The following is a 57671-nucleotide window of genomic DNA, read 5'->3' on the forward strand; positions in this document are numbered from 1 at the left end:
GGCATCAAGGTCGCGCAGGTCCAGCTTACCGCCTATCTAATTTCGGGGCTGCTCGCGGGAATTGCCGGTGTACTGTTCGTCGCGCAATACCGGCAGGGCAAGCCCGATGCCGGCGCCGGCCTCGAACTCGATGCGATCGCCGCCGTGGTGATCGGCGGCACCAGCCTGATGGGCGGTCGCGGCGGCCTCGCCGGCACCTTCGTTGGCGTTCTGATTTTCGGCCTGCTGTCGGATATCCTTCAGCTCCAAAACATCGACTCTAATGTGCAACTTCTGATGAAGGGGTTGATCATCGTCTGTACCGTGCTGGTGCAGGAGCAGAATCTCGGCCAGCTCATGGCCCGATGGCGGTTCAGCCGATCGGGCAAACTGCGCGCCGACCCGAAAACAGCCGAATCCTATCGGCTGCCAGGCGCTGCCAAGGCGCAATTTGCGAGGGAGGATCTGGATGAAGCGTCGTGAATTCTTGAAACTGTCGGCTACTGTGGCCGGCGCAACAATGACGTTCTACATGCCCACCGGATGGCGTCCTGCCAAGGCCGCCACCAAGTGGAAGGTTGGCTTCAGCCAGTGCACCACGCTGGAGCCGTGGCGCGTGCAATTCAACAAGGACATCCAGGCTGAGGCGAAGAACCATCCGGATGTCGACCTCATCATTACCGATGGTCAAGACAAGACCGAGAAACAGGTTGCCGATTGCGAAAACCTGATCGTGCAACAGGTCAACGTCCTCTTGATTTCGCCGAAGGAGTCGGCGGGACTGACCGGCGTTGTCGAGAAGGCGATCGACGCCAAGATCCCGGTCATTGTGCTCGATCGCAACGTCGAGACCAAGCGGATCGCCCAATTTATCGGCGGTGACAACGTCGCGATCGGCAAGGCAGCCGGCGAACATGCGGTGAAGCTCCTCGGCGGACCAGGCAAGGCGGCCGGCAATGTCGTCGAGATCTGGGGCGGCATGGGCACCCAACCCGCGCATGATCGCCACGACGGCTTCCATGCCTTCACCGACAAGGAGCCGGGCATCAAGTACCTGCTGAACAACCAGTCGGGGGACTGGAAGCAGGACAAGGCCTACAACATCATGACCACCGCGCTGCGCAATAACGAGAAGATCGATCTGGTCTATGGTCATAACGATCCGATGGCCTACGGTGCCTATCTCGCCGCCAAGGACGCGGGGCGAGACAAGGACATCAAGTTCATCATCGGCATCGATGGGCTGCCGGATGAAGGCGTCACCTGGGTCTCGAAGGGACAGCTTTCGGCGACATTCCTCTACGCAACGCCGGGCGCGGAAGGCCTGCGCCAGGCGGTCAAGCTCCTGAAGGGCGAGAAGCTGGAACCGGTGATCACCCTGCCCACGATGCTGATCACGAAGGAAAATGCGCCTGATATCCTGAAGAAGAACGGACTGCTCTGATCTGGCAGCTTACAGACGCGACTTAGCCGCCCAAGGAATCTGGTTCAATCTCGGTTGAACCAGACTCCAGCATTTGCACGCCGATATGGACACCGGCGCCCCCGACGTCGGATAGTCGTCAATCCAAAGAGCTGATCAAAAGGAGGCGCTGCATGCTGAAGTCGATCGACCCCATCCTGAATGCCGATATCCTTTATGCACTGCGGTCGATGGGGCATGGCGACGATCTCGTGCTCTGCGACACCAATTTTCCCGCCGACTCGGTCGCCCGCCAAACCGTGCTAGGGCGGCTGCTACGCATCGACAACGTCACCGCAGCTCGCGCCGCGCGCGCGATCCTGTCGGTACTGCCCCTCGATTCCTTCGTCGATAGACCCGCCTTGCGTATGGAAATCGTCGGCCATCCCGACGAAGTTCCGCCTGTGCAGGCGGAGGTGCAAAAGGAGATCAACGCCGCCGAAGCCCGCCCTCTCCCCTTGGGTTCGATCGAGCGCTTCGCCTTCTATGACCTCGCCAAGAAATCCTATTGCGTCATCCAGACCGGCGAGCGGCGCTTCTATGGCTGCTTCATCTTCAAGAAAGGCGTCATCCCACCTGACGCAGACTAGCTGATGCAGCCCTGCCGAGCTTCTGCTCGTGCGTGGATTCGTTGACATTGATTTGCGTCGTTGCATACTCGACGCGGCCTCCGTCAGCACCTTGACGACAAGAGATCTGCGAGCGTCATGTCCTCAGACCATGCTGTTCAGGCGGCCCAATAACCCAATAACTTGACACGATAACGTCAACGAAGGGAGGTTACGCAATGAAACAGCAAGAGCATGATCAGCATCCCGCACTCCGGCCGAACCGGCGCACGGTGCTGAAAGGCGCGGCCAGCGCCGCCGCGTTGGGCACGACGGGCGCGCTCGGCACGTTCTCCGAGCTTGCCTTGGCGCAAGCCAATCTGCGCGCCCAGATCACGCAAATTCCCGGTGTCGGCAAAGGTGCGCCAACCGACGCCGACTGGCAGAAAGTCGGCGAGCTCTGCCTCGGCCCGACCAAGGCGAGCATCAAGGAAGGCGAATTCAAGGGCGTCGAGCTCTCCTTCATGGGGCTGAACAATCAAAACCTCCACAATCTCCTGTTTCGCGGCTTCCTGAAGCCATGGGAAGCGTATACCGGTGCGAAAATTTCCTGGATCGATCTCGCCCAGGCCGACTACAATCCGCGCTTACAGCAAGCGATCGCGACCGGCACGGTCGACTTCGACATCCTCGAGATGGGCGCGCCGTTCGAGGGCGACGTCTGCGGCAAAGGGCTGGCGTCGGAGATGCCGGACTGGGTCAAGAAGCAGATCGATATCGACGATTATGTCGACTACCTGAAGCCGCCCGTCGGCACCTGGAACGGCAAGACCTATCGCGTCACCATCGACGGCGACTGCCACAACTTCAACTACCGCACTGACGTCTTCTCCGACCCAACCCTCGCCAAGGCGTGGAAAGACGCGGGCAATTCGAGCGAATGGGGCGTGCCGAAAACCTGGCAGCAGGTACAGGCGGTGACAAAATTCCTCAAGGGCAAGAAGATCAAGAACCAGAATGCGTTCGGCTACCTCGATGCGCCAAAGCCCTGGGGCGGGTTCGGCTTCTATTTCCTGGCCAGTCGTGCCTCGGCCTATGCCAAGCACCCCGACGACAAGGCCTGGCTGTTCGACATCGACACGATGAAGCCGCGCATCAACAATCCCGCCTGGGTGCGCGCCATCCAGGACGTGATCGACGCGCTGCCATTCGAACCCGCCGATCAGCTCAATGCCGATCCGAACACCACCGGCTTCCAGCAATTCCTGGCCGGCATCGGCTCAATGATTCCCTGGTGGGGCGACATCGGCCAGGTGGCGAAGGCGAGCGACACCTCCGTGATCGGCGACGTCGTCGGCTTCGACATCCTGCCGGGCTCGGACGATGTCTATAACGCCAAGACCGGAAAATGGGACAAGCTCGCAAGCGGCCCGAATCATGCACCGAATTGCGCCTATCTCGGCTGGGGCGTTTACGTCATGGCACGGGTCAACGGTGACGAGAAGAAGCACAAGGCTGCCTGGAGCGCGGCCGCGCATCTCGGCGGCAAGGACCTGTCGCTCTGGATGGTGATGTATCCGTCGGGCTTCCAGGCCCACCGCACCAGCCACTTCCAATTCGACGAGTGGGTCGCCGCGGGCTACGACCGCAAATACATCACGTCCTATCTGAACTCGCAGCTCGGCTCCTATAATCATCCCAACCGCGCAGTGGAGCCGCGCATCCCCGGCATCTTCCAGTATTACAGCATCGCCGAAGATGAGCTGACGAAGATTTTCGCCGGCAAGGTCGATGCCCAGACCGGCGCGAACAACATCGCCGCCGCCTGGGAGAAGCTGACCGACCAGATCGGCCGCGAGCGACAGATCGGGCTCTACAAGGCCTCGCTCGGCGCGTAGCTTCTTCGACTGCGAGAACCATCCAGACCCGGCTGGCGCCGCTTCAGACGCCAGCCGCACTTTAGCAAGAATCGGCAGAGTCGGATTGCGATGCAGAGTTCGGTCGATTTGGGCAATGAGCGCCTCGCGCCCGCCCCCCGGCGCGCGAGCGTCAGCCGGAAGAACGCTGGCCGGGCGCTGGTCGCGCTCGCTTCGCTCGGCCTCCTGCTCGTGATCCTCCTTCAGGGGCTGCACGCAACCGGTACAATCGCGACCGGATTCTCGGATTGGCGCCCGATCATGATCGCCTATGTGCTGTGGGCTATCGCGTTTGGAATCGGGCAAATCATCATCCGCGGCGAACGTGGTCAGCGCGCGCTGTTTCTGCTGCCGGCCGTGTTCTTCACGGTTGCAGTCGTGATATTTCCCACGATTTTCGGGATCTACATCGCGTCACTGGACTGGAATCTCTCATCGATCGACGGACCGCGCTTCAGCGGCTTCGACAATCTTAGAGGAATGCTGAGCGACACCTACTACTGGAACGCGCTCGGCAACATGGTCTTCTACACGGTTGCGGTGCTCGGCGAGTACGCGATCGCATTCGGGCTGGCGCTGCTGCTCAGCGCCGATATCCGGGCGCGAAAATTCTTTCGTGTGGTCTTCCTTCTGCCGATGATGCTTAGCCCGGTCGCAGTGAGCTGGATGGTCGGCAAATCCCTCCTGGAATATCGATTTGGCCCTGCAGCGACGCTTGCGCGCTATCTCGGATGGGATAATCCGGCCTTCTTTGCATCGCCCTGGATGGCGCGCTTGAGTATCCAGGCGATGGACGCCTGGGTGTCGATCCCGTTCATCATGATCATTCTGCTCGCAGGCCTGCAAGCGATGCCAAAGGAGGTGCAGGAAGCGGCCAAGGTCGATGGCGCGAATGGCTGGCAATCATTCTGGCACGTCACGTTCCCGATCATGCTGCCAGTCAGCATCACCGTCCTGATCATCCGCATCATCTTCAAGCTGAAGCTCGCCGACATCGTGATCAACGTCACCGCCGGAGGTCCGGGCGGCGCCACCGACACTGTGTCGAGCTTCATCTATCGCGTCTACCGCGACCGCTCGAATGTCGGATACGGCACGGCGCTCGCCATGGTCTATCTGCTGTTGATCATCGTGCTGCTCACCGTGATGTTACGACTGTCGAAGCGCTGGACACAGAAGGTTATCTAGGACCCAACCAAGGGAGTTTGAGCGATTGGCTATGTCGAGTGTGGCATCAAACCCGGTCCGAAAGCATTCCGCAGCGCCGCGCGCCAAGCGGATGCTTGGCCGCTTGCTGATCTACGCTGCACTCCTGTTCTGGACGCTTATCTGTCTGTTCCCAATCTACTGGACCGTCACCACCTCGTTCAAATCGGCGGTCGACGTGACGCAAGCCCACCTGATTCCCTGGGTCGATTTTCAGCCGGACTGGAAAGGATGGCGCTCGCTTGGCCTGTCACCAGATACACTGTTCGGCACCTCGACTGCCCGCTCCGAATTCGTGAACCGCTTCGTCAACAGCGTCATCACGTCGGTCGGCGCATCCTTGCTAGCGCTGATCTTAGGATCGCTGGCAGCCTATGGCCTGAGCCGCTTCCGCTACAAATTCGCCTGGATGCGCAACGACGATATCCTGTTCTTCTTCATGTCCCAATTGATCCTGCCGCCGGTCGTGCTCGCGCTGCCGTTCCTCGTCCTCTACAAGGCATTGGCCCTGCTCGACACGCGCTTCGGTCTTGTCCTGCTCTACACCCTAACGGTGCTGCCGATCGTCATCTGGATCATGCGCGATCAGTTCAACGCGATTCCGATCGAGCTCGACGAAGCCGCCTTCGTCGACGGCCTGTCGACCTGGGGCGCCTTCCTGCGCATCATTCTGCCGCTCGCCGTTCCAGGAATGGTGGCCGCATTCATCCTCTCGCTGGTGCTGTGCTGGAACGAATACTTCTTCGCGGCGCTGTTGACGAGCACGGACGCGAAGACACTCCCCGTGATGGTGGCCAGCCAGACTGGCTCGCAGGGCATCAATTGGTGGTCGATGGCGGCGCTGTCGACGGCGGCGATCGCGCCGCTCGTCCTGGTCGGCATTTTCCTCGAGCGCTATATTGTCAGCGGCCTGACCACGGGAGCAGGAAAGTAACTCGCAAGGCTCACCCGGAGGCGCTGACACAAGCTTCGAGCGCGAGCGCTAGTTCGAAGGGACGAGGCGTCGCGCGTGCAACGTGCCGGCCTTCCGCGGTTACGCTTTCGTCCGCTGCGCCGACAGCGCGATCATTCGTCCAGGACATCGAAGAGGTTTTCGACTTTTCCGAGCGGCCCATCAGCTCCGTTGCTGGCATAGACGACCCGATCGCCGTCACGCTGCAGCGATCGCGCCTTGGACTTTCGCAATCGTCCCGGAAGGAATGTCGCGGCGACCGCTTCTGCTCCGACATCCAGCCTTATGATCCCTCTTCGCCTGCAATCGATCCTAAGCCTTGCTGCAGCGAAGAATTCGAGCGCCGCTGGCGGCAACTTTCCAAAACGACGGAGAGTCTCCTCTTCGAGGTCGTCCAGCTCATCCTCGCTTCGGCACCGAGAGGCGCGGGCGTAGATTTCGAGCCGAACGGCTTCCGATTGCACATAGTCTGCCGGCAACATGTCGGCGATCGGAAGATTCAGGTCGGGCACCCACAGGTCGGCCGTTCTGTCGTCGACCTTCTCCGAGGCCAGCTTCAAGAGATGGCTGTAGAGCACGGGCCCGAACACCTGAACGTGGCCGGACTGCCGCTCCGAGAGCAGATCTCCCGCTCCTCTGAGGTCCAGGTCCCGCGCACTGATTGCAAAACCGGCACCAGGCCTGCTGAACTCCTCCATAACCGCAAGCCGCTTCTCGGATCGCGCCGCATCCGACTCGGTCAACAGATACGCAAACGCGCGTATGCCGCCGCGCCCCACCCTGCCCCTGAGCTGATGGAGCTGAGCGAGACCGAACCTTTCGGGCCAGCAGACCACGATCGTATTTGCGCGCGGGATATCCAGGCCGCTCTCCACGATGTTGGTCGCGAGCAGAACATCCGCCTCGCCTTCGACGAAGGTCATCATCCGGTCGTCCATTTCGTCTGCGCTTAACCTGCCATGGAGACAGACAATGCGCAGATCCGGGGCCAGCGTTTGCACGCGCACCAGCATCGGATCGAGATCCTGAATACGCGGGCAGATCAGGAAGCTTTGCCCGTGGCGCCTCTGTTCGCGCAACAACGCCGCGGCAATGGCAGCATCGGAAAGCGGCGCAATTCTCGTGGCGACCGGAAGCCGGTGAGCGGGTGGAGAGGCAATGACGCTGAGATCCCTGAAGCCCGCGAGGCCTGCCGCGAGGGTCCGCGGTATCGGCGTAGCGCTCATCCAGAGGGCATGAACACCCTTGGCGAGCCCTGATAGCTTTGCCTTTTCGGCCGCGCCAAAATGCTGCTCCTCGTCGATAATGACCAAGCCGAGATCGCGGAACTTCACGTCCTTCGAGACAAGAGCGTGAGTTCCAACTACGACCTTCAATCTTCCGCTCTTCAGCCCCTCCTTCGTCTCCCTCAGCTCCGAGGTCGATGTGGCGCGCGACAAGCTTCCCACTTCGATATCGAAGGCAGCAAATCGCTTGCGGAACGTCGCGACATGCTGCCTCGCTAGGACGGTCGTCGGCACCGCGATCGCCACCTGCCGTCCTGACAGCACGACGGCTGCCGCCGCCCGCAAAGCCACCTCAGTCTTTCCGAACCCGACATCGCCGCAAATCACCCGATCCATGGGATGACCGGCCGCAAGATCATCCAGGACGTCGCGAATGGCCTTCGCCTGATCGACTGTCGTGAAGAACGGAAAGCGTGCGACAAACCTCTCATAGAGGGGCCCCGGAGGGACGAGTTTCGAAGCCCGCCGACGGCGACGCTGGCTGATATGTTTGGCGAGTTGCCTGCCCGCAATCTGAATCTCGTGCTCGGCCTCCGTGCGGCGCGCGAACCACGTACTTCCGTCCGCTTTATCCAATGACAGCCTGCCCAGTTCGGAAGCATAGGGCCAGATCAAGGCGAGGTCGGCGGGCGGAACGAGAACGGCATTGTCACCCGCAAAGACGAGCCTGATCATTTCTCGCGAGGCACCACCTCCCGTCGCCACAGTCTGCAGTCCGTCGAGCAGGGCTAATCCCCGCTGCAGATGAATGACCACAGCACCCTGCTCCGGCATATTCAGATGGCTGAAACCGGCACCCCAGGTTCTCGCCAAAGGCTGGGGATGATGAGCCTTGCTGCCGAGCACGTCGGAAGCCGTAACGACGACAAGAGGTTTACTGTCAGGCACGACAAAACCGGCGTCGAAGTCGGCGAGAAGTGCAGCTTCTCGATTGCGTGCCGCCGCCGCCTGACTCCAACCCACAAAGCGCTCCGCCTTGACTCCGCTCATTCGCTCCATCACACGCAGGTCATCTTCCTGCGCTGCGACAAAAGCCAGCCGAAAGCCGGCACTTCGCGTCTCGTCGACGAACGTGCGTAGCGCCTTCCTCGGTGATGCAGCCTTCGAAAAGTCTGGGACAGGACGGAACGGAGCCTGTCGCGGCAAGATGTCCATGCGCTTGATCGCATCCCTCCATTCGCGCCGTCCGAGGTAAGTGTGCTCCCTATCGGCGCGACCAGCCGCCTCCTCGATCGTGCTCAGCCAATTGTCGGCGTGAACCTGAACGCCGGCATCCGCAATCCACTTGGCCCGGCCGCAATACTCGAACAGGGTAGAACGTTTTCCGCGCCTGTTTCCCAGCATCATCCGCTCCGACATCGGATCGATGAGCAGCTCTTTGGTCTCAAAAACGATGTGATGCTCGATCGGATCGAATGCCACAATCCGACGTATCAACCGGCCGGAATGCTCTACCCTGAATGGCCCGAGGGCTCCGGCGGGAAATATCTCGAATGTCTGGCCGTGAAAAAGCGCATCACCGGGATAGCGGGCATCCTCATCGAGCTCGTATCCGAGAGCCTCGAACCGCGCCCGGAGATCTTGCTCGGAGAACTCCGTGCCCACTTTCAGACGGAGCGTCAGCCGAGACCAACTTGCCGGCGTTGGCAGGCGCTCCATCACGGCCTCGGCAGTGGACACGAGAAGGATGGGCTTCTCGGGTTTGGCAAGATGCCTCAGGACCGCGCTTCGTCGACCTGCGATTTCGTGCGACGGCTCCATTTGATCGAACGGCAGCGTGTCCAGCCGCGGGAAAACCAGTACTTCGCACGAGGCGTCGAGGGCATGAATGATGGCCCCCAGCCGCTCCGCCTTATTCTCGTTTTCGGCCAGAAACACGACGCCTTTGCGCCCCGACTTCCCCCACTGCGCGAGCAGATAGAGGCTCAACATGCCGAGGGGAGATGACGAGGAGATCGCAATCCGAGCTGATGATTTCTTTCGCTTCGCTGCCCTGCCGGCAACGCGCGCTCTACTGGAACCGCCCACGTGGACCCCATCGCTGAGTCGCGACCAGCGAGAGCTGGTGGCGCGTATTATCCTGCAAAAGCGCGCTCCGCTATGGGTGCGACGCTCCGGGCTGCGTACATATGCGAATTCGGGGCCGGACGCACGCTTCCGCCTCGGCCTTCCCTGTCATCTGCTCGGAACGGGAATGGCAATGCCGTGGCAGCTCGTCAGGCCTGATTTGTTCACGACGGGACACCTGGCCGAGGGACATGCTCGTTGGCCTCGAGCTGGCCCTCAAGCAACTACTACCACGACACATCGTGATGAGGCCAATCATGACACTGGCTCGTGGACAACGAATGCCATGGATCAGGGCCGAGCGGATCGGACGGCCTCGACTTCGGCACTAGGGTCGTGCTGAACTGTCGACCTTCTACCGAGCGGGCGGAGCCGAGAAAGCATTCGCCCGAGAGACGAGGTCCTCATCAAGCGCTTGAAAAAGCGTCGGGCATCGTAGCTTGCAACGCAATCATTAAGCAGGACTGCACGCGCTTCCGTATATCCTTCGTGAGTAACTGGCGCGCGCATACTCGAGCATCAGGAAATTTGCATATCGTTTGGCACTCTTGACCAATGCCGGCGGAACCCTGCCATCTCCTATTAACCCGGGAAGGCGCTGCGCAAAGATTGGAGCGGCGGCGCGGTTGCTCGATGAGCAGGCGCCGGTATAAGTTGCCGACAATCTCGCGTTGTAGAAGAACGGGCCTCGGCAGGCTAACCGGCACCACATGTCGATATCTTCGCCGGACGCGATTCCTTCCGCAAAGAGCCCTGCCGCGAACAGTTCGTCCTTGCGAACCATGATCGAGCTTGAACTCGCGGGATAGTCCCCGCTGGAAAGTGCGAATGTAAAATAGTCATCCACCCCTTGCGGCAGCACCGCTGGATCGATCAACGGGTGACCGGTGCGGCTTTCCAATCGCAGATTGCTGATGACGGCGATTGCCGCAGTCTTGTCCGTAGGCCGCTGCAGGCTCTCCAGATGGCCGGGTGACCACAGGTCGTCGCCATCCAGGAATGCGATCCATTTCCCCTGCGCTGCTGCGATTCCTGGCCGCCGATACGCCTGCATTCTCCTGCTGGATGAGACGCAAGTCGGGAACGCCTGCCGCCTTCACCAGCTCAGCGCTCCCCTCCGTTGATCCGTCGTCGACGACGATCAACTCAAAATCAGTTCGGCCCTGGCTTGCCACTGAAGAAAGCGTCTTCAGGATACAGTGGGCTTTGTTGTAGAGCGGTATTACAACGGAAACGAGAGGATTCGTCACGCCATCGGATCTCGCTAGAGTCACAATCTTGCAGCATACGAAATAACTGCCTGCATCGCAGGCGCTGCAGGGTTGGAAACGGCCCAAACGTGCCACCTCAAGCATGCGCCGCAATTCGCTCAGCGCCACCCATCAATTGGATATCGTCAGGAGATGGGGAAGTACTCCTGTCGGCCTGTAAGCACCGCCGACGGTTTGGAAATCTCGTCCTTACGCTGCAGCGGTCCGTTCGCCCGTCAGCGCGAACACTAGTTTGCCTCGATCTCTGCGAACGTCAGCGAATTTCCGCCGCTCAAAACACACGTTGAGCAGACTTCACGATGGCAAATGCATACGACCTTGGATTGGCTTGTCGAACAAAAAAGATGCGATTCGCAGGAACCGGCCACGACCCGCGGTGTTTCCTCCCTCGTCCATTTGGCGCCCATTGCTGCTGTCGCCAACTTAGCTCGAGTGACAGGGCCAACTTTGAAAACGTGAACCTCACTGGCTCATTTGAAAGCTGTTCCGGTTGGTGCAACCGTCGACGCCGATCTGGAAAGGACTAGCTCATTCGGTTTAACTAGACTCTCGGATTTGGATCACCGTCTAATCGACACAAGGTTCCGCTCCTACACTTTTCGAGAAACTTGTAACAACTTTTGTTTTCAGAACTCTGACTTTATTAACATTTGATATGTCCCGCCTTTTTCGGATCGGATGTGTTGCACAAAGAGATTAGGAAAACTTGGCAATGAAACTGCAAGGGAGCACGTTCTTCCGAAGGGGGAACTGATAAAGGTTCTACTTCCATTTGAGGCGAGTTGAGTATGTCAAATGAGCCGGTGGTGCCAACATTCATCCTTGAGGACGATGGACTATTTCGAGAGGGTCTCCGCCTCATCCTATCCAGAACTTGTTTCCGTCCACAGTGTTGCGGAATTGAACTCGACGATCTCGGCGCGCTGCCGTGTGATAAGCCTTTCCTGGTCATCGTCCGCGTAGGGCCGAGCCGAGATTTCATCTGTAAGCGAATTAGAACTCGTTGCCCGCTGTCGTTCATCGTTGCTGTTGGCGACGAGAGCAGTGCGCAACATCTGAAGAGCGCGTTGGATGAGGGAGCTAACGCGGCGATCTTCAGCTCGATCATGCCGAGAGTTCTCGTGAGCTCGCTGCACACCGTAACAAGCGGACAGATCACGGTTATCGACGCGCGTCTTTGGTCAACCGAGATCGAGCTGCATCTCGACCGTCGATTCTCGCTGCCAGCGCAAACTGTGTCGCAGTGGGACCCTGTTGTTGACACCGAATCACACGTTTTCAAACAACTCTCCGCGCGCGAAATCGCTATTCTCGATCGCATCGTCCGAGGCGATTCGAACAAGCACGTGGCGCGACATTTCAAAATCGCGGAGCCTACCGTCAAAGCGCACGTGAAAGCGATCTTTCGCAAGATCGGCGTGACCAACCGTACCCAAGCGGCGATTTGGGCGATGAATCATCGGTTGAATGTACCGTCGGATACGGCGGAGCTGGTCGAACATCTCGAACCGCTCGCGCAAGACCTAGATGGAGCGATCGAGGACAAAGGCGCTTCTGCGGCATGAGCCACCAGATTTCGACTGTATCTGCGACGGACATTGTGGGAGACCCAATTTCGATCAAGGGAGCTGCGCGCTGACGAGGTGACGCTTTCGATCTCCGATCGTCGCGACAGCTCAACGCTCATCTATTCCCTGCCCCAGCGACTCCTTGACGTGCATATTCGCCGGTCCGACGCGCGCCTCCCCACTTCACCAGCGGCGGCGGCCGTGGCCAAGCCCGAGCCCATTCCTGCTCCGCTCCAGGCAGTCCTGTCTTCGCCAAACCAGTTGCGCGGGAACCAGCGACGCCGCCTGACGTTTTTACCCCAGAGTGGAGTCCGTCATGAGCGTCGAGCGGAATAACCACCGTACCGCGATCGCATTTTCCGCCATTGCAGTGATAGTCGCGCTCGTCGCAGCGTTCGCCACGACGTTTGAGCGGGTTGGAACCAGAAAGGTCGACAACGAGACCCCGCCCGGTACGATGGGCCTCGCGAAACCTCACGCGCCACTGGACCGTGCGCCGGGCCAGCCGATATCAGGTCACTAAGCGCGACCGATCTCACCCGGGACACCCCATTATCCGGAACAAAACGCAGAGTCCCAAACCAGTTTCCCACCGAGGCCAATGACATGACTTACCCAATTCCCAACGAGTCTTTCAGATCGGTCGGCTTGAACTCCTCCGCGACCAGGGGCAACACGTCACCGCCCCGGGACCCTGATGACGACGAAGAAGACGAGAACGACGACGAGGAGGACGACGACCGCAACGACCCCAACGAACCGGCGGTTGTGCGCGAACCGGACGAGGACTGAGGACTGATCGGGCCGGGTTGCGGAAATCGTCGTTTCAAAGCTCCTGAATCGAGCGCACTCTGTCCAACGGAGGGAAGTCGAAAAAAGCTCGGAAGAAAAAAGCTCGGAAGATGTGAGGCGGCTCACATGACCGGGACACACTAAGGCTTACTCCGTTCTGGCGGATGCAACTCCAGACGGAGATGTCCCATGAAACGCCTTATGCTTTCGCTTGTCGCGGGCCTGCTTGTGATCAGTGCGGCCACCAGCATGCTCAGATCGCATGGACTTTCTCGCTTTGCCCAGAGCGGCATGCCAGACATTCAAGAGCTGCAGAGAGGTCGAGCGAGCACCCTGCCCGAGCAGAAGATCGAGGACCGGTCAGTCGTGTTTGCGAAAGAGCGGACACAGTAGAGCTTACTGGACCAGCCTCTTTCGGGCACTCCCTTTCATTCCGCGGCAGCGGTTGCGCGTTGCGGCCGTTGGTCGTTCGGTCCCGTTCGCGCCATCTGCTCGTCGAGCCAGAGGCTGTGATGTTCGCGGGCCCAATTGAGGTCGACGCCGCCTGAGCCCATGGCTTCGAACGCGCCCTCCATTCCGATTGTGCCGATATAGATGTGCGCGATCATTGCGGCCACGAACAACATGGCCACGACGGAGTGAACGATCTGGGCCATCTGCATGCCTTCGATGCCGCTGATATAGAACGGGAACATTAGTTCGTATCCCGTCGCAGCAACGAGACCGCCTCCGATCACGACGATCCAGTAAATCATCTTCTGGCCGGCGTTGAAGCGATACGCCGGCGGATGATCATGACCGACAATACCCCCTCCCCGCCTGAGCCATGCAACATCCACCTTGTTCGGGATATTTCCGGCGATCCACATCAGGAAGATCAGGACGACGCCGATGGTGAACGGGAAGCTCAGATAGTTGTGGGCGTACTTCGCCCATTGGGACCACTCAGAGAAGGCCTCAAAGCCGATCAACGGCAACAGCAGCGGCCGCCCGAAGGTAATGTTCAGTCCTGATATGGCCAGAATGATGAAGCAGGTGGCCGTCATCCAATGCACGAAGCGCTCAAACAGCGTGAAGCGCACGATGGAGCGTCCCGATCGACCGCTTTCGAGACGCACCATGCCACGGGTGAGATAGAAGATCACGAGCACAGCCAGCATGCCGATAATCGCGACGCCGCCGATCCAACGCAGCGTGACGTTGCGAAACTCGCGCCATTCGCGCCCCTGCGGCTGCTCGAGCACGCCCGACCTCTGATCAGGAATGCTGACGCGGCCCTGGATCCGATTCAGCTCCTGCAGCAGTTGCTGCTCCTTGACGGAGCTTGCGGTCGGGTTGACCTGTTGGGCACCCGCTGGGGTCGCCGTCATCACCAGGAGCAGCGCGCATGCACCGAATGCCAGGTGAATGAATCTTCCAAATGACGCCATCTGCGCCTCCCGATGTCGCGCCCTTGACTGCGGTCCGGGTCAGGACTCGATCGTTTCGCGATACGCGGTCTTCCAGCCCCACGCCCCGGAGCCGTAGCCGCGCTTCATCACGCGTTCCCTGTAGATCTGAGCAATAATCTCGCCGTCGCCTGCGAGTAACGACTTGGTCGAGCACATTTCGGCACACAGCGGCAGCTTGCCCTCGGCCAGCCGGTTCGCGCCGTACTTCTCGTATTCCTCCTTGCTGCCGTCGGCCTCGGGACCGCCGGCACAGTAGGTGCATTTGTCCATCTTGCCGCGTGAGCCGAAGTTTCCGACTTTTGGATATTGCGGCGCGCCGAACGGACAGGCGTAGAAGCAATAACCACAGCCGATGCAGAGGTCCTTGGAGTGCAGCACGACGCCATCGGCGGTGGTATAAAAGCAGTTCACGGGGCACACGGCCGCACAGGGGGCGTCGGTGCAGTGCATGCAGGCCATCGAGATCGAACGCTCGCCTGGCTTGCCGTCATTGATGGTGACGACGCGGCGCCGGTTAATGCCCCAGGGCACCTCGTGCTCGTTCTTGCAAGCGGTGACGCAGGCATTGCATTCGATACAACGGTCGGCGTCGCAGAGGAACTTCATACGTGCCATCGTCGCTGCTCCTTATGCCGCCGCGATCTGACAAAGAGTGACCTTGGGCTCCTGCATGCCCGTCGCGGGATCATATCCGTAGGTCGTGATTGTGTTCGCACTTTCGCCAAGAACGATCGGATCGGTCCCCTTCGGGTAGGCGCCGCGAAGATCCTTGCCCGCGAGCCAGCCGCCGAAGTGGAAGGGCATCCATGCGACACCCTTGCCGACACGCTCGGTGACGAGCGCCTTCATCCGCGCCTTCGAATTGTTCTCGGCGCCCGTGACCCAGACCCAGCCGCCGTCCTTGATACCGCGATCAGCGGCGTCGGCAGGATTGATCTCGATGAACATGTCCTGCTGCAGTTCGGCAAGCCACGGATTGGTACGCGTCTCCTCGCCGCCGCCCTCATACTCGACCAAGCGCCCCGAGGAGAGGATGAGCGGAAACTGCTTTGCAATTCCCTTTTCCACCGCAGCCTTCTGCACGGAGAAGCCGATATTTGGCATGCGGAACTGCTTGGCATCGGGCAGCGTCGGATATTTCTCGACGAGGTCGACGCGTGGCGTGTAGATCGGCTCGCGATGGACCGGGATCGGATCCGGCAAGCCGAAGGCGTTCATGCGCGCCTTGCCGTTACCATATGGCACGCACCCGTGCTTGAGCGCGACCCTCTGGATTCCCCCTGAAAGATCGAGCGACCACGACACCGCGTCCGGATTGGCGGGATTGACCTTCGTGATCGTAGCCATCTCCGCTTCAGTGAGATCTGTGTCCCATCCGAGCTTCTTCAGACTCGCCAGCGTGAATTCGGGATAACCATCCTGGATCTCGGAATCTTTGGAATAGGACTTGTCTGCCAGCAGGCTGACCTTGCGCGTGGTTCCGTCCGGCAGCTTTTCCTCGCGCTCGATGCCGAAGCGCGGCCGGAACGTGCCACCGCCGTCCATCACGTGCAGATTGGTGTTGTAGAGCAGCGGCGTACCGGGATGCTTGACCTCTGGTGATCCCCAGCACGGCCACGGCAGACCGTAATAGTCGCCGCCGACCTCGGGATCGTCCTTGGGCGCCCGCATCGTCAGCATGTCGAACTTCGCCTGGTTCTTCATGTGCGCCTTGAGCCGCTCCGGCGATTGCCCGCAATAGCCGGTCGACCAGCTCCCGCGGTTCATCTCGCGCAGGACGTCCTCGGCCTCGGGAAGATTGTTCTCGACCTTAATGTTCTTGAACATCTTGTCGGCAAAGCCGAGCTTCTTCGCCATCAAATAGATAACCTCGAGATCGTCTTTCGACTCGAAAACCGGCTTGACGATCTGCTCGCCCCACTGGAGCGATCGGTTCGATGCGACGCGCGAGCCCTTACACTCGAATTGCGTCGCAACCGGCAGAATATAGACGCCGTCCTTGCGTCCCGCTTCGACCGAAAGCGAGGCCCAAGTGGTCGGATGCGGGTCGGCAATGACGAGCAGTTCGAGCGCCTTCAGGCCTTTGAGAGATTCCGGAATGCGGGTGATACTGTTTGAAGCGTGCCCCTGCACGAACACCGCCCGCACATTGTCCTTCTGCGCGACCTGATCTTTCGGCAGCGTCACCGCCTCGAACCAGCGGGTGAGCGGAATGCCGGGCGTTTCCATGATCTGTTTGGAATCGAAGCGCGACTTCAAGTAATCGTAGTCGACCTCCCAGACCCGCGACCAGTGCTTCCATGCACCCTCGGCGAGGCCGTAGTAGAATGGCAGTGTCACGATATCGAGGCCAACGTCGGTCGCGCCCTGCACGTTGTCGTGGCCGCGGAAGATGTTGGCACCCGCGCCGGCCTTGCCGACGTTTCCGGTCATCAGCAATGCAATGCAGCTTGCGCGTACATTGGCGGTGCCGACCGTCTTCTGGGTCTGGCCCATGGCCCAGATCAGGGTTGCCGGCTTCTCTGTCGCGAACATCTTGGCAACGCGCTTGAGCTGTTCGCCGGGAATGCCGCTGACGCGCTCGACCTCTTCCGGAGTCCACTTCTCCACCTCCTTGCGGAGATCGTCGAAGCCGTAGACCCGCTGCTGAATGAATTCCTTGTCCTCCCAACCGTTTTTGAGGATGTGCCACATCATGCCATACAGCACCGGGATATCCGTGCCCGGCCGCATGCGCACATACTCGGTCGCATGCGCCGCGGTCCGCGTCATGCGCGGGTCGATGACGATAAAATTGGCCCGCTGCAGCTCCTTGCCCTCCAGCAGATGCTGCAGCGATACCGGATGCGCCTCCGCGGGATTGCCGCCCAGCACGACTTGGGTCTTGGCATTGCGAATGTCATTGTAGCTGTTGGTCATCGCGCCGTAGCCCCAGGTGTTGGCCACGCCGGTGACGGTGGTGGAATGACAGATGCGCGCCTGATGATCGGTATTGTTCGTTCCCCAGAACGCGCCGAGCTTGCGAAATAGATAGGCGCCTTCGTTGGTCATCTTGGCCGATCCGAGCCAATAAACGGAATCGGGACCCGACTTCTCGCGAACTTCGACGATCTTGTCGCCAATCTCATTGATCGCGGTCTCCCAGGAGACGCGCGTCCATTGTCCGTTCACGAGCTTCATCGGATAGCGCAAGCGTCGCTCGCTGTGCACCAATTCGCGCACGGAAGCTCCCTTTGCGCAGTGCGATCCGCGATTGATCGGGGACTCCCAGCTCGGCTCCTGGCCGATCCAGACCCCGTTCAACACTTCCGCGGTCACGGTGCATCCGACCGAACAATGCGTGCAGATGCTTTTCCTGACGGTGGCACCTGCGGTCAGCGGACCCGCCACGGCGGCTTCCGCCTTACGCACGCCGGAAATCGGCATGACGCCGAGCGCCGCGAGCGCCCCACCCGCAAGACCGGACCGGCGCAGGAAGGTGCGGCGATCAAGACCGCTGGTGTGGCTTGCCAGAGAGTCCGCGGCAGAGCCGCGGCGGTCGGATCCGGAATGATGATGTGTTCGCTTGATCAGCACGGGCAGCCTCCCTCAGGCGGGATAGCGGTTGACGCGATAAAAGGCCTTCACGTGATCGGATTCCTTGTAGCGCGCCTTGCGCTTCTCATCATTGTTCTCGCTATCGGCTCGAGCGGAGCCGACGAGTGGCGTCGCCAGCGTGGCGCTCGCACCCACCGTGCCGATGCCGACCTTGCGAAGGAAATCCCGCCGTCCGACGGTCGTTTTCTTTTCGTGGTTCATTACACATCTCCCGGACCTAAACGCGGCTGGTCACTCGGCGAACGTGAATGCTTGCCTTTCGATCTCGATAAACAGACGACCAAGCGTTCCGACCGCCCGATAGAATTTTGCGCTTGCCGCCTGCTCCATGTCGGCGAACAGACGCCCCATCCACGGCGCCACGTGCTTTTCGAACAGATCGCGCTGCGTGCCGAACGACGTTTCCAGGCGGCCATCAGCCATTCCCGCCATGATCTCGCAGAGCACAGCGGCATGATCCTCCGGCTCGGGATTGTTCTCGGCGCGCGCTATGCCGAGCACATCGAGATCGGCCCGGAGCCGTGACAGCGGCTTTTCGTTGAGGAAACCAGTCAGATAATAGGAGGCGTAGGGCAGCAACTCACCGCGGCCAAGACCCACGAACAGCTCGAAGTATTCGCGTTCGACTTGGCCTGCGATCGCGCGTGAAGCGGCTTCCGCCAAGGCGGCGTGAGCCTGACCGAGAAGCGTCGCGTCTCCGCTCAAAGCTGCAAGGCGATCGAGCAGTCTCTTGGACGGCGCAGCCGCCAACAAGGCAGCGAGAAGGGTGTATTCCTGCGCTCGCGCGACATCGATCGGATCGATGCTATCCTGCGATACCTTCAGTTCGCCGTAGAGATCAGGCCGCAGCTCGGCGCGGGGAACTCCGGTTGCCGCTTCGACCGCAATTACTCGCTGAGCGGGTATCATGCGCCAGTTTGAAACCGAGGGCTGGCTGATACCAATTTCGCGCGCAAGCTGGGCCACGCCGCCTGCGGCGTTAATGGCGCGATCAAGCCCAGCATCACGCACATGGACCTCCGTCGACGAGACCCGAATGGACGATTTATTGCTTTCGTAACAAAGCGCTACGAAAGCCTAGACCTGGTTCCGCAGACGGTCAATCGCGCGGCATAGTTTGGGGCTATAGCCTTTGGTCGAAACTAGCGCGGCAGCGCGCCGCCATGTGTGCGGCGCCGCACGGGCTCGCCTTCCGTGTTCGGTTGCAATGCGACGGGCGTTGCAATGTCCGTGACGACTGCTTGATCCGGTCGCCCTGTAAGTACAGCGGAGTGCACAAGCGCCGGATCCGGACTGGTCTCCGGGAAGTCTTGCGGCCGTGTGGGCGTGTTAGGCAGGACTTGCGCAGCCTCGCGCACACCGCCGACGATGCGATCGACCAAGGCGGCCAGCTCGGCCTGCGAGCAGTCGAGCGGCCCGAACCCCGGCATGGCATTCGGATCATTGAAGTCCCAGGCGTTCTCGGCAAGTCCAACGAAATCGCGGATCGCCGGATCGGCCAACCAGGCGCGGCGAAGAGCCGCACGCGTCAATTCCGGTGGAATACCACTGCGCAGGAACGCGGTAACGTCGGTCATGGCGGTGATTGAATCGATCGACGGCAGGCTCGAAAGATCGAGCTCGGACTCGCCTTCAGCGGTCGGGCTTGGCGCCGATGCCTCGCGGGCAGGCCTGGTCTTCTCTGGAGGCGACGCCTTCGCTTTTGACTCGCCCTTGCGGCGTGACCAGCGCGCAAGGAATTGTTCCTCAGTCATTCATGCCCGCCTTCATGCTGCCGACGTGCCAAGGCCTCGGGATCGGCGCGCCGTCGCTCGCGCTTGACGAATTCCCTCTCGACGTGGTGTTCGGCGATGAAGCTTTCAATCGTCTCGCGCAACGTCTGGGGCATCGGCACGGCTTCAACCAGATTGTCAGCCGCTTCGGTAAATCCCTCACCCTCCGCGGGATCAGCGGTCGCGGCGGCGACGGCATAAGGCCAAGGCCCCTCGGATGGACTCAAGATTACCCAGATGCTCGGCAGGCCAGAGGCGAGATTGTCACGGTAACGCGCGGTTTCCGATACGTACAGATCAACCGTTGCGTTGCCGGCGTAGAACAGCGTCGTGCCGTCCTGCTCGCGCAGAATGGTCCATGGCTTTGTGTCCGTCTTGTCAGGCAATACGGCTATAGAGCGCCAGATGAAATCCGCCCAGGCCGACTCCGCCCGGCCACGTTCGACGAGGACGCCGACGGGGATGCGCAGAAGAGGCAGGGCCGCGGTGCTCATGAGATGGCTTCCAGGCGCTTGATCGGGAGCCCCGTCAACAGATTCTGCGGTTTCATGCGGAGCTTTTGATCGGCGGTCATTGCCAGGATCAGATAGACCGGCTCCCCCTGCAAGATCTCCATGGCCAGGGCCGGATCCGCAAAGGTCAGGCGAAATAGCGAGAGCACCCGCCCTGCGCTGCGCTCGTCAAGCTTATCGCCATGCCAGAGCCGATCGCCCATTTTGGTGGCCTCACTGTCCAGCCCAATATACCAGGCCAGCCTTACCTCGCGTAACTCTGCCAATGGTTTGATGGCAACGTCGATCCCGAGCAGGTGGGAGATCCATCGGGTCATCACTTCCGTCAGCGCCCGCGAGCCTCGCCCGTCGGCAGTGAGATCGAGCGCCATGTCGAACAGGTCGCTCCGCTTCCAATAGCTCGCGGCGTTCTCCTCGCTCAGCACATCGAGCTGAGCGTCCGTCCGCGCGCCCAGCATTGAGATCAGCGACAACATCGGTGTTGGGCTGCTGCCGCCGACAGTTTCTTCATCGCCAAGCAGGAGAGCCTGTTCATGCGGCAGGATCCGTTGCGGCCGGTAGAACAGCTCTGCGGCTCGCAGCACGAATGGGTCCTGGCTGCCGTCAAGGGCGTTACGCAGGATCACGTGGACGAGCTGATTGATGAACAGCGGCGGCAAATCGTTCGATCGCGAACGCACGGTTGCGAGGTACGCAGCTTCGAGCGTCGGGTGGCGCAGGATGAGATCACGAAATTCCAGAACGAAACGCCAGTTCTCCCGCGCGTCCTCATCGGCGATTGCAGCGACTTGCTGCGCGCCGACCGGCCGGCGCGGATCGGCAAGCATCTCGCGGTGCAGGCTTCGTTCGATCGGGCACGCATCTTTCGGCGGCATCAGCTCGGGACGGGCAAAATAGGCCTTCAAGAATTCGTCGGTGACGCGAAGTCCGCCGCTCTCGTCACGATCGAGCAGATGATGGCCGCATGCGATCCAGAAATCATTCATCGGTGGCGCGGCTCCTGGCCCATGTTCGCGAAATTGAGGCCGCTATCGGCTTCGACATCGTCCTCGACTTCCATGAACGAGAATGCCTTGCCATGCCCCTGCCCTTCGCGGAGTTGCAGCCTGCGGAAGGCCTCGCGGACTTCGCCTCCGCTTACCGAGCGGTGGACGGCAATCAGCGAGCCGATCGGATGCGTGCAGAGCGACTGCGCGAAGGCGACTTCCTCTTCCGCAGCGGCCCTCGCAATTGCCAAATCTGGTGCGCCGAAAAGATCGACGAGTTGCCTGGCAAGAAGCTCGATCAGCGCCTCAACATCGTGCCCCGTCGCCGGAACAATCTGCGCCAGCGTCGACCAGCCCCAGGATTGCACGCCGAGAAAGCCGGCGCGGAAGGCGGCGCGGCCCTTTCCGCTCAGCTTCGCCGGATCATGATCGCAGAAGCGGAAGCCGCCGGAGACGGCCCATTCGCCCGGTACCGCCGGCACGTCGAACACGAAAGTGTCGGAGGCATCGAGCGCGATGGTGCGCAGAAGTTTCACGGCCTTTGTCACAGCCTTGGCCCTCCAAGCGCTGGATCAAGCCAGGATGGCACGGCTAGCGCCTCAACAAGGACCGCTCGTTCGGTCGTGTCACTGCCGGTGCGGCGGGTGAGCAGATCGCCGCGATCGTCGATGCACCGCTGCATTCGCCGCTCGCGTGGGACGCGGCTGAGAAATTCGCGCCCGATGCCGTCAAATCCATCGACCTGCCATGTGTGAAACGCCCGCATCAGGTGACGCGCAAAACTCTCAGTCACCTGCACCGCTCCTGCTTCACCAAATCCCTCCTGATCGAGGGCGGAAGCAAGGGGATAAACACCGGGATCGCCGTCGCTCATCGCCACGGTTCGGATCATGGCTCCGAAGACCAGCCACCCGGGCGGCTCATCTTCGTCCGCACACGCGGGCCAACCCATCCGCCCCCCGCCGACCAGCCCGCCGTCGATCCTGACTGCGTCTGGCCAGCCGATCGCAATCTCCTTGGTCGGCGGCGCATAGGCGCGCAGAGCGTCAGTTAGGGCAACCATGCAGGCGTAGAGAGCGCGGCGCGCGGTCGTCAGCGGCTCGGCCGGCTCCAGCACCACGGCGAACTCGGCAAGCTCGAAGCGCCCGACATAGACCAGAGTGCCGGCACCGCTTTCGGGTGCAATGCGGCATGCATGAGCAAACGCGTCCCCGCTCTCCCGTAACCGGACCAGCGTAAAGGGTGGCGGCAATTGGATCGGTTCCGCCGTGGAAACGTGGCTGGTTGGGGTCGACCGCAGGCCGTCCTCCACTCTCCTTTTGCCTGATTGACAATATTTATACGAGGCGAAGGATTGGTGCGAGTCCGTCGTCCGCCGCCGTCTAGGGAGGCATGAACCTGGAGCAGCCAGCAAAGACCGTCCTGATTTGCTCGTGTGAAGACACGATGGGGCTTGATGTTGCCGCGATCAAGCGCGGATGCGGCAACAGCGACATCAGTTGCTTTCGTCACCTGTGCGGGGTCGAGCTCGACCACTTTCGCGAAGTTGCAAAGGCAAACGGCCCTCTGACCGTTGCCTGCACGTATCAGCAATCATTGTTTGCGGAGGAAGCGGGTGAGCGCTCCGCGCCAGTCGCTTTTGTGAACATTCGCGAGACGGCCGGCTGGTCGTCCGAAGGCGCGCAAGCCGGCCCCAAAATGGCGGCGTTGCTCGCTGCGAGCGCGGTGCAGGCGCCCGATTATCCATTGGTTACGCTTGCTAGCGATGGGGTCGTCCTGATCTACGGCCGAGACGAGGCGGCGATTGAAGCCGGGCGGCTGCTTTCAGATCACCTCGATGTGACAGTGATGCTGACCGAGCCGGGCGAAATCACTCCGCCTGGGGCAACTCCCTTCCCGGTCGTCAAGGGAACAATCCGTACCGCCAGCGGACATTTGGGCGCTTTCGAGCTCACGATCGACGACTACGCCCGCCCGCGTCCCTCCTCGCGCGACCATTACGTTTTCGAAAATCCGCGCAGCGGCGCCACCTCGCACTGCGACATCGTCCTCGACCTGTCGGGAGCGAGACCGCTATTTCCGGCGCATGATCTGCGCGATGGTTATCTGCGGGCCGATCCCAAGGACCCGAGCGCCATGCTGCGCGTCGTCCTGAGCGCCCGAGATCTCGTCGGACGCTTCGACAAGCCCAAATATATCGAATTCACGCCCGACCTTTGCGCTCATGCGCGCTCGAACTTGATCGGCTGCCATCGCTGTCTCGATCTATGTCCAACGAGCGCGATCACACCGGCCGGCAATCATGTTGCCATCAACGCCGAAATTTGCGCCGGTTGCGGCCACTGTGCCGCGGCTTGTCCCACGGGAGCGGCATCGTACACGTTGCCGCCCGCGGACGCGCAACTCCAGACCATCCGCGCCATGCTGCTCGCCTACCACCAGGCGGGCGGATCGAATCCCATCCTGTTGCTGCACGAGGGACAGCATGGCGCGCCCCTCATCGACGCCCTCGCCCGTCACGGAGACGGGCTGCCTGCCCGGGTCATCCCTCTGGCCGTCAACGAGGTGACACAGGTTGGGCTTGAGGCCATCATCGGGGCCTTTGCCTACGGCGCATCCGCGCTGCGGATTCTACTCCGCGCCAAGCCGCGGCATGACGTGACCGGCCTCATGCAAACCATTGGCATGGCGGAGGCCATCCTTGCGGGCCTCGGATTTGATGAGCGTCGAGTTACGACGATCGATACGGACGATCCCGATGCGTTGCTGGGTCAACTGAAAGACATCGGACAATTAGCTGCGGTGAAGACGCCTGCGACGTTCAAGACTGTCGGCAAGCGGCGTGACCTGCTTCGCTTCGCGTTGGGCGAACTGCATCGCCTTGCACCGAAGCCAGTTGACGTCATCGCGCTGCCGCACGGCGCGCCGATCGGCGCGGTGAGCGTCGATACCGGCGGATGCACGCTGTGCCTTTCCTGCGTCTCGGCCTGCCCGACCGGTGCGCTGCGCGACGATCCCGACCGTCCGGTACTCAAATTCGTCGAAGATGCCTGCGTGCAATGTGGGTTATGCCAGAGCACCTGTCCCGAGAAGGTCATCACGCTTAAGCCGCAGATCGACTTCCGCGCCGGCCGCGCGCCCGCGATCGTGATCAAGGAGGAAGAGCCTGCGTTTTGCATCCGCTGTGGCACGGCGTTCGGCGTGAAGAGCACGATCGATCGGATCGCGGCAAAGCTGGAGGGCCGGCATTGGATGTATCCGGCCGGCGACAAGCGCCTCGACGCCATCAGAATGTGCGCGGATTGCCGCGTGACGGTAATGAGCGAACAGCAGTTCGATCCCTTCGAGGGCGTGCCGGAACGCGCCCCGCCCCGAACCGCCGAGGATTACGTGCCCCGATCGGAGAGCAAGACCTAAGACGCGGACTCTTGCCTAATAACCCCTGCGTCCTCGCCTATTGCGAGGTGGCGCGGGAGAGGAAATCCGTCAGCGCGCGGCGGTCTTCGGCCGAGCCAATTCGCTGCTCCGGCATCTTCGTTCCGGGCGTGTAGGCAGTCGGCCCCACTTCAAACAGCTTTGCGACGGTCTCCGGGGTCCAGACGATTTCCATCTTCTTGAGCGCCTCGGAAAACCGGTAGCCGGGGAGCGAGGCGATTCTTCGGCCGAACAATCCGGCAAGCGTTGGACCTGCACGTTGCGCCTCCTTCGCCGACAGGGTGTGGCAGGCAACGCAGGCGCGAAAGACCTCGGCGCCGCGGTCGCCTGCATAGGTAGCCAGCGGATCGGCTGGCGTCCCAAACAAGTTCGAACCGACCGGCTCGCCGCTCTGCACATTCCAGCGGCGGATCTTTCCGTCCGCACCTCCGGTGACGAGCGTCGCTGCATCATGCAGGAAAACGACCGACCAAACAGGAGACTCAGGTCCAACGAGCGTCCGCAGCACACTCCGGGACTTGCGCTCGACAATGGCGACCGTGCCGCCGATGCCTGCGGCGGCGATCAGTGCCCCGTCATCGGAGAGCGCCAGGGCGATGATCGGTGCCGAGCCTGCCGCTGCCTCGCCGGATGGCTTTCCATCCGCCGTCAGCATGCGCAGCTTGCCGTCGGCACTTGCCACGACGATCTCGCCATCGGGCGCGACAGCGACCGCGTTTGGTGGCGCCGGCAATGCCACAGTCTCCGACTGGCCGTCCGGCAAACGCCAGATGCGCAACGCAAGATCGTAGCCGACACTCACAAGCGACTTGCCATCGGGAGCGAAGGCAACGCCATTGACATTCAGTGCGTGGCCCTCGAATGCGCGGGATGAACCATCGGCCAAGGACCAGAGCCGCACGCTGTGGTCCCACGAGGCCGATGCGAGCTCCGATCCATCCGGCGAGACGCTGAGTGCGGCGACGGGGCCAGTATGCCCCTCAAGGATCTGGTCGGGCTGCTGCCGGCCCGCCGTCCACACCGCAATCCGGGCGTCGGCGCCCGCCGTGATCATCCGACCGTCCTTCAGGAAAGCGACCGCATTGACGGCATCAACATGATACCGCAGCACCTCGTTGGCCGCTTCAGTCTTCAGCGACCAGCGGACGGCCGCCGTGTCGAAGCTCCCCGACAATAGGCTTTCCCCATCAGGCGAAACTGCGAGTGCCCGAACGGCGCCGCCGTGGCCTGCCATCTCGGCATGTGCGGCGAACGCAGCTAGGGCGGCAACGACGGCCACCGCGACCCTTGCGCGCGAAGCCAATCCCATCAGTCTTTGCCGGCCACGGTTATCGCCATGTCCTCAACAATGCCCGAAGTGCTGACCTGAATAAATGTCCGCGGCGCCGCAGCTACTTCTCTGGCCGCTATTGTCTTTGGGGTGAGCCCTTGGCGCCGTCTGCATTCCAGTGGACCCTGCGGACTTCAGCCGGAGCCTGCCCGAACGGACTGAACGAACGCGTGCCCAACATAAGGCGGCTGTTGGTGCTTTCACGCGAGATCCTCATTCGGTGGCCCCATCTCAAACGAGGAGGGATCGCTATCCGTTCCTCGATGTACAATGTATCAGCCAGCCGGTCGTGGCATTTCTTCCTTGAATGGCGGCGGCGCCAGTCCTAGCCTTGGCTCGTCACGTCTTTGCTCGTCACGTCAAGGAAGACGGCATGCAGGGGCGATCCGGACGATTGCTGCGGATGATCTCACGACTGCGCGCCGTTCGCGTGCTCATGGTCGCACCGGATCCTGCGACACAACAAGCCTCGCCTCTCCTCATCATGGCCGTCATCGTGCTCGGGCTGCTAGTCGCCGTCTTGGAGGTGGACTTGCACAGTGCCGAACTTCAATCGTTGGGATTGATCAGCGATGCGTTCTCGGTCGAGCCGATCTTTAAGAGCCCATGACAACGAGGTTAGAGCGCCCGCCTGAGTTGCTCACCTCAAGCCTCCTTCGTAAGATGCAGCTTCTTAACGATGGAGATTTGCCGATGAAGGCCTTTCTGCTCGGCTGCGGAGCGGCCGTTGTGATCGCAATTGCGGCAATGGCTATCTTGGATCAGGTGCAGGAGCCTGTTGCCCAGGCGTTTGCTACGACCGGCGTGCGGCTCTAGGTTTGCCTGGCTGGAGGCGCCCGGAGCGTTCGCCTGAAATCCATGTTCATGCGGCGATGCGGGACCATATCATCCGCAATCCGCCGCCCGGTTTGCCAGCTTCGACACGTGGGCGTCGATGCAGGCGACGCGGCATCCGGCTGGCTGACTCCGGAGGCCTGACAGCCAAGCGGTATGACGCGATCGTCAGCCGCCAAATCGCTTGACCAGTTTTGAGCTCTTCGCTGTCTCAATTTGCTGCTTGGTCAAGTCGCTGCCGACGCTCAATCCTTTCGTCATGAGGTTGCCGCCCAATGCCGCCGCCTGCCTCTCGTTGGTGTAGTCTATCTCGACGTGATCAACACTCATGAGATGACCAAGCTCATGGGCCCAGGCGCGTCCATTGGCGAAGTCATTGCCATACCACTGGACAAAGCTGGCCGGCTCGGGATCGCTATGAAGGTATGAGCTCCCACCCGCGGAGAGATTTTCGATCGGATTGACCAGATAAATATGGACTGCATTATCCGGAGCATGGCGGAGGCTGAGAACATCCAGCATCCGCTGGTCATTGTTGCGGGCGCTCTTTGCCATATCGAGCGGCTTGTCTATCAGGCAATCATTGATCACGAACGCAATCTTGGCCTTCGACCAGATCGTATTGACGACATCGAGTGCTTTTTTGGCCGTGTCGCAACTCCATTTTCCAGACTCGGGAACGCCTCTCTCGGCAAATGGCGTGATGTAAATTTTCAACGGAATGGACATAAGGTTCTCCAAAGTTAGATTCGACTTCATCTCCCATGCATTGCGAGCAAATGATGTTGGACAACGACTTGTAGATCAAGCTGCGGTGAACTGCTTGCTTCGGCATGCCGCACTGACTCAGCATTCGACATGCGAGCTTGCGCGGACATGAATCTCGATCGCAGATTGGCTCGGCCCGATCACCGGCATGGGAACCCTCACGCACTGTCCTCTAAGGCGGCGGTTCCAGCCCATCACATGGCCCCGTCGACACATCGTTCGCTCGCTATGGGCGCGCCGTCCCCCAGCGGATCGATCAAGAGCGCAAACTATAGCTATATCAACATCTTGCGCCGCAACGATTGATCACCGAACGGGGGTACCGCCTAGTCGAGCCAGTTGACCTGCCACAATCTTCGGCGCGGCCTTGAACGCGTTCATTGCGCCAAACGACAACAAGGAGAGTGGACTGGGCTCGAGATTGTTACTGTACGGAGATTGGTAGTCGCCAGTAGCCTACGAATATTCAATTGAGAATTCTGCGCGGCCATTTTCGCGACACTACCATTCTTTGGGCAGATGCTGGATGTTTCGCCATGAGCTTCTATAGGCGTCTCCGATTTTGTCTTCTCCTTGCCGCTTCGCTATTCCTGGCCTCTCAGCCCGCCTGGGCGACAAAGCGCGTGGCTTTGGTGGTCGGCAATTCCAGCTATCAAAACGCCCCGCTGCTTCCGAACCCGGCCAACGACGCTGCAGCCATCGCCACAACGTTGAGAGGTGCAGGTTTTGATGTGGTTGACTCGAGGCTCAACCTTGCGGCGACCGACATGCGGCGGGCATTGAGAGAATTCGCCGATCAAGCGCGCGAGGCCGACATCGCCCTGGTGTACTATGCAGGTCACGGTATCGAGATCGATGGGACAAACTATCTGATCCCGACAGACGCCAAGCTTGAACGTGACACTGACATCTATGACGAGGCGTTCTCGCTTGACCGTGTCTTGCTGGCGATCGAGCCTGCGCGACAGTTGCGCGTTGTGATTGTCGACGCATGCCGCAACAATCCTTTTGCCGACACGATGAAACGAACGGTTGCCTCGAGGTCGATCAGCCGTGGGCTGGCCAGGGTCGAGCCCACCGTGTCCAACACGCTAATCGCGTTTGCGGCAAAGGCCGGATTAACGGCGCTTGACGGCAACAGTAAGAATAGTCCGTACGCCACGGCTCTCGTGAAGTATATCGCAAAGCCGGGACTCGACCTGCGCAGGGCTTTCGGCTTCGTCCGCGACGACGTCTTGCAAGCCACGGGCAACCGACAGGAGCCGTATGTCTACGGCTCGCTGGGCGGCGAGGACGTTGCGCTGGTTCCTGCTCCCATGGCAGAGGAACCGACGCAAGCGGCCAACCCCCAGTCGGAAATACGTCGCGATTACGAACTGGCCCTGCAGCTCCGCAATAAGGCCGCGCTGAGTGCGTTCCTGACCCAGCATCCGGACGGGTATTACGCAAGTCTGGCCAAGCTTCAGCTCAACCAACTCGATGCCGAGGACGCGCGCATCGCAGCGACAGAGAAGGCGCGGCAGGCCGAGCAGCAGCAAGCGCGGCTCAAGTCCGAAGGCGCCCAGCGTGCCGACCAGGAAAAGGCGGCTGCGAATCTGAAGGTGGCGGAAGAGGCCCGTATTGCTGCCGAGAGGACAAAGCAAGCGGCGCAGGAGCAGGCAGCCGAGGCCGAGCGAAAGCGGACCGCATCGGAAGCCGCGATAGTCGCCGCGCTCTCCGGGACTAAGCCGGCCGTTGAAAATAACGTCGCGGCTAGTTCCGAAGCTGCCGCGCCTGTTCAGGATGACCAGGGCGCCAAGCTTGCTGCGCTGAGCACGGGACCGCAACAGACTGATATCGCCAAGGCCGATATCGCGAAGTCCATCCAAAGCGAATTGAGCCGCGTTGGCTGTTTCAGCGGTGCCATCGACGGTCAATGGAATGCGGCTTCACAGCGCTCGCTGGCCCTCTTCAATCGGCACGCGGGAACCAAATTTGACGCCAAGCTTGCAAGTCTGGACGCGCTTGACGCGATCAAGCTCAAAGCGTCGCGGGTCTGTCCCCTGATCTGCGATCATGGTTACAGGGCTGACGGCGACCAGTGCAGCAGGATCACCTGTGCAGAGGGCTCGTTCCTCAACGACGACAATGAATGCGAGACGCGGCGCGGGAAGAAGCCCGTTGCAAAGCGCAATACCAACGAGCGTCCGTTTCGTGCAGACCGTTCGCCTCGCGAGAGGCCGAACCCGACTGCGGAGGTTCCGCGGCGACAGGCGACTGCGAAGTCCAGCGGCGGGAGCGGCCAGATCGTTTGTGATCAATATCTGTGCCGTCAGGTCAGGAGCGGCTGTCACCTTGAGTACCGTGGCGGTGGCGGTCCCGGCGGCAACACTGGCAATGTCGAGGTCTGTCACTAGCACGGCACAAAGCTGCCGCAGGCTCATCGGCAGCCATTGGGCCGCGCGGAATTGGTATCATGAGTGCAGCGAACGACCGAGCATAACGTCAGTTCGGCCGTATCCTGTACCTGACGTGGCGGAAGCGGAGCGACCTGCGTGGTGGCCTGTGAGCTGGAGCAGAAGGACCTCAACGCCTTTCCGGGTGTGACGCTCTTCACGAAGCGGCAAGCGCCCGGCATGAAGCCCACAGCGGTCTATCTTCCGCCGAAACACGTAACGGCCGCCACCAAGTTCGATGTCGTGATCTGGCTGCACGGCTTCTACGTCAGGGACCACGAATTCCTGTTCCACAATGATCCTGCACGGCTGCGCGAACAGGTCCGGGATTCCGGCAAGGACGTAGTGCTTATTGCGCCGTTCCTGGGCTACGAATATGCCGTCGGCCACAGCTTTGCCGGAAATTATAACGTGAAGGATTTGGCAGCCCCGAAATGGGGCGAACGCTACCTCGAGGAGATCCTTGGGGCTCTTGCAAAATTCCTGGGTGCTTCCTCGAATTCCATTCCTCAGCTCCAGGTCGGCAAGCTCGTCATCGCATGCCACTCCGGCGGCGGTAATGCCATGCGCAATCTTGTCGGGAGCCTCGGAAAGTATCAGTCGAACCTGACGGCATGTTGGGGATTTGACTGCCTCTACGGTGCCGGAGCACAACCCGACGATGCGACATTCTGGTATAAATGGCTGTCTGGGCAGAACGGCTGCGCGCTCGAGATCGTGTATGGTCCGTCAACTCTCCCGCAATCTGTGAAGCTGGATCTGATCGGACGTGGGCTGGCCACGATCGATGGCGATCGAGCTCAGCCACAGCGCCCTGCCCTCAAGAATCTCAGCGTAAGCCTGGGTCACTACGACTCGTTTCCGGCGTTCGGTCAGATGGTCAGGGTCAACGATCTGGATCCGGCCTTCGTGGATCGCTTCATGATTCCGCAGGTCGCCGACCAGCCCCGGCTGAACCATAAGCCGGCGCCACAGCACGGGGAATTCCTCCAGCACGCGATTTCCAACGTTCGCGACGCTTTCCCCTTTCCGAAGGACATTCACTACATGATCGCCCGGGGCGGCTTCTTCAGCCGGCTGAGCAAACTGTAGCCTTGCCACGCTCCGGCCTGGCAGATCCTTGGCTCACTTGATGGAATAAGATTTGATGTCGAACGACCAATTGTTCGACATCAGTTTTCCGCTGCTTTTGTCCGGCACGCGCAGCTCACTGGTCCAGGCAGAAAGATAGCTCAACGCCTCGGCCTGGCCTTGCAGCTTGCGGGGCAAGTCGGGCAAGTCGAGCAGTTGCACACGCCGCTCGCTCAGGATCGCAATCATCACCGCGGACCCGGTCGGCGGTGCGACGACATATTCAAATCCCCGCTGCCGTGCTGCCGGGGTCGGAACGACGAATTCGACGCCGGGCTTGACGAGATTGATGTCGCCGCCGCCCGACTGCGCCAACAGCTCGGGAGTCGGAAAGATCTGGGACATGCGCCCTTCGGCATCGACATCGACCAGAATGAGATATCCCGGCTTCCTGGCGGTCACGCCGAAAGACACCTTGCCGCCGACGCTGACGGTCTGACTCGGCAGGATCTCAAGAGACACACTTGCGGCATTGGTCTGCCCGCGCGCGGCCTGTACGGACCAGAGCCATGGTGCGTGCGCTGTACCGACATGCAGCGATGCCGGTGGCAGCGGTGCTGCAGACGCAGCCCCACTACCCAACAGCAGCAGGAATGCGAACCATGGTCGCTCCGTGCGGATCGGCTGCGATGACGGCATGGCCTGCTTCCCCCAAAAGTCAGGGAGCGCTAAAGAAGCCGATCGAGGCGATCCGCGCGTCCGCAGGCAAGTAACGCTCGAGGCTCTTGATCACCTGCCCCGAGGCACGGCGTCGATTGAGCTGCATCAGAACCGTCTCAAGATCAACCATGCGTTGCTGCGAGGTCACTGCAACGACCTGCTCCGCACCGAACGGCTCGCCCACCCTGAGCGGTAGCCGCAAGCTCGCCGACCGGGCCAGCGCCGCATCAGAACCCACCGGATACAGCACCTGGATAGTGCCATCGCCGGCGACATTGAATAGCAGCACCGCCCGTGATGCCACATCAGACAAGTCCACTTCGACGGTCTGGCCAGCGCGCTGTTGACGATCGTCTGGCCAAATACGCATGATCTGCGGCGACCGGGTCGCCATGCGCTTGAGCTCACGAATTGCTGCCGTCCGGTCAACCACAGTCGGCAAGCTGGCAACATCCACCCCATAGGCGACCACATCGCCCCACGCGATCACGTCGTGGGACACAGGGTCCCAGATCAGGTCGGGATTGTCCGTCGGTTGAACAGCCTGCACCGTGACATCCTTTGGCGCCACGCCCGCAAAATAGTTCGTTTTGCCGTCGAGCGCGGCCAGTCGGATCGGCGCCGCTGGGCGGAGAGACGTCGGCGCGACGCTGGTCGGAGCGGCATTGGTCGCAGCGGCAAGGGTCGGAACGGTTGACGCCTTGGCCGTGACAGCCGACGGCGCGGGCACCTGCCCCTCGACGGGCGCCGCTGCTCCGGTCTGACCAGACGCCGCTCTCGCGGCCGGCCCTTGGATCAGCACCACGCCGCGCGTCAGTTCGAACGCGATGTCGGTTTCAGGAATCTGAGCCGGCGATGATATCGTCACGACGTTCTGGCGCTGATCCGAGAGCTGATAGACCACCTGGCGAACATTGCTGAAGAGCTCCTTGAGCGTCACCTTCCCGTCGTGATTGATGTCCGCACTGCCTTCCACCGCCCGAGCGATCGCATAGCTGAGAGCCCCGCGCAGGCCATCGATTCCGGGAATCCGCACTTCGGGCGCCTTGGTGTAACGATCAACCGCAGCCAGGAACGCGGTGTGGTCGAAATCGAGCTCAGACTTCGGATCGTTGCTGTCCGATACCGGTTTCAGTTCATCGACCAGCAGCGTGTAGCGCGGCACCTGCCGGAAGCTCATCTCCTCGGCACGCGGATCGATGTCGCGCACCATTCCGCCGCCGTGGCAAGTGTCAGCCACGAAGATCACCTTCGCGCCGCGCAGTTCGAACTGCCGGATGAAATGGTTGAACTCGCTGCCCAGAATACGCTCGACCGACCCGGTCGGCGTGGTTTCGAAGCCCGGCAGGAGGAACACGTTCTCCATCCCATCCGGCTCGGAGCCCTTGACGCGCTCCGGCTCCTGGGTGCCATGACCGGCGATCGACAGAAAGATGAGGTCGTTGTTCTTTGTCCGCTCCACCAGGGCGCTGATCTCGCGCAGGACGCTTGCCCTGTCGGCTTGGGCGTTGGTCAGCTCGACGACGTCGCCGACACCCATGGACTTCAAGCTGGTCACGATGTCGGTGGCGTCGGCGACCGCGCCCTTCAACTTGCGCACGTGCTGGTAGTCGTCGACGCCTAGCACGAGCGCACGTACGGCCGCCCCGTCCGGATTGCTGATCGACAGTCCTCCTGCCGCATGTGCGTACGGGACCGTCAGGCCAATCGACGCAGCGAGCCCGATAGTGGCGCACAGCCACCCGATCTTGCAATCAAGTCCTCTGGGCACCCGCATCGTGATCCACCTCGACTTCATGCCTACCCATTCTGTAGCGCCAAGGACACACGGGGTTCAGCGCCTCTTGCTTGCCGTCCTGCGGCCCGCCGGCGCTTCGGTCTCTTGATAGGCGCTCGCCGAAACTGTCGTCTGATCATCCGCGAAGGCGCGAAAGCGGACCGGAACGTAGCCACGCGCGAGCAGGCTCGCCAACGGATAGACGTTGCGGCAGACGCGGCCGTTGCAGCCACCGGTCGAGGATTCCATCACCTCCGCTTTGCGGTCAGGCGTGAACCGCAGGAACAACATCACATGCGAGCCCGGCTTGTTGAGCGCATCGCCGGGCTTCAGATCCCAGGGATTTGCCACGGGCGCTGCAATCGCGGGGATGGCAGCAGTCGTGTAGTGGACGGAAAGTCCCCACGCGGCGCTGACGAATGCCGAACAGTCGACACCCGCCACATCCGGCCGCGGTGCGTTGCGGGTGCAGACATTGCCAGCCAGCGTCCCACTCTCGATCCGCTGCCGGAAGTTCGCAAGGGAACCGTGACAGCCCCAGCAATAGGGTACGCCTCGCACCTCCTGGTTCACCTTGCCCTGGAGATACCACGGCCGGCGAATACGATTGAAGCCGCTGCATTGGCTGTCCGGATCGCTGCCGTAGTTCGCCTGCGTCAGCTTCCACTGGATACCCTCGAACGCAAATGCAGCCTCGATCGCCTGCTGGCGATTGGACGGCCGCACGGCCGCTGTCGCGTTGAATTTAACGTCAGGCTGCGGCGGTGGCGCGACCGCTGTTCGCGACGGCCGCACGTCGATAACCGAAACGTTGCCTAGAGACCGGAAGCCGACGCCGACCACTTCAATGCCGTCCGGCTTGGTCCGCAGGAAATAGACGTCGCCATCGCCGGAGACCGTAACGAACCGCCTGGTCAACGGGGTGTTTTCCAGCGGCAGCTCGTAGATTCCCTCAAGACGTCCGTTCGCGGCATAGCGCGCGACAAATGTGGACGCGTTCTTCCCCGATGGCGGAATGTCCTCGGCCAACACGTAGAAGCGGTCGCTGTTGTCAATCTCGAGAAACTCGACCGTCCCAAGCTGGTTGCGCACGCGTAAGCCGAGCTGGCCAATGGTCTCGTTGGTGACCATGGTCTGGATCTCGATCCGGACGGCGGCATTGCCCTTGTCTGGAATGATGTCGGCGATCACCGAGCCCTTGCTTCGGGAAGCAACATATTGCCGGTCGGGCTGCCGGGTCGTCCTGACGATGGCCGCCCGGGTGTTCTGATCAAGCAAGTCGATCGCGCTGCCGGGCGCCTGCGATCCCATCTGGGCGAAGGCCGAGACAGCGACCTGATCGTCCGCACCACGGCTCGAAACTTCCTCAAGCTGGATCACGTCGCCGCCGAGTCCGCGCGTCGACTGCCCTGGCGCCGCCTTCAGGGTACGCACGCCGCCGTCCCAAACCATGATGTCGTCGTTGTGGACGACGAGGTCGGTCGGCTGAACGTCCTTCGGCATCCTGAGCACGTCAGGATCAGAATTCGGCTGTTTGGGATTGAACTGCAGGATGCGGCCATTGACCTGATCGAGCAGAAACAGGTTGCCCTGCCCGTCGGCGCTGAGCGCTTGCGGACCTGCGAGCTCGACGTCCTCGCTGGCGGGGACGATGCCGACCATAGAAGCAGCCGAACCGCCGGCAAAGCTACGTACGACAGTATCGTCAGCCTGCGCTCTGGTTGCGAAAATGCCAGCGCCAAAGAAAATGCCAGCGCCAAAGGCGAATAACCGGATCCAATGAGTTGGACGAAGCATGTTCGCCTCAATGTACCCCGAACCGATCGCCGCGTCGGACCGACTAATCCGAGATGCCGTTAAATGCGGCGCGTCAATTAGTGGTGATCAATCTCAATCGCGTTCAATTCTATCACTGGACGGTGATAGTCCGAACTTCTTCCAGCTTGCGGTGCAAAATCATGGCCAGGAATAGATTTGAGCAGGTCAATGAAGTCCAGCCCGACGCGATCACGCTGGTCCTGAAACGCGACAATGACGGCGCCTCCGGATCGATCGTGCTGCCGGCCGCTGCGAGTGGGGGGCGGCTGACCACTGACCAGGTTAGCGCCCAATTGCCGGCCCAGGATGCTTTTCGCGGCGCGATCCGGCTAGCCAATGACGTCAAGCTCGCAATCGTGGTGTGCGATCCAGACGGTGTCTGTAAGTCCGAGTGGGGCGATCTTTACCAGGCGATCGACTGACCCATCGCCGGACGGAACCGGCATATGCTGCGACGCCGTATGGAGGCTAGCATGGTGAACGGACCGTCCACCCCGCCGTCATTCCGGAGCCGAGCCTTGATGGCCGCGCTGCTGGTTGCGACCGGCTGGCCCGCGCAGGCCAACGACTCGGCGGCCGAATTGTCGATCGGCGGGCTCCAGCTCGTTCGCACCAATGACGTGGCCATGGAAAGCGAGGACCTTCGTATCGCACTCGACAGGATCAGTGTTCGCTACCAATTCACCAACACCACCACCAAGCCGGTCACGCTTACCGTTGCCTTTCCACTGCCCGACATCGACCTGTCGGAGGCGGAGAGCATTGCGCTGCCGTCAAACGATCCGGTCAACTTCGTCGACTTCGAGACCAAGGTCGACGGCAGCCTGGCGCCGCTGACCATCGATCAGCGTGCGATGGTTGGCAACAAGGATGTCAGCGCCCTGCTCCGTGAGTTCAAGCTGCCGCTGCTGCCGATCGGCGGACGCGAAATCCGGGTGGCCGACCTGCCCGCGGCGACCCGAACCCGGCTCGTGGACGACGGGCTTCTGATGCCTGCCGGCATGAGCGACAACGGTCGCCAGCAATATGCCCCAGGCTGGATCACCAAGACGTCGGCTGTGCGCCAGCAGGTGTTTCCGCCCACGCGCACCGTCACCGTCGAACACCAGTATCGGCCGAGCGTCGGCTCCAGCCCTGACACCATCCTGCGCTCGAGCCTGCGCCGCAGCAGCGCTCTCAGTCAGGAAGTCGCGCGTTATCGGAAGGAGTACTGCGTCCAGGATGCGTTCCTCACCGAGCTCGACAAGCGCGCAGGCAACAGCCAGGCCAACACCGCGAAGCTGCAGGAGCGGCGGATATCATACGTGCTCAAGACCGGCGCGAACTGGGCTGGGCCGATCCGCTCGTTCAAGTTGACGATCGACCCAGGCGGCAGCGATCGGTTGGTGAGTTTCTGCTCGGGGCGGCTCAAGGCATCCGCCGCCGGAAGCATGCTTGAATATACCGCAAGCGACTTCAAGCCGGATGCCGACCTGAAGATCCTGGTGATCGGAAAATTCTGAGCGTGTCTATCAGTTCGTGAGCAGCACGTAGCGCGCGGCTGCGACGATTGTCACCTTGCTGCGCTGAGCCTCGCTCATCGCCTGCAGGAAGAACGTGTCGGCAGCCATCGGTCGCGGCTGGCGCAACGAATCCAGAACCTGCGGAGTTGCCACGACCAACAGCAGTTGCGGACCGCTCGCGCGCGCTGTCGGGAGCGTGAACGAAAGCGAGTCGATGCCCGGCTTAAGAAGATAAGACAGGCTCTGGACCTCGCCGCGATCCGACACCATGAGCAGTTCGACCACGCGGTTGGCGAAGTTCTCGATGGTGCCATTGAGGGCTTCGCCGGCTTTCAGCTCTGTCGCTGACAGGCTGATGCGCGGCGCCCGCGCCTGATCGCTCCCGACCTGACTCAAGAACTTGACGGCCGGACATTGCGCCTGAGTGACTTGCCGGACGCCGACCGATGCCTCGAAGCCCTGTTCGCGCCGGAACGCCTTGTCAAAGGTGTCGAACGGAGCGGTCGAGGCGCCGAAGCCTTCGATGACAGCGGCATTTTGGCTCACGGCAACCGGCAGGATGAAGAAGCAGTCACCGCCAGAATAATTTGCCACATATTTGCGGATGCGCTCGGCTCGCCCCGGCCCATCGAGTGCCGGAGACGGCGTCGCCGTCGGCTGCGCGGGCAGCTTCACCTGCTCCTGGCGTCCGGGCTGAGGTCCGGCGGGCTCGACCTTCGGCGGCGCGACCGTTCCGGCGAGTTTCGGAGGTGGCGGCAAGACCGCCACGCGGGGCGCTGACCAAACCAGCTTGTAGAAGGCATAACCACCGCCGCCGAGCAGGAGGAGCAGCGCTGCTGCACCCGCACCCAGCCAGAGGCTGCGCGGTCTCTGCGCGGTCGATGGCATCCTGTCCTGCAGCACCGGCGGCGCGCTTTCCGGCCGCCGCAGCGGATCGAAGCCACGCAACGGCGCGGCGGGTATCTGAGCCGAACCAACCGGCATCCAGTTAGCGACCTCCGCCATAGTCGGACGTAATGCCGGATCAGGCTGCAGCATCTGCTCCAGCAAAGGCCGGATGCGCATGTCCACCGCACCGAGATCGGGCACACGCCGGCGCTTCTCCACCAGTTGAAACTGGCTGCCGCCCATGTCGAGCTTCTGTCCAGTCAGCGCATGGAACAGCACCAGACCTAGGCTGTAGACATCGGACTTCGCGGTGACATCATTGCCGTACAGCCCTACCTGTTCCGGCGATGCGTAGTTATCCTTGCCCGCGAAGCCCGAACCGATGATGGTCTTGTCACCCATCTGGGTCGACCGGGCGATGCCAAAGTCTATGATCTTGGCCCGCCTGACATCGTCGAGCGGTACGATGATGTTGTCCGGCGAAACGTCGCGATGGATGATGCCGTGCTCGTGGGCGGCCTCCAATCCCGATGCGACGCGCTGCATCAGCTTGATCAGCGCCTCGAAGGTCAGCGGCCCCTCCTCGAGCATGTTCGAGAGCGAGCGGCCGTTCACAAACTCCATCGCGAGATAGGGGCGCTGCAGCACCGGCTCCACGGTGAACAGAAAGTAGCGAACGATCGCGTCGTGCGGAAGGTTGTGGAGCGCCGCGGCCTCCCGACGGAACAGCGCGAGCGCCGCCTCGTTTTCGACCATGTCGGGCAGCAGCATTTTCACCGCAACCGGCGATCCGGTCTGGATCTCGCGGCATTTGTAGACCTCACCCATGCCACCCGCGCCGATCACCGCTTCGATCTCGTAGATGCCGTTGAGCCGGGTGCCGGGCGGCACGCCGTGATAGGGGGATCGGAACGGATCGTTCGCAGTCATGGCTGCGGCTCCCAATCGAGCGGCGATCTTGTCGGCTCCCGGGATTGCGGCATCAGCAGCCGCACAACCACGATCGTCACGTTGTCGAGCCCACCGCGATCAAGAGCCAGAGCGAGCATCTCATCGCAGGCCGTTTGGGCACGCCGCGTGGCCGCGTGTTGAAGGATCTCGTCGTCTTGCAAGTGCTTGGTCAGGCCGTCGCTACAGATCACGAAGATGTCCTCCGGCTCGGCCGGCCCCGTCACCACCTCAAACTCCGGATCATCGGCGACGCCGACGGCCCGGGTAATGGCATTGCTAGGCCAATCCTTGACGTCTTCGCGCGACAGCGCTCCTTCGGCGATCAGCTCCTCCAGTTCGCTGTGATCATGAGACACCTGTTTGATGCCGCCGCGGTTGATCAGGTAGACCCGGCTGTCGCCCGCCCATATGCAGGCATAATAGCCGTCGCGCACGAGCAGAACCGCCGCTGTGGTACCGACGATGGCACCCTGGCGTTCATGACTCAGCGCCAATATCTGCTGGTTCGCGCTGAACAGCCGCTCCTCGCACTCCGCCAACAGGTCCGCGGCTGACTCCGGCATACCGATCGCATCGAGCGACTGCACCACGATGCGACTGGCGAGATCGCCGGCCTCATGACCACCCATACCGTCGGCGACGGCCCAAAGGCCGGCATCGGTTCGTACCAGACATGAATCCTCGTTCCGCGCCCGCACCCGTCCGGGATGGGTGACGCTACCGACATCGAACAAGGATGGGACGTGTACCATCGCGTGTCATCCCGTCCCGCATGCCGAGCGATCGAGATTCCCGGTCAGCAGCATGGAATAGTGATACGGATCAGGCAATCCGCGGTAACACAGCGCCATCGGTGGAAAGCCTTCGCCTCCGGCGGTCCACCAGAAGCTGGCCGCGGCATAGACCTGTGGATTGGTGGAGCAAAGTGTAGCAAACGACCCGGCGAATGCGTCGACCGCCGAGACCGTCCCCGCCGCCGATCCGATCGGCGTGCCGTCGGCAACGGTCGCCTGCAGTCGCGGCACCGCGAAACGATCGAGTTCGTCGGAGATCTGCTCGAAGGTTGCGGCCCGATCCAGAGTGGTGAGCAGGAATGTCTCGGCTTGCCCAAACCATTCGTCTTGCGGGTCGACATTCGGCGGCGCCAGCGAGGCGTCATCGTCCGTCACCGCGTGCAGCGTCAGTGGATAGTACCGCCCTACCCCGTCGACCGAGGACATGATTGCACCTGTCACCGTGGTGCCGCAGATCGCGGCTCCGAGCCAGAATCGCCAAACCGGCGCGGTCAAAAAGGCCTGCTGCCAGCCTGAGCCAAGCTGGTGGCGACTTGCCGACAGCGCAGCCTGTAGCCACGGCTCCCAGGCTTCCAGGAAATTGCGCGGGGTCGCGATCGCGATGAAATCGCGCTTCGCGCCGATCTTGCCGAATAAACCGCAACGCATGGTCATATTCCGGTCGGGCAACGGAACTCGCGGAGCACTGACAGGTTCAGCGGATTGCGCAACGATCCGGTCGAAATCTGATAGTTGAGCTCGCGGCCGGCGACGATGAAAGTCGCGCTGGCGGTTTCCGCCTTCGCCACCAACGAGCCTGCCTCCAGCATCCGGAACAACGACCAGGGACCGATGCGCTCGAGCACGGACGGCGGGCCGGTATCGTTGCTGACCGAAATCGCCGTCCGCGGCGAAGGACCCGGCCACAGGACGGTCGTCGGTGCGTTGCTCTGCGGCGGTGGCGGTGGCGGCGGTGGCGGACCGCCGAAAAAGGGCGAAGCGGCCGGTCCGGGAGTGGTTGGGCTGGTAATCGTGGTGCCGCCGATCTCGGTCTTGACGGTCACGCCTGGCCCGGATGCCCCAGGGGGGCGGATCGCGAATGATACCGCCGGCACACCGCCGCCCGTCTGGAAGAAGGCATCGCGGATATAGGCCGCATTCTGGAATTGCTTGAGGGTGTCCGGCGAGAACGAACGGCCGACGGGGCTCTCCTTTCGCCAGACCCAATCCGACCGCGACGTGTCGGCGTAAGGTGCCAGGTACTGAGTGAAGAACTTGTCCATCACCCCATTCGGACTGAACAATTTGGCGAAATCCGCGAGGGGCACCTCCTGATTGCTGCTGCGGACAAACGGATAGCGGTTGGTCACCGTCTGTTGGCACACCGGCGTGACCTGATCGCGCAACGTCTGCAGGATCTGTCCGGCGGTCGAAGCTGCAATGCTGCCTTCGAACTCCCCGGCCGCCGCACGCAACATGTCGGAAAATGGCGGTGGCATGCGCGAGGCATTGTTGCGGAGCGCTGCGACCTGGGCCTGGAGCGCAGCACTCGCCTGCGCGGTCAGTTGCGGATTCTCGATGATCAGCGTCAGGTTCTGCGCGATGTCGTTCAGGTTGGCGATGGTCGAGTCGATCGGCCTATGGGTGCTCTCGCCTTCTAGCACCGCATGGTAAGGTTTGAACTGTGCTTCGATCGTCGCGCCGGGCGGTCCATCCTGGGCATTGGTGAAGAGTGCCGGCGCCGGTGCAGCGGCGGCCACGGCAGCAGCAGCGTTGGCCGGCTTCGCCCGTTCCTTTGTCAACATCGTCTCGTCGCGCACCGATTCCAGAATTTGCCGCATCGGCGATGTCGGCGCCGAAAGGGCCCTCAGCACCTCGTATTTCGGCTTGTCGGCGAGCAGCTTCTTCAGGCGCAGGCTGCCGAGTGCCGTTCGCCAACTCGTTACGAAATCATTGGAATAGATGTTGAGCAGATCGCCGGCCAGATTGTCGTATTGCTGGTCGATGGCCGACTGCTGGCCGGCATCACCCAGGACCCAACGCTCCCGCTTCATCCGCTCGGACAAGCCGGGCAGCCGGGCGATGAACTTCTGATGGAAGCCGTTATACGTGAAGAACTCGGGCACCCGCACGGCGTCCAAAGCCTGCCCCGTCGTGGTCTCGAACACGACGGCCATGTCGGGGCCCCCGCGGCGACTGGCGATCCAGTCGCCGGCGGTCGATGCACGCGCCTCCGATTTCAGAAACTCGTACGCACGTTGCGACACGCTCAGGCGCGCCAAGGAGCTCTGTGCCTGCTTGATCAACCGACCATCGAGTTCGACCAGCGGCGGCTGCTCGGTCTCGAGGTCGAACATCGCCACGAGGTTCTCATCGAGTAGACGTCGCCCTTCCGCGTTGGTTGCGCCGGGATAGAGGTTGTCCGCCCAGTCGCGTTGCATCCAGGAGCGGATCAGCTCGCGGTCCGGCGACTGCAGCCCGCCGAGCATCAAATAGACCTTCAGCGCCTCGTAGACGAAGGCAGGCTCGTTGATGCGCGCATTGAGCTGCTCTTCCAGGCGATACAGCAGGCGCGGCCGGAACATGCGCTCGAGTGCCGTATGATAGGCCGCCTTCGAGGGCGATAGCAGCCGGGCGTGCTGGCTGAGCCCGTAGCGCGCCGACAGTGGCACCGGCTCGTTGCGCGATCCGTAACCCGCCGGGGCGTTGCGCAGCCGGTAGAGCAGCGGCAGCACCTTGTCGAGATCATGATCGGCGATCAGCGTCTGCTTGATGAGTGGTGCTCCGGCGGCCGCATATTCGCTATCCGCCTGCAGGCTCTGCTCGATCAAATCGGAGTTGCGCTTGTAGCTCGTCAGCCACGCTGCGATCAGTCCGATCGAGACCAGGCCGATCAATGACAGCGCTGCGGTCTTCAGGATCAATGCGCGGCGCACCGCGGCGCGGTCGGTCGAAACCCAGTCGGCCTCGCCGATGATGACCTTGGAAATCAGATCGGCGAGGAAGTAGCTCTTGCCCGTTCCCGAATAGGATTCGGAACCGACCTCCTCCGCGCCGAACGTACGCGCCAGCGATCCGATCAATTGGTCGATCGGCGTGCCTTGCTGCGTACCCGAGGTGAAGTAGAACCCACGCAGATTCGCATTCACGTGATAGCGCGTCGGCTCGAATATCTGGTTGAGGAAATCGTGGATCTGGGGCTTGAGCCGCGCCATCTGCGCCGGGAAGCCGAACAGTTGGACGCGGTGCTGCGGCGTCGGCTCGTCCTGCAGACGGTCGAGCGTCTCCTCGCTCAGGCGCTCCAGCAGACGGTCGAACTCGAGCGGGATCTGCCCGACCAGATTCTGGGTCTTGTCCGCGGTCTGGAACGTGGCGCCCCAGACCTGTCGGCGGCCAGCGTCGCCGAGATAGGCGAAATACTCGGTGAAGCCGGCAACGAGATCGGCTTTGGTAAATAGCGCATAGACCGGGAAGCTGACCCTGAGCTTTTGATGCAGCTCGAGCAGGCGCATCCTGATGGCATCGGCGTGAAGCGCGAGCTCCTGCTTCGGTAGCGTCAGCACGTCTTCGATGCTGATGGCGACGAGGACGCCATTGATCGGCTGGCGCGACCGGCTCTTCTTCAGGATGTCCAGAAACGCCAGCCAGCTATCCTTGTCGGCCTTGCTATTGGAATCCTGGGTGGTGTAGCGGCCGGCGGTATCAATCAGCACCGCTTCCTCGGTAAACCACCAATCGCAGTAGCGGGTCCCGCCGACCCCTGCAATCGCCGCCGGCGTCGTCCCCCGCGCGAGCGGAAATTTGAGCCCGGAATTGACCAGCGCCGTGGTCTTGCCGGCGCCGGGCGGACCGATGATGACGTACCAGGGTAGATCGTAGAGATAGCCCGACTTGTTGCCGCTGGCGGTCTTGAGCGTCGCGAGCGCATCCTTCATGCGCTCCTTGAGCACCGGCTCGTCACTGACGGGCTGATCCGCACCGGTGATGCCGTCGGCAATTTCCTTGGCATTCTTGCGGCGCTTGAACAGATTGAGGCCCACGACGCCTGCCACGGCCGTGGTGAGCAGAAGAATCGCGATCTGGCGGACGATATGGTTCTCCAGCGGCCGCCAGTCGCCGAACGCGACGAAGGGACCGGCGAGATAGATCACCGCCCCGAGCGAGCTGAGCCCGACTCCGTAGAGAACGATGCGGAGAATGTCCTTGGCAAGCATCTAACCATACCTGTCGCAAACCGCGTGAGCTGGCGGTATCTGCCTATTCGCTGCGTTCGATAAAGATCTCGACGCGCCGGTTCTTGGCGCGTCCTTCAGGTGTCGTATTGCTGGCGATTGGCGCATCGGCTCCCTTGCCCTCGACGTCGACGCGCGAGGCATCGGTGAGGCCCGGCTTCAGTGCGCCGGCAACCGCCTTGGCGCGCTCGACCGACAACTCGAAGTTCGAAGGAAAGCGCACTGTGCGGATCGGCGAACTGTCCGTATGGCCGACGACCCGGATTCGTCCCGGCTCCTTGTCGAGGGTTGCCGCCACGCGGGCTGCGACCGGCTTGAAGCCGTCGAGGATGGTGGCCTGGCCCGACGCGAACAGCGCGAGGTCGCAAACCCTGATCACGATGAAGCTCGCGGTCTGGTCCGCGGTCATGGCACAGGCGGTGTTCTCCTTGGCCAACGCGTTGCGAATACGCTGGAGCTGGGTGATACGATCCGGTGGCGGCGGTGGTGGCGGCGGTGGCGGTGGTGCAACGACACGGCGCTTGAGCTCGATCGGATCGGCCGGATGCAGCGCAAGCGCCACCTCGGCAGCATTCTCTGCCCGGCCGGCCAGGAGCGTCCGCAGGACGAAATAGGACCCGGTCAGCAGCGCGGCGACCACGGCCGCCACGAGCCAGACCGGAACACGCAGACGCTGCCGGCGACCAGCCAGCGCCTGCCCGCGCCAGTTGGGCGACAGATCGCTCATCGTCTTGGGCCGGACCCGGCGCAGCGTTTCGTAGAGGTTGCGCTGGATCACCTGCAGGTTCGCAAGCCCACCCGCCGACGTGCGGTGAATGCCCTGGAAGCCGAGCGCAAGGCAGGCGTGCTGAAGTTCGAGCACCGGATAGTTGACCAGCGGATCGCCCTTCAGATGGTCGAGTATCTCGAAGAAGCGGACGCCGCCGATCCGCTCGCCGAAGAACCGGCTCAGCATCGAGTATTGCGTCCAGACGTGGCGCTCCTCGGTCGGGATGTGCTGCACGATATCGTCGGCCGTGGCGCACAGGATGTATTTCGCTGTGTTGGCCTGGTGCTCGGAAATGCCCGCTGAACGGATATCCTTCTCGAAGAATTTGATGGCGTCGGCGACCTGCTCCATCAGGCTCGCGAATGACGCGCGCATGAGCGCCACCCGCAAGCGGCCAAGCAATTGCAGCAGCGGGCCCGCGGCGCGCATCACCGGATTTGCGTTAGGCGCGACCAGATCATCGACACGCAATGGTGGCCCCGGCGGCAGCATCGGCTGCGGCGCCTGGGCTGGCGCGGGCGTCGAGATCCATTCCTCAGCCGGATGGCTGGTTGGCGCGGCGGCATAGCCCGGGCCCTGCGGGACCGGAGAAAAGGGTGACGGCGCAGGTGCGCCGGGAGAAGGTACGGGCGACGGCGAATAGGCGGGCCGGGCAACTGGTCCCTCGCCCGCCGAAGGCTGAGGGGTCGGAGCCGGCGGCAACTTCCCGCCGGGGTTGGGACGGATGATCGTCCGCTCGCCCCGACCGAAAGGATTGACCGGCTTGTCCCTGTCGCTCATGGCCTGTCTTCCAGGATAGCCCAAAGGTACAGCTCAAGCTCCGGCCAGTCGCCGGAGAAGTGCATTCCAATCGAGGCCGCCGTGCTGAACTCCGGCCATAGCGGCGACTTGCGGTCGAGATAGAAATAGACGTGGTCCGTGATGGCCCGAATGTGCGGCGGCGGCGTCGGCAAATGCACCAACGTCAACCCCGGCAGGTTCGCGTGCACGATCTCGTTCATCTTGGTGTTCGGTCCGACCTTGAACAGGTGCGGGAAATCGTTCTGGATCTCCACCAGCGGCCGCCGTGCGGCAACCTCCAGCACCAAGGTCGCATTTCGAAACAGCGCCCGATCGCGGATCGGCGATACGAACGCATTCTGTGCGCGTTCGATGATCTCCAGGCGGATCGCCCGCCGGCCCAGGCGCGCGCTCAAGAAGTCCTGGATGTCGCTCACCAGCGGTGTGAAAATGTTCTCGAGATCGTCGTGATCGTACGCCGGATAGTTGCGCGCGCGCCGCTCCGCCGTGGCAAACGTCGCAAGTTCACCCGCGAACCTCAGCAGCTCCTCGTATAGCCGCTCGGGATGCACGCTGCCGGAACGCTGGAAATGAGTCAGCACGGGAATGGTCCGGTTCAGCACTTGCAGCACCAGATAGTCGACGCTCTGCAAGCCGCCACCGGACGACGGATCGACCGCATAACGCGCAAGCTCGTCGAGCTTGGTCTCGACCCAGCCGATGATGCGGTTGAGCCAGCCGTCGATGATCGGATGTGCGGCGCAGACGAGCATCGGCGGTACGAACTTGTCGTCGAACAGGACGTTCTTGTCGCGCACCTCTAGAATGCGTGCGATGCCGAGGCCCATGTATCCGGGCTTGCTGGTCTTGCGCAGTTCGAACGACAACCTGGGATAAGCGATGTCGATCTCTTCTTCGATGCGCAGCGCGGAAGTCGAGTCGATGAAGGTCTCCGACGTGCGAACATAGCGACTGGCGCTGTCGGTGCGGTCCTCGTCCACCTCGCGGGTGTTTGGCGCTGCGACTGGCATCATCAGCCAGACGATCTGGCCTGCGGCCGTCTCCGGCACTTCGATCGCTTCGGGGATCGGGCTGTCTGCAGGAATATCGAACGGCGTTCCGTCCGGCATGACGCCGGACGCATTGCGCACCGCGAATTTGCTCTGTTCGGTAAGGTCCTTGTCGATCTCGAGCTGGGCAAATCCCCAGGGATATGGCGTTGTGTAGCGAACGCGCTTTTCCAGCAAATGTTCGATGTAGCGATCGTTCTGCTGCAGATGATGCGGTCGCAGAAACAGACCTTCTGACCAGAAAACCTTGCTATACCAAGACATTCCTGCATCCACTCAGCAATTTTCCGGCGACCACGTGGCCGCCGATAGTTCACTTTGAACCGACCTTGTCCGCGCGGTCGTAATAGTCCGAAAAATGCAACATGAAGGTATCGATCGGTGCGCTGTTGTCGCGACCGAGATGCGCCTTCCAGCGCGTCAAAAATTCGTCCCAGAGCTTGCTCTTGTTCGTGCCGAGCCAGGAGCTTGCGCCGCGCTGAAGCTCGAGCTCGCGTGCCATCAGTGTCGGATCGATACCGGCGATCAGCTCATGGACCGCGTGCTGCATCGCCATGTAGGTCTTCAACTGATGTGATTTGAGGTCACTGAAGCCCTGCGCAAAGGCGCGTTGCGCGTCGAGGTAACTGCGCGTCGGCGGTCCGAACAAAATGCGCATTGCCTCTTCCGACGTCGGCGAAAATTTCAGCGGATTGTTCTCGATGGCCTGGACGGTGGTCTGGCTGGTACTGCGGGTGAGCTGCTTGGCCTGGGTTCGCGCCTGCAGCAGCGCCATCAGATTATCCACGGTCATGCGTAAGATGATGCCAAGCTGTTCGGCGAGCTCGGCATCGGTCTTGCGGGCAAAGAAGTTGTCGGGCAATCCGGCAGCGCGTGCCACCAGCCGCGCGAACTCAGTACCACCGGCTGACATGGCGGTGTCGGGTCCCTCGTCTGCCGCCTGCGCCGGGCGGAGCATTTCGGCCTGCGGTGGCGATGGCGATGGCGGCGGCTTGCCAGCCGCTGGTTCGTCATCGGTCCACACCGATGGCCGGCGTGGGCTCGGCATGGCGGGCGGGCGCTCGACTTGCGCCTTCGGCGCCGCGACCGGACCGGCTGCCCAGCTCATGTCATCCTGCACGGATGGCTGGTACGGAGGCATCGACGATGAACGTCGAACAGGATCTACAACCGGCGCCGGAACGCTCGCCGCCCAATCCAGAAACTCCGGATTGATGGGCCGTGCGGCCTCGCGTGGCTTCTTCAATTGTTGCGGGTCGATCGGCGGCGGCACGTCACGGTCGGCTGCCCAAAGCTCCCCGTAGTTCGCGTGCTGCTGGACGAGAGGTGCCTGCAGTTGCGCCTCGTGGTTTGGGGCACGCGCGCCAGCCTCATCCTCCAGGAAAACTGCGATGATGTAATGGCCGATGGTAAGGCGATCGCCATCGCGCAGCCGGTGCGGCCCCCGCAGGCGCTGGTCGGCACCATTGAGAAAGGTGCCATTGGTCGAGACGTCATGCAGCCAATAGCCGCCGTCGCGAAAGTGCACCTCGCAATGCTTTCCGGAAATCATCCGCGCCGGATCCGGCAAAGTCCAGTCGAGGTGACGGTCCCGGCCAATGTCGACCGAACGCCTGCCGGTGACCGTAAATGACACAGGCCCACCGTCGGGAAGGTTCGGTTCGTTCTCGATATGAAAGCGAAGCACCATCACATCGTCCCGCTACCGTGAAGGACGCGGTTCACCGCGAGCTAATTGAATACCATCCTCCAGGCACGCCGTCATTATCCGGTCCCTCGAGTCGCGGGGGAGCCGGCAAAGGCCGATCAGCAGGGCTGCACGCACCGCCCGCGCGGTTTGATCGGGCTTGGCTTCGACCGGCGCGAACTCCGCCGGAACCACGCTTCCGCCGGACCAGCCGGCCGCCAGCGCCAGCCATGTCGCCGGCTGCTCGGGATCGTTGGCATTGCCGACGGCCAGGGCCTTGTTCCGGGATTGCTCCTCCGGTTGGCGGACCCAGGTCTCGGCGAAGTTAAGTGACCTGCTGTCGTTGGTGTCGAAATGGTCGAACATCCGTCGCAGCGAGCGACATCCCCAGGCAATGGCCACGCGCCTTGGGAGCAAATAAGCGCAGAAGGATACGGCCTGGTGCCAGTTGCGCGCGTCGGCGGCCTCCTGAAGGAAATCCAGCGAAGGCTTGTCGGCGTCGGCCTTGCCGACATCATAGCGCGCCATGGGATAGGCTTGAAGCAGATCCTGAACCGTGCCGAACCGAACCTGCGCCATAGCCGTCAGCCGACAAGGGTTGGAGTGCCGTGGGCGGCAAGCGGACCACCGGCTGAAAGCGCCATGGCGGCCTGCGCCGTCATGGCGATCGTCGGCGCGTTGATGACAATGCCCGCCGGGGTCAGGATGATCTGGCTGGGACCAACCTGCAGCGTGATGTTGGCATTGGCCATGAGCGTGATGCTGATGCCCGCATTCACAGACTGGTCCATGGCCAGCGTGATGTGCTGACCGCCCAATTCAATATCGAGCTTGTCATTGCCGTTCTTGAGCGTGGTCTTGCGGGTGTCGCCGCCGAATGCAGCTTCGCCGATGGTCCGTGTCTCGGTGTCGCGGACCGTCACGTCGTGGTCCTTCTCGGCATGCACCGTGATCTTCTCGGATCCCTTCTTGTCCTCGAAGTTCCACTCGTTGTAGCCGCTGCCACCTTTGGTGGAGTCCGACTTCAATCCCGCGATCGTCTTCTTCGACGGCAGATCGTAGGGCAGCTTGTATTCGTCATTGTACACGGTGCCGATCACCAGGGGCCGGTCCGGATCCCCTTCCAGGAATTCGACAACCACCTCCTGTCCGACGCGCGGAATGATCTGACCGCCCCAGCGCTTGCCAGACCAGACCTGGGCCACGCGCAACCGGCACGACCGCTTCTTCTTCCGATCCCAGAAAAAGCGGACATAGATTTCGCCCAGCGACTCGACGTCGATTTCCTCGCTCGAATTGTCGTCCTTGGTCACCACCTTGGCGGTCTGGATGCCGTTGATCCTCGGTTTCGGCGTCATCATCAGCGCTCGAAACGGCCGATCGCTGGGCAGAAACTCGTAGCTTCCGAAATAGACGTGTTGCCCGGCGTCGCTGGGACCACCAGTGCGGTAGGATTCGATCGAGAACGAATGCGTGGCCCGCACCACGAGATATTCGACGTTCTGCGAGTCCTTGGAGTGCTTTTCGAGCTTCGTCAGCCCACCGGGGAACAGGTTGACGGCGTCGCCGTTGCCGCGGCGCCGCCGATCCATCGCCTGCTCGGCCTGAAGCTGGATCTTCGCGTAGCGCTCACCGTCGGATTTTTCCTTGAACTTGCCGGGATAGTCGTAAAACTCCATCTCCGACCGCGTGTAATGCTCGGAGCTCTTGGCGTCACTGATCATCTGCGCGTTGGGCTTCTGATAGTTGTAATCGTTGAGCTCAATCTTCCCGGTGCGAAACCGGCGCTCCGAGACCCATTCGTAGATGTGCTGCTCCGCTCGACGGTCGGCTCCCGTCAGCGGGATGTACGGAATCGTGGCAAGACCGCTGATCGGGCTGTGCGACGATTTGGAGTCCGCCAACACCAGCGTGTGCTTGCCGCCCTCATGCTTGAAGAAGTAGTAGATGCCGTGCTGCTCCATCAGCCGGCAAACAAAGCTCAGGTCGGTCTCGCGGTACTGAACACAATATTCGAGCTTCGGACAGGAGCCCTCTTCGGTCAGCTTGGATTCATAGTCAGTGAAGCCGCGTTCGTTGAAGACTTCCTTGATGATGTCGGGCGCCTTCTTATCCTGAAAGATCCGGCAATCGGTGGTGCGCGACAACAGCCACAACCATGGCCTCAGGACAATCCGGTAGCTGAAATAGTCGTTCTTCACCCCGAGCCACTGGGCTTCCGTCAGAATGCCGCTGAACTCGCGCTCCTTCTCATGCAGCTTTATGGTCAGCGTGCACTGCTGACCGATCGCACGGTCGAAGTCGAGGTCGGCATCCTCGCTGAGACATTCGACACGATATTCGAAGAGTTCGCTGAGACCTTCCGAGCCCTCGAAGCCAACAAAAACCAGAACGTCCTTGCCGAGAGGCGTCTTGAGTTCGCAGAGGCGGGTATCTTGGGTAAGCTGGCCCATGTGGGCGTTAAACTCCCTCATCGCCCGCATGATCGGCTGCAAAGAGCAGATCAGGCGTCTTGCAAGAACCGCGGATATCCTGCCCGCCACTGGCAACGCCGGCAAGTCCGCCCCGGAGCCGGGCCTCCTGACGCACCACAGCAGCCGTCCAAAGAACCACCCGGGCCCTCAAGTAGTCGGCTCCAAAAGCTTGCCGGTTCACGCGAAAATGTCATGATCATCGGGAATGAACCGAGACCAGCAGGCGTCTGACCCATAAGGCAATCGGATCATGATCCCCCCTGCATGATCCGCCAGATGTCACGGGCTCGGCAGAGGGGCCATGGCCGAGCAGATGGACGATCTCGCATGCTTGATGTCGCCACCCTGACGCAGCCCATCGCCGCCGACGATCCCTGCGGGCCGGATCTCGACGCCATCGGAGACGTCCAATATCTCAACTTCTTCGCAGGTGCGGAATCCCTGCTGCCGATGTCGTTCTTCGAGGTCGTCAACGCCAACGGAGAGCGCGGACGCTTCGATCCGAAGGCGGTCGATTTTGCAGGCCAGTTCGCTGCCGCGCAGCCCCTTCTGGCACGCACCCGCGATCTGCGCCTGAACATGCTGCTGGCCAAGTTTTCCATCCTCAACCGCGATCTCGACGGCTTTCTGAGCTGCCTGAAGGCGACCAACCTGCTGCTGCGCGAGCAGTGGGAAGCGGTGCATCCGAGGGGTGAGGACGGCGACTACGCGCTTCGCGCCGTCACGGTCGAAGCCATCGACGTCTTTCCGACCGTGATCAACCCGCTCCAATTCCTTCCCCTGATCGAGAACCGCAGGCACGGCAGCCTCAACTACCGTGCCTATCAGGTTGCCAAGGGCGAAATACCCGCCGGTGACGCCGACGTCGATGGCCCCGATCTCGCGACCATCGAGCGCATCGTCGGCGAAACGGACCTGGACACTCTCAAGACCGTCAGCGCGCGGTGCTCAGCGGTCGCCGCTGAAGTCGCAGGCATCAAGGCGACCTGGCACGAAAAGTTGAACTCGGGGCAGCCCATCAGTCTCGACAGGCTGTCCGGCTTGGTGAACGGCATGGCTGCTTGGCTTGCGGGTCTCGTCACGGCGCGTGATCCGGCAGCAATCGTCGCGCCTGCGGAAGATGCCGCTCCGGTCGACGCACAAGCCGCGCCGGACACGACCGGCGCGCTGACTTCGCCGGCGCAGGCCTCCGCAGCACTTGCCGCGGCGGGCGACTATTTTGCCCGAATGGAACCATCCAATCCGGCGCTGCTGCTGGTGCGTCAGGCACAGGAGATGGTCGGCAAATCGTTCATCGAGGTGATGCGAATGCTGGTGCCCTCCCACGTGGAGAGCGCTGCGATCAACATTGGACGAGACAAAGTCTTCGACCTGCCGATCGAACGCATGGCGGAGCTCGCCACCTCGCTCTCATCCACGACCGAGGACAACACTCAAGATATTGTTTTTTCAGTAGAAAATAGAGCGCAGGCCTTGGGCCTGCTGACGAAGGTGGCGGCGTTCTTCCGAGCCGCGGAGCCATCCAGCCCTATCCCGCTCTTGGTCGATCGCGCGCGCGATCTCGCACAACGAGACTTCCTCAGCCTCTTAAACGACGTCTTGCCCGAGGGCGCGTTGAAGACAATCGACAAATCGCATTGAACCCGCGTTTCGCTCGAGGGGACTAACTGGACATAAGGGAGCTTTGCCGACCGCGAGTTGAAGCGCCTTATCAACCTGCGTCGTGCAAGTCGGCCTCTAAAGCGATTTCGTAAAGAGGGGAACCATGGCTACCGATAGCGGACAAAAATTCATTCGGCGAAACCGCGCACCGCGCGTGCACATCACATACGAAGACCCTTACGACGCCGAGCGGCTAATCGAACTGCCGTTCGTCATGGGGGTCCTCTCGGACCTTTCCGGCAACAACCCCGGCGTCGAGAAGACGAAAGTCGAGGAACGCAAATTCCTCGAGTTCGACATGGACAACTTCGACAGCCGCATGGCGGCGATCCAGCCCGGCGTGACGGCGCGCGTCGCCAATCGCCTCAGCGAAGGGTCCGACGATAAAATCTCCGTCAACCTGCGCTTCAACAAGATGTCCGACTTCACCCCCGTCGCGGTGGCCCGGCAGGTGCCGGCTACGGCCAAGCTGCTCGAGGCGCGCGAACGGCTCGCCAATCTGCTGCGCTATATGGATGGCAAGGTGGCCGCCGAGGATCAGCTCAAGAAACTTCTCGCCGATCCTCAACTGATGGCCGCGCTGCGGGAGCGCGCCCAGTCTACTGAACCCGACACCGAGAGCTAAGGGAAGGAACGGGGACCATGGCAAAAGAAGCTGTCCATAAAGAGCCCACCACCCAGGTCGGGACCGTCGAAGCTGATGAGTTTGCTGCTCTGCTGAAGCAAAGCTTCAAGCCGCGCACTGAACGTGCAGCGACCGAAGTCGAGAACGCGGTATCCACGCTCGTTCAAGAAGCTTTGAAGGATACCAGCGTTATCAAGTCGGACGTGCTCGACACCATCGAGGAGATGATCGCGCGGATCGACCAGAAGCTGACCGCGCAGATGAATGAGATACTTCACGCACCTGAGTTCCAGGCGATCGAAAGTGCCTGGCGCGGCCTGCACTACCTCGTTTTCAATTCCGAGACGGACGCCAACCTCAAGATCCGGGTGATGAACGTCTCCAAGAACGAGCTGTATCGCAATCTGCGGCTCTACCCCGATGCGCGCTGGGATCAGAGTCCGCTGTTCAAGCAGATCTACGAGTACGAATTCGGCCAGTTGGGCGGCGAGCCGTTCGGCTGCCTGATCGGCGACTATTACTTCAGCCACCTTCCCACCGACGTGCAGTTGTTGCGCGATCTCAGCAAGATCGCCGGCGCCGCCCACGCGCCCTTCTTCAGCGGCGCCGAGCCGACGCTGATGGGAATGGACTCGTGGACCGAGCTCTCCAACCCTCGTGACATCGGCAAGGTCTTCGACACGCCGGAATATGCGGCGTGGAAGGGACTGCGTGATCAGGACGACTCGCGCTATCTCGGCCTGTGCATGCCGCGCGTGCTGGGTCGCCTCCCCTACGGCGCGAAATCGGAGCCCGTGGAAGAGTTCGCCTTCGAAGAGGAGACGGATGGGCACACCGGCGACAAATACGGCTGGATCAACGCCTCCTATGCGATGGCGGTCAACATCAACCGCGCCTTCAAGGAGTTCGGCTGGTGCACGCGCATCCGCGGTGTACAGTCCGGTGGCGAGGTCATCAACCTGCCGACGCACACATTCCCGACCGACGACGGTGGCGTCGATCTGAAATGCCCGACCGAGATCGCCATCAGCGATCGCCGTGAGCACGAACTTGCAAAGGCGGGCCTGATCCCGCTGATCCATCGCAAGAACACCGACAAGGCCGCCTTCATCGGCGCCCAGTCGCTCTATAAGCCGAAGAAGTATTTCGGCGAGAAGGGCGTGGATGCAACCGCGTCCGACAACCTGTCGTCACGTCTGCCCTACATGTTCGCAGTGTCCCGCTTTGCGCACTATCTGAAGTGCATGGTTCGCGACAAGATCGGATCCATGAAGGAGAAGGATGAGCTGACGGTCTGGCTGCAGACCTGGATCAACGAGTACGTTGATGCCAACCCAGCCCTGTCGTCAGAAGCTCAGAAAGCGCGCAAGCCGCTGGCCGCTGCGAAGGTTGAGGTCATAGCAAACGAGGAGAACCCGGGATATTACAACGCGCGCTTCTTTCTCCGTCCACACTTTCAGTTGGAAGCGATGGATGTCGGCCTCAGTCTGGTTTCGCGCCTGCCTGGCCCCAGCTCCTGACGTTGCATCATCGCAACCGCAAACATGCATAATTTTGAGAGGACTATGCTATGGCTGTCGACATCTTCTTGAAACTCGACCCGATCAAAGGCGAGTCGTTGGACGACAAGCACAAGGACGAAATCGATATTTTGAGCTGGTCTTTCGGCGAGAGCCAGACCGGCACTTTCCACAGCGGCTCGGGCGGCGGCGCCGGCAAAGTCAGCGTGCAGGATCTCCACTTCACGCACTTCGTCGACAAGGCCACGCCGGAGCTTTTCAAGGTCTGCGCGAACGGCAAGCATATCGATAGCGCGATCCTGACGGTCCGCAAGGCCGGCGAAAACCCGCTCGAATATCTCAAGGTCGAGATGAAGAACGTTCTGGTCACCAGCGTGTCGACCGGCGGATCGCACGGCGAAGATCGCCTCACCGAGAACGTGAGCCTGAACTTCCAGAAGGTGAAGATGATCTACAAGACCCAAACGGAAAAAGGCGCTGCCGGCGCGTCGCCGACCTTCGGCTGGGACGTTGCAGCCAACAAGGAATGGGCCTGATTGTCGGCTCCTCGCCTGGCGCCGGTTGCGAATAGCGGGAACCGGCGCCAAGCGGTGCGATTGCGATCGCACCTGTCGGCCGGCCCGACCGCCTGCTGACACGACGTCAAGTTGGACGCCAATGGGCGTCCCCGGAATTGTATGCGGGTTGGGCGTCACGGGGACCGCAAATGAGCATTACACCAAAGAGGGATCGGCTCTGCCCCCCATTGATGCTGGCCTTTCGTTCGGCTCATGAAGCGCGCGATGCGCGCAAGAAGCTCAATCTGCGCGATGAGTTCGGCGAGCGGGTCATTGCCGGGCGGCGCAGCGCAGGCCGTTTTCCGATCTCCGAAACGTTGCTTCGGCGCGAAGTCTCCCATGACATTGAATCGCTCCTCAATACCATTGCTCTGGAATCGACCCTGGACCTGAGCGGCCGGAATTGCGTCCGAACATCGATCCTGAACTATGGCTTCCCCGATATCGCGCACCGTTCGATCGACGAGGTCACGGACGACGAGCTCAACGACGCGCTACGCGCGACGCTGACGACGTACGAACCAAGGCTCGATCGCAAGACGATCCGGGTCCGCCGCGACGGCTCTGTCGGCCCCGAGCAGCTCAAGCTGCGCTTCATCGTTCACGCCGACCTGAAGGCCGAGCCGCTCAACGTTCCCGTGGAATTCGTCGCCGATGTCGACCTCGACAGCGGCGATATCCAGATCAACCGACTTTAACATGAACCGCGAATTCCTGGACTTCTACAATCGTGAACTGTCACTGCTGTACGAGCAGGCAGGAGATTTCGCCGAAGAATATCCTGGCATCGCAGAGCGCCTTGGCGGCCTGATCCGGGATCGCTCGGATCCGATGATCACGGGGCTGCTGGAGGGTGCCGCGTTTCTCGCTGCCCGCGTTCAGCTCAAGCTCAAGCACGAATTCCCGGAATTCACCGCAAACCTGCTCGAGCAACTGGTTCCGAACTACCTTGCCCCCACCCCTTCCGCCATGCTCGTCACGGCACGCCCGCCCTATGCCGACCCGGCGCTGCGCGACGGAAGGAAGATCGCGCGCGGCGCCTATTTCGATGCCACCTACCGCGAGAGAGAACGAAGCCTTTCCTGCCGATTTCGACTTTGCCGCGAAATCGTACTTTGGCCGTTTGACGTCACCGGCGCGGAATACTTCTCCACGGCGGGCGCGCTGCAGGCGCTCGGGATTCCGGTCGGCGGCGACGTCATCGCCGGGCTCAGGCTATCACTGACCCATCGTACCGCAGCCCGGATCGACGAAGAACTGCCTGACGCAGAGGCCCGGACCAAGCCGGAAACCTGGTTTGCGGGTTGCCGCGTGAGCGAACTCCCGATCTACCTGTCCGGCGCGGAATCCGACGCCATCGCGCTTTACGAGCAATTGATCTCGAATTGCAGGGGCGTCTACTTCCGCCATCTCGACGACTTCGGCGATCCGGTGGTCACTCGCGCGCCCCAGGACTGCGTGCAGCAAGTCGGCTTCGACGAGAACGAGTCACTATTTCCCAACGACAATCGGATCTTTCGGGGCTCGGAGCTGCTACGGGAATATTTCGTGTTTCCACGCAAGTTCCTTGGCATCAACCTGACCGGACTTCGCGGCCTGATGCCACGGCTGCGCAGCAAGTCGATCGATATCGTCTTCGCCTTCGATGAACACAATTCGCGGCTTGCCGCCTCGGTGCGTCCCGATACCTTCAAGCTCTATACTGCGCCTGCGATCAACCTGTTCGAGAAGACGAGTGACCGTATCCCTGTCAAGTCGAATACCCACGAGTATCATGTGGTGCCCGATCGCAGCCGCTATCTCGAATACGAGCCGCACCAGGTGCTCGAAGTCTATGCGCATTTTCCGGCGGAAAAAGACAAGCGGCCGGTGCGCTCGCTGTATTCGGCCGCCGTCGAACGGACCAGCGGATCGGTCGAAGGGCTCTATTTCACCGTCCGCCGGTTGCCCCGCCGCCGCACTGTAGAGGAGACGACGTACGGCACATCCTCCGACTACACCGGGACGGACATGTTCCTGTCACTGCTCGAGCCCGGTGAACTGAGTGGCGAAGGCTCCGTCGCCGAACTCAGCGTCCGGGCGCTGTGCTCCAACCGGCATCTCACCGAGCACTTGCCGGTCGGCCAGGGCGGCGCCGACTTCCGCCTGCTGGACGACACCTCTCTTGATTTGATCTGCGTCGCTGGTCCCACCCGTCCACGCGAGCCGGTGGTGGCCCAGCTACGCAGCCGCAACGAGATCGCCAACAGCGGAATCGTCAGTTGGCGGCTGATCAACATGTTGAGCCTGAACTATCTTGGTCTGGTCGAGCGCGGTGGCGGCAAGAACGCCGGCGCGCTGCGCGAGATGCTGTCCTTGTTCGCCGATCAGTTCGACGACGCCACGGAACGCAAGATCCGCGGCGTACGCAGCATAGAAAGCCGTCCCGTCGTACGGCGGGTGCGCGAGCGCACCGGTAGCGGCGCTGCGCGCGGCCTGGAGATCACCGTTACGCTCGACGAGAAAGCATTCGAGGGCAGCGGTGTGTTCTTGCTCAGCGCCGTGCTGGAGCGCTTCTTCGCCGAATACTCGGGCTTCAACACCTTCACCCAGACGGTCATCTCAACACCGGAGCGTGGCGAGATCATG

Annotated in this window: 49 protein-coding genes (2 of these 49 running past the window's edge); 23 read left to right on the forward strand and 26 right to left on the reverse strand. The window is 61.6% G+C overall.

Translation table 11 applies throughout. The annotated features are described in order from the left end of the window. The 6 genes from MTX21_RS10210 to MTX21_RS10235 form a co-directional block, all read left to right on the forward strand. Window positions 1–462, forward strand: partial view of an ABC transporter permease gene (locus tag MTX21_RS10210; protein WP_280964669.1) — the end only. The gene continues 876 nt to the left of window position 1, outside the view; the window shows 462 of its 1338 coding nt (coding positions 877–1338); its start codon lies off the left edge, out of view; the stop codon is at window positions 460–462. Beyond that, window positions 449–1423: a substrate-binding domain-containing protein gene (locus tag MTX21_RS10215; RefSeq protein ID WP_280964670.1), complete on the forward strand. Its 975-nt coding sequence runs from the start codon at window positions 449–451 to the stop codon at window positions 1421–1423. The genes MTX21_RS10210 and MTX21_RS10215 overlap by 14 nt, the downstream gene beginning before the upstream one ends. A gap of 152 nt (window positions 1424–1575) precedes the next feature. After that, window positions 1576–2031 (forward strand): RbsD/FucU family protein, encoded by a 456-nt coding sequence (locus tag MTX21_RS10220; RefSeq protein ID WP_280964671.1) that lies wholly within the window; start codon window positions 1576–1578, stop codon window positions 2029–2031. Between the two features lie 197 nt (window positions 2032–2228). Then, on the forward strand, window positions 2229–3887 hold the full coding sequence (locus MTX21_RS10225) for an extracellular solute-binding protein (protein WP_280964672.1): 1659 nt from the start codon (window positions 2229–2231) through the stop codon (window positions 3885–3887). A gap of 90 nt (window positions 3888–3977) precedes the next feature. Next, entirely contained in the window at window positions 3978–5093 is a 1116-nt protein-coding gene (locus MTX21_RS10230) for a sugar ABC transporter permease (RefSeq protein ID WP_280964673.1), read from the forward strand. Between the two features lie 91 nt (window positions 5094–5184). Further along, window positions 5185–6045, forward strand: coding sequence for a carbohydrate ABC transporter permease (locus MTX21_RS10235; RefSeq protein ID WP_280964674.1), 861 nt, complete (start codon window positions 5185–5187; stop codon window positions 6043–6045). A 131-nt stretch (window positions 6046–6176) separates the two neighbouring features. On the opposite strand, the gene MTX21_RS10240 is transcribed toward MTX21_RS10235, so the two are convergent. Both MTX21_RS10240 and MTX21_RS10245 read right to left on the reverse strand, forming a co-directional pair. Beyond that, window positions 6177–9281 (reverse strand): DEAD/DEAH box helicase, encoded by a 3105-nt coding sequence (locus MTX21_RS10240; protein ID WP_280964675.1) that lies wholly within the window; start codon window positions 9279–9281, stop codon window positions 6177–6179. A 589-nt stretch (window positions 9282–9870) separates the two neighbouring features. Continuing rightward, window positions 9871–10470, reverse strand: coding sequence for a glycosyltransferase family A protein (locus MTX21_RS10245; RefSeq protein ID WP_280964676.1), 600 nt, complete (start codon window positions 10468–10470; stop codon window positions 9871–9873). A gap of 1005 nt (window positions 10471–11475) precedes the next feature. Between MTX21_RS10245 and MTX21_RS10250 the strand changes: the two genes are divergently transcribed. From MTX21_RS10250 to MTX21_RS10265, 4 genes are all read left to right on the forward strand, one after another. Continuing rightward, the gene (locus tag MTX21_RS10250; RefSeq protein ID WP_280964677.1) at window positions 11476–12252 is read left to right on the forward strand and encodes a response regulator transcription factor; all 777 of its coding nucleotides are present in this window, start codon (window positions 11476–11478) and stop codon (window positions 12250–12252) included. 319 nt (window positions 12253–12571) lie between these two features. Further along, on the forward strand, window positions 12572–12778 hold the full coding sequence (locus tag MTX21_RS10255; RefSeq protein ID WP_280964678.1) for a hypothetical protein: 207 nt from the start codon (window positions 12572–12574) through the stop codon (window positions 12776–12778). 83 nt (window positions 12779–12861) lie between these two features. Further along, on the forward strand, window positions 12862–13047 hold the full coding sequence (locus MTX21_RS10260) for a hypothetical protein (RefSeq protein ID WP_280964679.1): 186 nt from the start codon (window positions 12862–12864) through the stop codon (window positions 13045–13047). A 189-nt stretch (window positions 13048–13236) separates the two neighbouring features. Further along, a complete protein-coding gene (locus MTX21_RS10265) occupies window positions 13237–13440 on the forward strand; it encodes a hypothetical protein (RefSeq protein WP_280964680.1) in 204 nt (67 codons plus the stop codon). A 35-nt stretch (window positions 13441–13475) separates the two neighbouring features. Here the strand turns inward: MTX21_RS10265 and MTX21_RS10270 are convergent, their stop codons facing one another. From MTX21_RS10270 to MTX21_RS10315, 10 genes are all read right to left on the reverse strand, one after another. Next, complete coding sequence (locus MTX21_RS10270) at window positions 13476–14477, reverse strand: formate dehydrogenase subunit gamma (RefSeq protein WP_280964681.1); 1002 nt, start codon at window positions 14475–14477, stop codon at window positions 13476–13478. 39 nt (window positions 14478–14516) lie between these two features. Continuing rightward, window positions 14517–15113 carry a formate dehydrogenase FDH3 subunit beta gene (fdh3B, locus tag MTX21_RS10275; protein ID WP_280964682.1) on the reverse strand — a complete coding sequence of 199 codons (597 nt, stop codon included), beginning with the start codon at window positions 15111–15113 and terminating at the stop codon, window positions 14517–14519. A gap of 12 nt (window positions 15114–15125) precedes the next feature. Then, complete coding sequence (locus MTX21_RS10280) at window positions 15126–18074, reverse strand: formate dehydrogenase subunit alpha (protein WP_280964683.1); 2949 nt, start codon at window positions 18072–18074, stop codon at window positions 15126–15128. Between the two features lie 12 nt (window positions 18075–18086). After that, entirely contained in the window at window positions 18087–18296 is a 210-nt protein-coding gene (locus tag MTX21_RS10285; protein ID WP_280964684.1) for a twin-arginine translocation signal domain-containing protein, read from the reverse strand. 30 nt (window positions 18297–18326) lie between these two features. Then, on the reverse strand, window positions 18327–19106 hold the full coding sequence (locus MTX21_RS10290) for a molecular chaperone TorD family protein (protein ID WP_280964685.1): 780 nt from the start codon (window positions 19104–19106) through the stop codon (window positions 18327–18329). 131 nt (window positions 19107–19237) lie between these two features. Beyond that, complete coding sequence (locus tag MTX21_RS10295; protein WP_280964686.1) at window positions 19238–19849, reverse strand: DUF3306 domain-containing protein; 612 nt, start codon at window positions 19847–19849, stop codon at window positions 19238–19240. Then, on the reverse strand, window positions 19846–20361 hold the full coding sequence (locus MTX21_RS10300; protein WP_280964687.1) for a DUF3305 domain-containing protein: 516 nt from the start codon (window positions 20359–20361) through the stop codon (window positions 19846–19848). Before MTX21_RS10300 ends, MTX21_RS10295 begins: the two co-directional genes overlap by 4 nt. Further along, a complete protein-coding gene (locus MTX21_RS10305) occupies window positions 20358–21365 on the reverse strand; it encodes a DUF6352 family protein (RefSeq protein ID WP_280964688.1) in 1008 nt (335 codons plus the stop codon). Before MTX21_RS10305 ends, MTX21_RS10300 begins: the two co-directional genes overlap by 4 nt. Then, window positions 21362–21901, reverse strand: coding sequence for a DUF6505 family protein (locus tag MTX21_RS10310; RefSeq protein ID WP_280971021.1), 540 nt, complete (start codon window positions 21899–21901; stop codon window positions 21362–21364). Before MTX21_RS10310 ends, MTX21_RS10305 begins: the two co-directional genes overlap by 4 nt. Window positions 21902–21909: 8 nt before the next feature. Further along, window positions 21910–22617, reverse strand: coding sequence for a biotin/lipoate--protein ligase family protein (locus MTX21_RS10315; protein WP_280964689.1), 708 nt, complete (start codon window positions 22615–22617; stop codon window positions 21910–21912). A 194-nt stretch (window positions 22618–22811) separates the two neighbouring features. Here MTX21_RS10315 and MTX21_RS10320 point away from each other — a divergent pair, with 194 nt between their 5' ends. Beyond that, on the forward strand, window positions 22812–24782 hold the full coding sequence (locus MTX21_RS10320) for a 4Fe-4S binding protein (protein WP_280964690.1): 1971 nt from the start codon (window positions 22812–22814) through the stop codon (window positions 24780–24782). A gap of 37 nt (window positions 24783–24819) precedes the next feature. Here the strand turns inward: MTX21_RS10320 and MTX21_RS10325 are convergent, their stop codons facing one another. Next, on the reverse strand, window positions 24820–26109 hold the full coding sequence (locus tag MTX21_RS10325) for a c-type cytochrome (RefSeq protein WP_280964691.1): 1290 nt from the start codon (window positions 26107–26109) through the stop codon (window positions 24820–24822). Window positions 26110–26503: 394 nt separating this feature from the next. On the opposite strand from MTX21_RS10325, the gene MTX21_RS10330 reads away from it, so the two are divergent. Next, on the forward strand, window positions 26504–26740 hold the full coding sequence (locus MTX21_RS10330) for a hypothetical protein (RefSeq protein ID WP_280971373.1): 237 nt from the start codon (window positions 26504–26506) through the stop codon (window positions 26738–26740). An 83-nt stretch (window positions 26741–26823) separates the two neighbouring features. Then, the gene (locus tag MTX21_RS10335; RefSeq protein ID WP_280964693.1) at window positions 26824–26946 is read left to right on the forward strand and encodes a hypothetical protein; all 123 of its coding nucleotides are present in this window, start codon (window positions 26824–26826) and stop codon (window positions 26944–26946) included. Window positions 26947–27132: 186 nt separating this feature from the next. On the opposite strand, the gene MTX21_RS10340 is transcribed toward MTX21_RS10335, so the two are convergent. Next, complete coding sequence (locus MTX21_RS10340; RefSeq protein WP_280964694.1) at window positions 27133–27693, reverse strand: hypothetical protein; 561 nt, start codon at window positions 27691–27693, stop codon at window positions 27133–27135. A gap of 575 nt (window positions 27694–28268) precedes the next feature. On the opposite strand from MTX21_RS10340, the gene MTX21_RS10345 reads away from it, so the two are divergent. Both MTX21_RS10345 and MTX21_RS10350 read left to right on the forward strand, forming a co-directional pair. Next, window positions 28269–30128 carry a caspase family protein gene (locus MTX21_RS10345; RefSeq protein ID WP_280964695.1) on the forward strand — a complete coding sequence of 620 codons (1860 nt, stop codon included), beginning with the start codon at window positions 28269–28271 and terminating at the stop codon, window positions 30126–30128. 138 nt (window positions 30129–30266) lie between these two features. Continuing rightward, window positions 30267–31259: a hypothetical protein gene (locus MTX21_RS10350; RefSeq protein ID WP_280964696.1), complete on the forward strand. Its 993-nt coding sequence runs from the start codon at window positions 30267–30269 to the stop codon at window positions 31257–31259. Window positions 31260–31292: 33 nt separating this feature from the next. Here the strand turns inward: MTX21_RS10350 and MTX21_RS10355 are convergent, their stop codons facing one another. Genes MTX21_RS10355 through MTX21_RS10365 form a run of 3 tightly spaced genes read right to left on the reverse strand, consistent with a single transcriptional unit; the run spans window position 31293 to window position 35532 of the window. Then, on the reverse strand, window positions 31293–31937 hold the full coding sequence (locus MTX21_RS10355) for a DUF4384 domain-containing protein (protein ID WP_280964697.1): 645 nt from the start codon (window positions 31935–31937) through the stop codon (window positions 31293–31295). Window positions 31938–31956: 19 nt separating this feature from the next. Continuing rightward, the gene (locus tag MTX21_RS10360) at window positions 31957–33735 is read right to left on the reverse strand and encodes a caspase family protein (protein ID WP_280971374.1); all 1779 of its coding nucleotides are present in this window, start codon (window positions 33733–33735) and stop codon (window positions 31957–31959) included. A gap of 57 nt (window positions 33736–33792) precedes the next feature. Then, window positions 33793–35532, reverse strand: coding sequence for a hypothetical protein (locus MTX21_RS10365; RefSeq protein WP_280964699.1), 1740 nt, complete (start codon window positions 35530–35532; stop codon window positions 33793–33795). A gap of 161 nt (window positions 35533–35693) precedes the next feature. On the opposite strand from MTX21_RS10365, the gene MTX21_RS10370 reads away from it, so the two are divergent. Continuing rightward, complete coding sequence (locus MTX21_RS10370; RefSeq protein WP_280964700.1) at window positions 35694–35975, forward strand: hypothetical protein; 282 nt, start codon at window positions 35694–35696, stop codon at window positions 35973–35975. Window positions 35976–36026: 51 nt separating this feature from the next. Then, on the forward strand, window positions 36027–37055 hold the full coding sequence (locus tag MTX21_RS10375) for a DUF4424 domain-containing protein (RefSeq protein WP_280964701.1): 1029 nt from the start codon (window positions 36027–36029) through the stop codon (window positions 37053–37055). A gap of 9 nt (window positions 37056–37064) precedes the next feature. Here the strand turns inward: MTX21_RS10375 and MTX21_RS10380 are convergent, their stop codons facing one another. From MTX21_RS10380 to tssI, 9 genes are read right to left on the reverse strand one after another with little or no spacing between them, the layout of a single operon-like run. After that, on the reverse strand, window positions 37065–38873 hold the full coding sequence (locus MTX21_RS10380) for a serine/threonine-protein kinase (RefSeq protein WP_280964702.1): 1809 nt from the start codon (window positions 38871–38873) through the stop codon (window positions 37065–37067). After that, entirely contained in the window at window positions 38870–39646 is a 777-nt protein-coding gene (locus MTX21_RS10385; RefSeq protein ID WP_341510860.1) for a protein phosphatase 2C domain-containing protein, read from the reverse strand. Before MTX21_RS10385 ends, MTX21_RS10380 begins: the two co-directional genes overlap by 4 nt. Window positions 39647–39652: 6 nt before the next feature. Next, entirely contained in the window at window positions 39653–40342 is a 690-nt protein-coding gene (tagF, locus tag MTX21_RS10390) for a type VI secretion system-associated protein TagF (protein WP_280964704.1), read from the reverse strand. Continuing rightward, a complete protein-coding gene (gene tssM, locus MTX21_RS10395) occupies window positions 40339–43881 on the reverse strand; it encodes a type VI secretion system membrane subunit TssM (protein WP_280964705.1) in 3543 nt (1180 codons plus the stop codon). The genes tagF and tssM overlap by 4 nt, the downstream gene beginning before the upstream one ends. Before the next feature lie 43 nt (window positions 43882–43924). After that, entirely contained in the window at window positions 43925–45448 is a 1524-nt protein-coding gene (tssL, locus tag MTX21_RS10400) for a type VI secretion system protein TssL, long form (protein ID WP_280964706.1), read from the reverse strand. Further along, on the reverse strand, window positions 45445–46782 hold the full coding sequence (tssK, locus tag MTX21_RS10405) for a type VI secretion system baseplate subunit TssK (protein ID WP_280964707.1): 1338 nt from the start codon (window positions 46780–46782) through the stop codon (window positions 45445–45447). The genes tssL and tssK overlap by 4 nt, the downstream gene beginning before the upstream one ends. Window positions 46783–46831: 49 nt before the next feature. Next, window positions 46832–48208, reverse strand: coding sequence for a type VI secretion system-associated FHA domain protein TagH (gene tagH / locus MTX21_RS10410; protein WP_280964708.1), 1377 nt, complete (start codon window positions 48206–48208; stop codon window positions 46832–46834). Window positions 48209–48220: 12 nt separating this feature from the next. After that, the gene (locus MTX21_RS10415) at window positions 48221–48784 is read right to left on the reverse strand and encodes a hypothetical protein (RefSeq protein ID WP_280964709.1); all 564 of its coding nucleotides are present in this window, start codon (window positions 48782–48784) and stop codon (window positions 48221–48223) included. Window positions 48785–48789: 5 nt separating this feature from the next. Further along, entirely contained in the window at window positions 48790–50658 is a 1869-nt protein-coding gene (gene tssI, locus MTX21_RS10420) for a type VI secretion system tip protein TssI/VgrG (RefSeq protein WP_280964710.1), read from the reverse strand. A 348-nt stretch (window positions 50659–51006) separates the two neighbouring features. On the opposite strand from tssI, the gene MTX21_RS10425 reads away from it, so the two are divergent. From MTX21_RS10425 to tssF, 6 genes are all read left to right on the forward strand, one after another. Then, entirely contained in the window at window positions 51007–52320 is a 1314-nt protein-coding gene (locus MTX21_RS10425) for a type VI secretion system ImpA family N-terminal domain-containing protein (RefSeq protein ID WP_280964711.1), read from the forward strand. Between the two features lie 124 nt (window positions 52321–52444). Further along, complete coding sequence (tssB, locus tag MTX21_RS10430) at window positions 52445–52966, forward strand: type VI secretion system contractile sheath small subunit (protein WP_280964712.1); 522 nt, start codon at window positions 52445–52447, stop codon at window positions 52964–52966. 17 nt (window positions 52967–52983) lie between these two features. After that, window positions 52984–54486, forward strand: a complete 1503-nt coding sequence (tssC, locus tag MTX21_RS10435; protein ID WP_280964713.1) for a type VI secretion system contractile sheath large subunit — start codon at window positions 52984–52986, stop codon at window positions 54484–54486. A 50-nt stretch (window positions 54487–54536) separates the two neighbouring features. Further along, window positions 54537–55022 (forward strand): type VI secretion system tube protein Hcp, encoded by a 486-nt coding sequence (locus tag MTX21_RS10440; RefSeq protein WP_280964714.1) that lies wholly within the window; start codon window positions 54537–54539, stop codon window positions 55020–55022. Between the two features lie 170 nt (window positions 55023–55192). Further along, window positions 55193–55741: a type VI secretion system baseplate subunit TssE gene (tssE, locus tag MTX21_RS10445; protein WP_280964715.1), complete on the forward strand. Its 549-nt coding sequence runs from the start codon at window positions 55193–55195 to the stop codon at window positions 55739–55741. A 1-nt stretch (window position 55742) separates the two neighbouring features. Next, on the forward strand, window positions 55743–57671 hold the 5' portion of the coding sequence (tssF, locus tag MTX21_RS10450) for a type VI secretion system baseplate subunit TssF (protein WP_280964716.1). It continues 39 nt past the right edge of the window; only the first 1929 of its 1968 coding nucleotides appear in the window; the start codon lies at window positions 55743–55745; the stop codon falls past the right edge of the window.

Source organism: Bradyrhizobium sp. ISRA430 (genome assembly GCF_029909975.1).
GTDB lineage: Bacteria > Pseudomonadota > Alphaproteobacteria > Rhizobiales > Xanthobacteraceae > Bradyrhizobium.

Bases quoted from the DNA above. Each gene is read 5' to 3' on its own strand.
- MTX21_RS10235 (WP_280964674.1), top strand. From the start codon at position 5,185: ATGCTTGGCCGCTTGCTGATCTACGCTGCACTCCTGTTCTGGACGCTT.
- tssK (WP_280964707.1), bottom strand. From the start codon at position 46,782: ATGTCTTGGTATAGCAAGGTTTTCTGGTCAGAAGGTCTGTTTCTGCGA.
- MTX21_RS10250 (WP_280964677.1), top strand. From the start codon at position 11,476: ATGTCAAATGAGCCGGTGGTGCCAACATTCATCCTTGAGGACGATGGA.
- MTX21_RS10365 (WP_280964699.1), bottom strand. From the start codon at position 35,532: ATGCTTCGTCCAACTCATTGGATCCGGTTATTCGCCTTTGGCGCTGGC.
- MTX21_RS10380 (WP_280964702.1), bottom strand. From the start codon at position 38,873: ATGACTGCGAACGATCCGTTCCGATCCCCCTATCACGGCGTGCCGCCC.
- MTX21_RS10260 (WP_280964679.1), top strand. From the start codon at position 12,862: ATGACTTACCCAATTCCCAACGAGTCTTTCAGATCGGTCGGCTTGAAC.
- MTX21_RS10230 (WP_280964673.1), top strand. From the start codon at position 3,978: ATGCAGAGTTCGGTCGATTTGGGCAATGAGCGCCTCGCGCCCGCCCCC.
- tssB (WP_280964712.1), top strand. From the start codon at position 52,445: ATGGCTACCGATAGCGGACAAAAATTCATTCGGCGAAACCGCGCACCG.
- MTX21_RS10330 (WP_280971373.1), top strand. From the start codon at position 26,504: ATGCAGGGGCGATCCGGACGATTGCTGCGGATGATCTCACGACTGCGC.
- MTX21_RS10215 (WP_280964670.1), top strand. From the start codon at position 449: ATGAAGCGTCGTGAATTCTTGAAACTGTCGGCTACTGTGGCCGGCGCA.
- tssC (WP_280964713.1), top strand. From the start codon at position 52,984: ATGGCAAAAGAAGCTGTCCATAAAGAGCCCACCACCCAGGTCGGGACC.
- MTX21_RS10225 (WP_280964672.1), top strand. From the start codon at position 2,229: ATGAAACAGCAAGAGCATGATCAGCATCCCGCACTCCGGCCGAACCGG.
- MTX21_RS10220 (WP_280964671.1), top strand. From the start codon at position 1,576: ATGCTGAAGTCGATCGACCCCATCCTGAATGCCGATATCCTTTATGCA.
- tssE (WP_280964715.1), top strand. From the start codon at position 55,193: ATGAGCATTACACCAAAGAGGGATCGGCTCTGCCCCCCATTGATGCTG.
- MTX21_RS10360 (WP_280971374.1), bottom strand. From the start codon at position 33,735: ATGCGGGTGCCCAGAGGACTTGATTGCAAGATCGGGTGGCTGTGCGCC.
- tssM (WP_280964705.1), bottom strand. From the start codon at position 43,881: ATGCTTGCCAAGGACATTCTCCGCATCGTTCTCTACGGAGTCGGGCTC.
- tssI (WP_280964710.1), bottom strand. From the start codon at position 50,658: ATGGGCCAGCTTACCCAAGATACCCGCCTCTGCGAACTCAAGACGCCT.
- MTX21_RS10385 (WP_341510860.1), bottom strand. From the start codon at position 39,646: ATGGTACACGTCCCATCCTTGTTCGATGTCGGTAGCGTCACCCATCCC.
- MTX21_RS10340 (WP_280964694.1), bottom strand. From the start codon at position 27,693: ATGTCCATTCCGTTGAAAATTTACATCACGCCATTTGCCGAGAGAGGC.
- MTX21_RS10375 (WP_280964701.1), top strand. From the start codon at position 36,027: ATGGTGAACGGACCGTCCACCCCGCCGTCATTCCGGAGCCGAGCCTTG.
- tssL (WP_280964706.1), bottom strand. From the start codon at position 45,448: ATGAGCGACAGGGACAAGCCGGTCAATCCTTTCGGTCGGGGCGAGCGG.
- MTX21_RS10320 (WP_280964690.1), top strand. From the start codon at position 22,812: ATGGGGCTTGATGTTGCCGCGATCAAGCGCGGATGCGGCAACAGCGAC.
- MTX21_RS10300 (WP_280964687.1), bottom strand. From the start codon at position 20,361: ATGAGCACCGCGGCCCTGCCTCTTCTGCGCATCCCCGTCGGCGTCCTC.
- MTX21_RS10325 (WP_280964691.1), bottom strand. From the start codon at position 26,109: ATGGGATTGGCTTCGCGCGCAAGGGTCGCGGTGGCCGTCGTTGCCGCC.
- MTX21_RS10305 (WP_280964688.1), bottom strand. From the start codon at position 21,365: ATGAATGATTTCTGGATCGCATGCGGCCATCATCTGCTCGATCGTGAC.
- MTX21_RS10240 (WP_280964675.1), bottom strand. From the start codon at position 9,281: ATGTTGAGCCTCTATCTGCTCGCGCAGTGGGGGAAGTCGGGGCGCAAA.
- MTX21_RS10440 (WP_280964714.1), top strand. From the start codon at position 54,537: ATGGCTGTCGACATCTTCTTGAAACTCGACCCGATCAAAGGCGAGTCG.
- MTX21_RS10345 (WP_280964695.1), top strand. From the start codon at position 28,269: ATGAGCTTCTATAGGCGTCTCCGATTTTGTCTTCTCCTTGCCGCTTCG.
- MTX21_RS10270 (WP_280964681.1), bottom strand. From the start codon at position 14,477: ATGGCGTCATTTGGAAGATTCATTCACCTGGCATTCGGTGCATGCGCG.
- MTX21_RS10255 (WP_280964678.1), top strand. From the start codon at position 12,572: ATGAGCGTCGAGCGGAATAACCACCGTACCGCGATCGCATTTTCCGCC.
- MTX21_RS10355 (WP_280964697.1), bottom strand. From the start codon at position 31,937: ATGCCGTCATCGCAGCCGATCCGCACGGAGCGACCATGGTTCGCATTC.
- MTX21_RS10245 (WP_280964676.1), bottom strand. From the start codon at position 10,470: ATGCAGGCGTATCGGCGGCCAGGAATCGCAGCAGCGCAGGGGAAATGG.
- fdh3B (WP_280964682.1), bottom strand. From the start codon at position 15,113: ATGGCACGTATGAAGTTCCTCTGCGACGCCGACCGTTGTATCGAATGC.
- MTX21_RS10335 (WP_280964693.1), top strand. From the start codon at position 26,824: ATGAAGGCCTTTCTGCTCGGCTGCGGAGCGGCCGTTGTGATCGCAATT.
- MTX21_RS10265 (WP_280964680.1), top strand. From the start codon at position 13,237: ATGAAACGCCTTATGCTTTCGCTTGTCGCGGGCCTGCTTGTGATCAGT.
- MTX21_RS10415 (WP_280964709.1), bottom strand. From the start codon at position 48,784: ATGGCGCAGGTTCGGTTCGGCACGGTTCAGGATCTGCTTCAAGCCTAT.
- MTX21_RS10370 (WP_280964700.1), top strand. From the start codon at position 35,694: ATGGCCAGGAATAGATTTGAGCAGGTCAATGAAGTCCAGCCCGACGCG.
- MTX21_RS10285 (WP_280964684.1), bottom strand. From the start codon at position 18,296: ATGAACCACGAAAAGAAAACGACCGTCGGACGGCGGGATTTCCTTCGC.
- tagH (WP_280964708.1), bottom strand. From the start codon at position 48,208: ATGGTGCTTCGCTTTCATATCGAGAACGAACCGAACCTTCCCGACGGT.
- tagF (WP_280964704.1), bottom strand. From the start codon at position 40,342: ATGACCATGCGTTGCGGTTTATTCGGCAAGATCGGCGCGAAGCGCGAT.
- MTX21_RS10425 (WP_280964711.1), top strand. From the start codon at position 51,007: ATGCTTGATGTCGCCACCCTGACGCAGCCCATCGCCGCCGACGATCCC.
- MTX21_RS10295 (WP_280964686.1), bottom strand. From the start codon at position 19,849: ATGACTGAGGAACAATTCCTTGCGCGCTGGTCACGCCGCAAGGGCGAG.